The following is a 54,724-nucleotide window of genomic DNA, read 5'->3' as shown; positions in this document are numbered from 1 at the left end:
GTGGGCGCGTGGTGGATGCGGCCCGCGTGCCCGCTCAGGAACGATCCGTCGTACCCGCGCCGCCACGCCATCAGTTCCGCCAGGATGCTCAGCGCGACCTCCTCGGGCGCCTCGGCCCCCAGGCGCAGGCCGATGGGAGAACGCAGGCGCGCGAGTTGCGCGTCCGTGAACGTCACGCCCTCGCCCGCCAGCGTGGCGAGCAGGTCCAGGGCACGGCTGCGCGGGCCGAGCACCCCGACGTACTCCGCGCCGGATTCCAGCGCGTGCCGCAGGCAGACCCGGTCCCGGTCCACGTGGTGGTTCATGACAATCAGGTGCGCGCGCGGCGAGGGCGTGAACGCCCCCAGGTCCTCGGGGCTCAGGTCGTGCAGGGTCGCGCCGGGAAAGCGGCCGGGCGTCAGGTACGCGCCGCGCGGGTCGATCACGTGCACGTCGTAGCCCAGCGCGTGCGCCTGCGCCGCGAGCGGCATGGCGTCGTGCCCGGCGCCGTACAGCACCAGTTGCGGCGGCGGGCTGCTCAGGTCGATGAAGACCGGCGTGCCCTCCGCGCCGTCCCCCCCCGGCAGGGTCAGGGTCGCGGCGCGCGGTTCGCGGCTGCCCAGGCGTTCCAGCGCCGCCGCGACCGCCGGGGCGTGCAGGTCGCCGGACAGGGTGCCCAACACCTCTCCGCCGGGCGTGACCAGCACCCGCCCCTCGCCGCGCAGGGGCACGATCAGCGCGGCCGCCCGCCCCGCCTCCAGCGCCGAGAGCCACGCGGCCGTGACCGGATCATGGGCGTCCACGCGTTCGACGCGCACGTCCACGCTGCCGCCGCAGCCGATGCCCAGGCCCCAGGTGGCGTCCTCGGACAGGTCGTAGTGCGTGACGGTCGGCACGCCCGTGCGGATGACCTCCAGCGCCACCTCGACCACCTCGGCTTCCAGGCAGCCGCCGGAGAGCATGCACACCTGCGCGCCGTCATCCAGGATCAGCATGCGGGTGCCCTCGCGGCGGTACGCGCTGCCGTGCACGCCGACCACGGTCGCGATGGCCGCCTGTTGCCCCCGGCCAAGGGCGTCACGCAGGGCGCCCAGCAGGGCGCGGGTCTCAGCAGCATTCATTGCCGCCCACTGTAGCGCCGCCAGGGTTGGCGCAAGGTGGCCCCCTCCCCTGGCCCCCGGCGCCCTTGCCCCAAGGTTTCCTGGGCGGCCCCTCACGCGCCCGCACCCGCGCGTGCGGCACACTGGGGTCATGCTGGACAACATCCTGAATACCGTCAAACGAGGGGCCGAGCGGGTACAGCGGCGCGGCGAGGAAGTCGCGCACGCCACGCGCCTGCGCATGGAAGTCTTTCAGCTCTCACGGGAACTGGACGGCCTGTACGCCCGCCTGGGCCGCTCATACCACGCCGGGGCCGAGGTCGAGGTCCTGAACGGCGTGCGTGAGGACATCCGCCGCGTCGAGGAAGAAATCCGCGCCCGCGAACGCCTGATCACCGAACTCGGCGCGGACGCCGAGCCGGACATGCCCACCAGCGGCCCGGCCACCGACACCGGCCTGGTCAGCGCGGCCGCGCCTGCAAGCGCACACGCCCCCCGAACCGAACCGACCGTTCCCGCCGCCGTTCCCCACCCGACCCAGCACCCCACTCCGCACCCGACCCCGGAGGTCCGCATGACGAAAGACACCGACACCCCCATCCCCACCACGCCCGACCCGACCGTGCAGCACAGCGACGAGAAACTCCCGCTGGGCGACCAGACCGCCAGCATGGGCAACGAGGCCGCCCGCGACGACATGGCCCGCCACCAGAACACCATCGAGGAAGGCAAGGCCGCCAGCCGCAACCCCGACCCGCTGGACAAGTGAACGGCTGATGGCTGATGGCTGATGGCTGATGGCTGATGGCTGATGGTCAACAGCGTCTGCGCGCCGAACCGGCCCAGGTCAAGGCCACCCGCCTCTGCCTTGCCTGCCTACAGCCCCAGTTACTTCACGTCCCGTACGAACTGTGCGGGGCGTTTTTCCTTGAAGGCGCTCACGCCTTCCTCGTGTTCCCAGTGGTCGCCGGCGAGCTGTTGCAGGACGGCTTCCTGATCCAGCGCCTCGTCGAGGGTGCCGGTCATGGCGGCGTTCAGGGCCTGCTTGGTGAGTTTCAGGGCGTTGGCGGGGCGCGCGGCGAGTCGTTCGGCGTAGGCCTGCACGGTCTGCTCGAAGGTGTCGTCCGGGAAGACCTGCTCGCACAGGCCCAGGCGCAGGGCGTCGTCGGCCCGGACGCGCTCGGCGAGGGCCATCATCTCGAAGGCGCGGTGGTAGCCCACGAGGCGCGGCAGGAACCACGTGCTGCCGGAGTCCGGGACGAGGGCGATGTTGCTGAACACCTCAATCAGGCTGGCAGACTGCGCCCACAGGCGGATGTCGCCGCTGAGGGCGAGGCTCGCGCCGGCCCCGGCGGCCACGCCGTTCACGGCGGTGATCACGGGTTTGCCCAGGCCACGGATGGTGCGGATCAGGGGGTTGTACGTGGCGTTCAGGTGCTCGGTGAAGGTCATGCCGCGCCCGGACACGTCCCCGAGGTCCTGCCCGGCGCAGAAGCCGCGCCCGGCCCCGGTGATCACGACCACGCGCACGGCGCTGTCGGCGTCGGCGTCGCGCAGTTCGGCGGTCAGGGCGAGCAGCAGCTCGTCGTTGGCGGCGTTCAGGCGGTCCGGGCGGTTGAGGGTCAGGGTCCGCACGCCTGCGCTGGTGTGCGCGGCAATAACGCTCGTTTGGGTCATGCCCGTCAGGGTACCGCCTGCCGGGGCGCGCGGTACACTCGCCCGCGTGAGCGACCCCCACCCAGAGTCCCTGAACGCCGACCAGACCGGCACCCCGAATGCAGCCGGGCGGCCCGTGATCCTGGCGCTGGATGTCAGCAAGAACCGCATCGGCTTCGCGGTGAATGCGGGCACGCTGGCGTTCGGGCGGGGCAGCGTGGACCGCAAGCGGCTGCCGCTGGACCTGAAGGCCGTGCGCCTGAAGGTCGCAGAGACCGGCGCGACCCTGCTGCTGCTGGGGTTGCCGCTGCGCACCGATGGCGCGCACAGCCCGGCCGCCGACCGCGTCCGGGCCTTCGGGAAGATCCTGACCGAGAAGGGCTACGTGATCGCCTACCAGGACGAGCGGTTCACGACCCGCCGCGCCCGCGACCTGGGCGCCGCCGACGAGGACGAGGCGGCCGCCGTGCAGATCCTGGAACTGTACCTGCTGGGGCGCTCCTGAACGCGGGCCGGGGGCGGGGTGTGCCTCACGCAGAAACGCCCCGAATCTGACCCCGGTACAGAACAACGCGCCCACGCCCGTATAATCGCGGCATTCAAAGGATCAGGTGCACCTGCCGGGCCGCCCGTGGCCCACATGGCAGCGCACCCGCGGAGGTTTCAATGCAGGGCAACATGATGGACGTTCAACTGACCGTACCGACCATTCTCGAACGCATCCGCACCCAGTACGCTGCCCGCGAGGTCGTCAGCCTGCTGGTCGCCGGACGTGACGAGCAGGGCAACCCGGTGGCCCACAAGCACCGCACCACCTACGGGCAGGTCGCGGACCGCGCGCTGCGCCTCGCGGCCGGGCTGCTGGGCCTGGGCCTGCAACCGGGCGACCGGGTGGCGACGCTGGCCGTGAACTCGTTCCGGCACCTGGAGGCGTACCTGGGCGTGCCCAGCGCCGGGCTGGTGCTGCACACCGTGAACATCCGCCTGCACCCCGAGCAGATCGCCTGGATCCTGAACCACGCCGAGGACCGCGTGCTGCTGATCGAGAACGTGTTCGCCGCGATGATCCCCGCCCTGAAGGCCGCCTGCCCGAAACTGGAACACATCTTCGTGCTGGGGCCCACGCCGCAGCCCATCCCGCTGCCCGGCGTGGCCGACTACGACACGTTCGTGCAGGACAGCGCCCCGCTGGCCCGCTACCCGCAGATCCAGGAGACCGACGCGGCCGCCATGTGCTACACCAGCGGCACCACCGGCAACCCCAAGGGCGTGGTGTACACGCACCGCTCCACACTGCTGCACTCGATGGTCAGCGCGCCCAAGGACGCCCTGAACGTCGGTGAGGCCGACAGCGTGCTGCCCATCGTGCCCATGTTCCACGTGAACGCCTGGGGACTGCCGTACACCTGCGCCATGTACGGTGCCAAGCAGGTGTACGCCGGGGTGTTCGCGGACGGCCGCAGCGTCGCCAGCCTCCTGCGTGACGAGCAGGTGACCATCACGGCGGGCGTGCCCACCATCTGGATGGGCCTGCTGGGCGAACTGGACCGCGCCGCCGCCGACGGGCAACCCTACGACCTGAGCCTCGTGGAACGCCTGATCGTGGGCGGCAGCGCCGCGCCCGAGAGCATGATCCGCGCCTTCTCGGACCGCCACGGCCTGAGCCTGCTGCAGGCCTGGGGCATGACCGAAACGCACCCGCTGGGCACCGCCAGCGCCGTCCCGGCCGGCGTGGACCCCACCAGCGACGAGGGCTTCGCCCTGCGCGCCAAGCAGGGCCGCACCGTCCCGCTGATCGAACTGGAAATCCTCAGCGACGACGGCCAGCGCCTCCCGCACGACGGGAAGACCATGGGCCGCCTGATCACGCGCGGCCCCTGGGTGGCGAACAGCTACTTCAAGGGCGAGGGCCAGAGCAACTTCTTCGACCTAGACGGTCAACTCTGGTTCGACACGGGCGACATCGCCACCCTGGACGAACGCGGCTACATGCACATCCAGGACCGCGCCAAGGACCTGATCAAGAGCGGCGGCGAGTGGATCGGCAGCGTCGACCTGGAAAACGCCATCATGGCCCACCCGGCGGTCGCCATGTGCGCCGTGATCGCCATGGACGACCCCAAGTGGGACGAGCGCCCCCTGGCCATCGTCGTGCCCCGCCCCGGCCAGAGCGTCACGCACGACGCCCTGACCGAATTCATCGCGCCCAAATTCGCCAAGTGGTGGCTGCCCGACGCGACCGTCATCACCGATACGCTGCCCATCGGCGCGACCGGCAAGATCCTGAAACGCGAACTGCGCGACCAGTACCGCGGCTACAGCAGCAACCCCGGCCTCGTGCCGCCCGCCAACCCCGACCGCAGCGAGTAAGCGTAAGCGGGAAAGCGGGAGGCGGGAAGCGGTGAAGGACTGACCGCTTCCCGCCTCCCGTTTCCCTGACCCGTTTCCCTGACTGGGCCCCGCGCCCTGCGTCCCGCGCACCACTCCCTTACACTTGCGGGCATGGCTGTTTCGGTGGATGGGCAGTGGGTGACGTTCTCGCCTCCGGCGGGTGCCGTGGGCCTGATCGGGGACATGACGGACTGGCGCAAGCGCGCGCCGCTGCCGGTGGTGGATGGCGCGCCGGTGCGGTTGCGCCTGCCGCGTGGGGCGTGGGTGGAGTACGCGTGGGTGGACGCGGCCGGTGAGGCGTTCGCGGACCCGGACAACGCGCAGAAGTCCCTGAATCCGTGGTGGCCTTACCCGCGCGCGGCAGTGGTGGGCGAGTACGCCCGGCACCCGTTGTGGCAGGCGCCGGACGCGACCCTGAAGGGGACGGCGCACCGCCTGACCTGGGAGGGCACGGTGTTTCCGGGAACGCGCCGGGCGATCGTGTACACGCCGCACGGGTACGCGGGCGGGCCGCTGCCGGTGTACTACGTGCAGGACGGCGTGGCGTTCTACCGCACGGGGAAACTGGGGGACGTGATGGACCGCGCGGTGCAGGCCGGGCTGACGGACGGCGCGGCCCTGGTGTTCGTGGAACCGGGCAACCGGAACGAGGAGTACTACCTGAACCCCCGCTACCTGGACTTCCTGACCACCGAGGTGATGCCGCGCGTGGAGGGGCCGCTGGTACAGGCGTCCGTGCGGGGCCTGTGGGGCGCCAGTCTGGGCGGGCTGATCAGCCTGTTCCTGGGCGCGCGGCACCCGGAGCTGTTCAGCCGGGTGGCGGCGCACAGCGGGGCGTTCATCGCGCGGCCCGGCGCGACCCGCGACGGCGTGATCGATACCACCACCGCCGGCGAGTGGCTGCTGGAGCAGCTACGCGACAACCCGCCCACGCACCTGACGACCAGCCTGGACACCGGCACGCTGGAATGGCTGACCGGCCCGAACCGCCGCATGGCGGGCCTGTTCGCCGACCTGGGCCTGGATCACCAGTACCGCGAGTACCCCAGCGGGCACAACTGGGTCACGTGGCGTGAGGCACTGCCCGAGGCGTTCCTGTACCTGCAGGGCGGCGCGTAAGGGCGCGCGGGCCAAGTCTCCTCATCCCCCCGGCGGCGCGGCGCGGCATAGTTCGGGGCACACATGCGACTTCCTCTGCTCGTCCTTTCAGCTGTCCTGGGCCTCTCGGGTGCGGGCGGCGCCGGAGCCGTCACGATGACCTACCCGAACAGCACGACCATCCTTCATGAGCAACCCGGCGACTGGGCGGGCGCGCAGGCCAGCGGCGTGACCGTGGGCGCGGGCGGCCTGAGTCTGAACGCGGGCGCGGCGAGCGGCACGCTGACCTCCGGCACGCTCAGGGCGGCGGCCTTCGATGAACTGGTGCCGTCCTGGAACGCCGTGACCCCGGCGGGCGGCAGCGTGAGCGTGGAGGTCCGGACGGAACTGACGGGCGGGAAGTGGTCCCGGTGGTTCAGTTTCGGCAGCTGGAGCAGCGGCCCCAGCCGGGCCAGCCTGGACGGGCAGAAGGACGCCGCCGGGCAGGTGCTGACCGACACGCTGCGCCTGAACGCGAAGGCGGCGGCCTTCCAGTACCGCGTGACCCTGCGCGGCGCGGGCACCCGCGTGACCCTGCTGGCCTTCAATGCCTCGGACCGGGCGCGGCGCGCGGCGGGCCTGGGCACCCCCGGCGACCGCGCCGCGTGGGGCCGCGAGGTGCGCGTGCCCATGCGCTCACAGATGATCTACCCGGACGGCGGCCCGGTCTGGTGCAGCCCCACGAGCGTCAGCATGATCCTGGCCCACTGGGGCCGCAACGTGACCGTACCCGACGCCGCGCGCGGCACCTTCGACCGCGTGTACGACGGCACCGGCAACTGGCCGTTCAATGCCGCGTACGCCGCCACGCAGGGCATGCGGGCCTTCATCACGCGCCTGCCCAGTCTGGCGCAGGCCGAGCGGTTCACGGCGGCCGGAATTCCGCTGGCGGTCAGTCTCGGCTGGAAGGCCGGGGAACTGCCGGGCGCGGCGCTGCCCACCAGCAGCGGGCACCTGATGGTCCTGACCGGTTTCGACGCGCAGGGCAACCCGGTCCTGAACGACCCGGCGGCGCCCACCGACGCGGGTGTGCGGCGCACGTACCCCCGCGCGGCCTTCGAGAAACTCTGGCTCACCCACAGCGGCGGCCTGAGCTACGTGATCGCGCCCCCCGGCACGCGCCTGCCGTGACTCTGCCTGCACCGATGACCGGCGCGGCACAGACGCCCCGGCAGTGCGCAGCCTGCGTCATCCTGAACGGGGCTGGACAGGTGCTGCTGGTGCGGCAGAACTACGGTGCCCGGTTCTGGGGAGTGCCGGGCGGCGTGGTGGACCCCGGCGAGACCGCGCCGCAGGCAGCGGTGCGCGAGGCGGCCGAGGAGGCCGGGATCGCGGTCGAGCTGACGGGCGTGATCGGGCTGTACGAACTGCGCGGCGGAGGCTGGCCGGACGTGCTGGCGCACGTGTTCAGCGCGCGGATCGTGGGCGGCCAGCAGGCCGCGACCATCCTCCACCCGGATGAGATCGCGGAGCTGCGCTGGTGCGACCCGGCGGCCCTGCCTCAGCCGCTGGTGCCCGATGTCGCGGCGGCGCTGGAAGACCTGCGCGCCGGACGGACGGGGATGATACGGGTCGTGGAGCGGGGCGTGATGCCCGTTCCCCTGCCACCAGAGCCACGCGGGTAGACTCGCGGGTATGGAGTTCCCGACCGTCTGCCCGGCGTGCGCCCGTGAGAACCGCGCGGAGTTCACGGACAGTTCCGTGCATGACCTGACGTGCGCGCACTGCGGGGCGCGGTACTGCGTGTTCCTGCGCAAGCAGCGCTTCGAGGTGCTGTTCGACCTGGGCACGCGGGCGCTGATGGACGGGTACGCGCGTGAGGCGGTGGCGAGTTTCGCGGCGGCGCTGGAGCGGTTTTTCGAGTTCTACGTGTGGGCGTTCACGCTGGAGCGCGCCGCGAACGCCGAGCAGGAGTTCGGGGCGGCGCTGTCGGGACTGGAGGGGACGTGGCGGCATGTGTCCAGTCAGTCCGAGAGGCAGCTGGGGATGTTCGCGCTGGCGTACTTGCTGCGCGAGGGTCGCGAGCCGGATTTCCTGACGGCGCGGGGCCTGGGCACGGACTTCCGGAACCGCGTGATTCACCGGGGGGCGCTGCCGTCGCGGGCCGAGGTGGAGGCGTACGCGGCGCTGGTGTTCGCGCTGATCGACCGCCTGCTGACGGAACTGGGGCCGGGCGCGGCGCACGCGGAACTGGCGCAGGAGCAGGTGTTCGCCGCGCATCTGGCGGGGCTGCCGGACGGGGTGACAGCGGTGTTCGAGGAGCATCCGGGCATGTTCCGCGCGCGGCGGTTCGGGGGGCTGGCGCCCACGCCGAAACATTCGCCCCAGCCGGTGCCGGGTCAGGTGCCGGGGCAGGCGCGCAAGCCCGGCAAGGCCGTGAACGACGCGCGGGCGTACCAGCAGGCGTTGTTCCGGCAGGCGCTGGAGGAACGCGGGGCGCTGCTGCGGTCGTTCAAGGGGCCGCCCCTGAACGTGCCGCCGGGCCGGGAGTGACGGGTCTGGGCAGGCGGGGTGCGCGGGCGGCCTTCTCCCCTACACTGCGTCATGTCTGGTGTGTCTGCGGGTGTGTCTGAAGGAATGCGTGGAGTGGATCGCCGCCGTCTGGTGCGGGTGGCGCGCGGTGAGGAACCCGGCGACCTGCTGGTGCGGGGCGCGCAGGTGGTGCAGCCCGCCACGCGCGAGGTGTTCGCGGCGGACGTGCTCGTCGCGGACGGGCGGATCGCGGCGCTAGGCTCCGGCTTTCAGGCGGCGCGGGTCATTGAGGCGCGCGGGGCGTTTCTCGCGCCGGGCTTCATTGACGGGCACGTGCATATCGAGTCGAGCCTGCTGACCCCGGCGGGCTTTGCGGGCGCGGTGCTGGGGCGCGGCACGACGGGCGTGGTGGCCGAACCGCACGAACTGGTGAACGTGCTGGGCGCGGCGGGCCTGGAGTGGATGCTCGCGGCGGGCCGTTCGTCGGGGCTGCGGGTGTGGGCGTCGGCGCCGTCGTGCGTGCCGGCCAGTCCGTTCGAGTCGGGTGGCGCGGTGGTCGACGCGGCGGGCGTGGCAGACATGTTGCGCCTGCCGGGCGTGCTGGGTCTGGCCGAGATGATGAACTACCCCGGCGTGCTGGGCGGCAGCGGGGACGTGTGGGACGTGCTGGAGGCCGGGCGTGGCTCGGGCCTGCGGCTGGACGGGCACGCGTCGGGCGTGCGGGGCCGGGACCTGATGGGGTACGCGGCGGCGGGCCTGCACTCGGATCACGAGGCGACCACGCCCGACGAGGCCCGCGAGCGCCTGCGGGCGGGCCTGTGGCTGATGGTGCGGGAGGGCTCGGCCGCGCGGAACCTGGAGGCGCTGCTGCCGGTGCTGCTGGAACGGCCCCGGCGGGCCATGCTGGTCAGTGACGACGTGAGCGTGGACGAACTGCTGGAACTGGGGCACCTGGACCGCCTGCTGCGCACCTGCGTGGCGGGTGGCCTGCACCCGGCCGACGCGGTGGCGCTGGTGACCTGCAACCCGGCCGAGTACTGGGGCCTGCACGACTCCGGGCTGGTCGCGCCGGGGTACCACGCGGATTTCGTGCTGCTGCGGGACCTGTCGGACTTCGGGGTGCTGGAGACCTTCGTGGGCGGGCAGGAGGCGCGCGCCGGGACGGTCACGCCGCCGCTGCCGGGTGGAGGCGTGAACCTGGGGGCCGGGTGGGACGCCGCGACGTTCGGGGTGCCGGCGCACTGGCCGGTCATGCAGGTCAGCGCGTCGCAGATCACGACCGGGGTGGGCGAGCCGGGCAGCGGGGACGCGCGGCTGGTCGTCGCGGACCGCTACGGTCGGGGCGAGTGGTCGGCGTGCCTGACCTCCGGCACGGGCATGGGGGACGGGGGGACGCTGGGCATCAGCGTGCTGCACGACGCGCACCACGCGGCGTTCCTGGGCGGCACCGACGCGGACGTGCGCGCCGCCGGGCGGGCACTGGAGGCCATGGGTGGCGGCGTGGTGGTCGTGTCGGGCGGCGAGGTGCGGGCCAGTCTGCCACTGCCGTTCGCGGGCCTGATGACCGACCTGCCCCCCGCAGAGGCGGCCGCGCGCCTGGGTGAGGTCACGGCGGCGTGCCGGGCGCTGGGCTGCCGCCTGCCGTACCCGGTGACCACCCTGAGTTTCCTGGGCCTGACCGTGATTCCGGCCCTGAAACTCACGCCGCGCGGCCTGCTGGACGTGAACGCCTGGGCCTACCTGCCCTGAACTGGCCTGCCCTGATCCACCTGACGCCGACCCGGCCTGAACCCACGGTTCCTTACCTTCGTTTCCCCCTGGCCCAGCGACCCTGTATGCAGTGACCCTGCGCCCAGTTACCCCCGGCTGGGGATACCCGGCGGGGGGGCAGGCCCTAGACTGCCGTGAGGTTGTTCGTATTTCTCAGGTTCGTCCCAGGCCGGTCGTATCCAAGTCACTGACGCCCACGCAGGCGCTCCGGGCCTTTTCACGGTCCCGGGGCTGGTTGCTGGCCGCGCTGGTGGCCACTCAGACATTGACACTGCTGGTGGCCCTCTGGAGTGACCGGCAGGGCTCGGAACGGACCGTGAAGACCCAGGCGCAGGGTTCACTGGAACAACTGGCGCGGGTCGCGTCCGAGAACGTCGCCGGGTACCTTCAGTTCGCGTCGCAGATCGTGCAGATCAACCGCGCGAACATGGCCAGCGGGCTGCTCAGTGCCGACGACCCGGCCGGGCAACTCATGAACTTTCAGGCACTGCTGGCCAGCGTGCCGCAACTGAACGGCGTGCTGGTCGGACACAGCGACGGCCGCTTCGTGTTCCTGCGCCGCGACGGGCCGGACAGCCTGGGGCGCTTCTCCCGCGTCATCGAGGTCCGCCCGGAGCGGCGCGTGCTGACCAGCACCTACGACGCGCGGGGCGTCCTGACCGGCCAGTCGGCGCTGGCGGACCCGTACGACCCGCGCGAGCGTCCCTGGTACCGGCAGGCGCGGGCCGCCGCCGGACGGGTCGTGTGGACTGACCCTTACGTGTTCGCGTCGTCCGGTCAGCCGGGCGTGACGGTCGCCTCGGCCCTGTCCACACCGGGCGGCGAGGTCGTGATCGGCGCGGACGTGCAGCTGCGGCAACTCGCGCAGTTCCTGCAGGGCGTGCAGATCAGCTCGAACGGGCGGGCGTTCGTCACGGACGAGCGTGGGCACGCCATCGCCACCTCGCGTGCGTGGCCCGGCGAGGCCAGCGCGGGCAGCATCCCGCTGCTGCGTGACGTGGCGGACCCGGCGCTGCGGGCGCTGCTGGACCGGGAACGGCCCTCCAGTCTTCAGCCCGGCACGCACTGGTATGACGTGAGCGGGCAGCAGTTCGCCGCCGTGATCCGCCCGGTCGAGGTGCAGCCCGGCGTGACCTGGATGATCGGCGTGTACGCGCCCACCACGGATTTCACGTCGGGCCTGGGGGGCAACCGGCGTCCGCTGACCTTCGTGCTGCTGGTCAGTCTGGTCGGCAGTCTGCTGGCGTGGCCGGTCGTGCTGCGCGCCACGCGCCCGCTGGTCGAGTTGCAGCGGCAGGCGACCACCGATTACCTGACGGGCCTGCCCAACCGCGCGAGTTTCGTGGCGCAACTCGAGGAGTCGCTGCGCGCACCGGGAGCCGAGTCGCTGGGACTGGCGGTCTTCGACCTGGACGGCTTCAAGGCGGTGAACGACACCTTCGGGCATCACGCGGGCGACGAGGTGCTGCACGCCGTGGGCGCGCGGATGCTCGCGGCGCTGCGGGCCGGCGACACGCTGGGCCGCCTGGGCGGCGACGAGTTCGCGCTGCTGGTGCAGGCCACGTCCCGCGAGGAGGTCCGCCTGCGTGTCGAGGGCGTACTGGAAGCCGTCGCACGCCGCCCGGTGGTCGTGGACGGCGTGGCGCACGCGCTGGCCTCTACCGCCGGACTGGCGTTCCTGGACCCGGACGAGGGTTCCCTGAGCAGCGCCCAGTGGCTGGCGCGGGCCGACACGGCCCTGATCCGGGGCAAACGGCGCGGCAAGGGGCGCGTGTGGGTGGAAGGCGAGGTCACCATGCCCACCCTGTTCCGCTGAGCGGGCGCTGTGCGATGCTGGAGGGCATGACGCAGACGTTCACGGTGCAGGTGGCAGGATTCGGGGAGATCGAGACGAGCAGCGGCGAGCGGCTGGTGCGGGCGCTGGAGCGCGGCGGGGTGGACATCCTGCACCGCTGCGGCGGCGTGGCGCGCTGCACGACCTGCCGCGTGACCTTTCAGGAAGGGGAACCGGACGCCATGACGGCCGCCGAGTTCGACAAACTGAGCGAGAAGGGCCTGCTGGGTCAGGCGCGCCTGTCCTGCCAGATCGAGTGCGCGCCGGGCATGAGCGTCACGCCGCTGCAGACCGAGGCGAGCAGCGGCCTGGAACGCGGCAAGGCCCCCGCCGAGCAGATCGAACCCGAACCGGTCTGGACCACCCGGCCCGGCGCGTCCACCGAGGGCTGACCCGGCCCGCTGGCCCGTGAAGCCGCCCGGCCGGTCGCCCGATCAGTCCCTGGTCAGCGGGTCGGTGGTGGCGGGCGTCCAGCGGTCGCCGCCGCAGGTGCAGACCGGCTGGTCGGTGCTGGTCAGTTGCCCGGCGTCCTGCTGGCCGCCCGCCTCTACGCCGCGCAGCTCACCGCAGCCCAGGCAGGCCAGCGGTCCCCAGTACGGGTCGCCGGGCAGCAGGGCGCGCGGCGGTTCCAGGTCCCAGGGCGGCACGACCGGCAGGCCCGGCGGCGGGTCGTGCGGGTGCGTGAAGACGCTCAGGCTGCCGTCCTGCTCGAAGTAGGCGCGCTGCACCTCGCCGAGTTGGCGTACGCCCTGGGCGCGCAGGCGTTCGAACAGGTCCTCGCGGCTCAGGTTGGCGCGCTGCAACGCCTCGCCGCGCAGCACGCCGTCCCGGACGAGTTCGACCGGCAGGCCCTCGATGAACGTCTCGACGTGCTCGCTGCGGATCACGAGGTGAGACAGCAGGCGCTGCAACCCCACCACGATGGCCAGGACCAGCATGGCGTGCAGCAGCGGCACTTCCGGGTAGAACATGGGATCGCCGGCCGCCGAGCCCAGCCCGATCACGATGGCGAGTTCCAGCGGGCTGAGTTGCGCCAGTCCGCGCTTGCCGGTCACGCGCAGCAGGAACACCAGCCACAGGAAGATCACGGCGGTGCGGAACACGATCTCGAGCAGGAACAGCGGGGGTGCGTCGCCCAGCAGCATCCGCGCCCAGTCGAAGGGGACGATCTCGGCGCTCATACGGACTCCGATTGAATGGGCTGCAAAGCCCGTTCAATCCGAGCGGATGCGACTCGTAGAGCTGCCCCGCAGAGTAGGAGCCGAGCGGGTTCCGGGCGTGGAGCTGGCAATCCGGTGAAGTTCCGGATTGTCAGCGAAACAAACGGAATCCGTATCATGGGGCGCCGGGCCGGTCGGAATCCGACAGGCCCAGGCCCGCCAGGATACGGGCGCGGTCCCAGCCGGTCAGGGCGGCGAGTTCGGCGGCCGTCGCCTCGAATTCAGGGGTGCCGGGGGTGGGGGGCAGGGCGCGCAGCCGCTGCCACAGCGCGTTGCGCCGCCGCAACCAGTCCGCCTGCGTGGAATGGGTCATGCCCGGAGTGTAGGTCCCGCCACGGTGACGGGGCCTTCAGGAAGGGTTCAGCCAGCGGGTCACGCGGAGCCGGACGGAACGGATTGTGCAACCGTTCGGAGTCCGGATCAGCGGTACCGGGCAATGTCGCGCAGGTGCGCGGCGTAGTCGTGGTTCACGTAGATCTTGCCGTCCAGGCCGTGCAGGAAGTACACGGCGTCGCGGCCGTCGGCCAGCTTGCGCTCGGGGTTCAGGACCGCCAGCAGGGCCGCCTGACCGGGGTTGTTGATCGGCCCGGCCGGCAGGCCTTTACGGGTGTAGGTGGAGTACGGCGTGTCCCGCGTGAAATCCCCGGCGCTGCGGTCGAGTTCCGGCAGGTCCTTGCCCAGTCCGTACGCGACGGTGGGGTCGCTGCCCAGCGCGATGTCGTCGCGCAGGCGGTTCAGGAACACCCCGGCGATGACCGGCATCTCGGCGTCGTTGGCGGCCTCGGCCTGCACCATGCTGGCCAGGATCACCCAGTCGCGCACGCCCAGGCCCAGGGCTTTGGCGGCCGCCACGTTCGCGGGCGTGAACTCGGTTTCCATGCGGCGCAGCATGGTCTGCACGATCCTGGCAGGCGTCTCTGCCGGGCGGAAATCGTACGTGGCGGGAAACACGAACCCTTCCAGGTCGGGCTGCCCGCCCGCGTACCGGCTGAGGCTGGTGTCCTTCAGGGCCTTCAGGATGGCGGCCCCGTCGAACCCGGCCTTCTGGAAGATAGCGGGCAGGTCCTTGACGCGCCGGCCCTCGGGAATGGTGACGGACACGGTCGGAATGCGGGCCGGGCCGGCCAGTTTCTCGGCGACCTGCTGCACCGTCATCTGGCCGTTCAGGTCGTACAGGCCCTCTTTCAGGCTGCCGGCCGTGCCGTCACGCCGCATGACGAACCGCAGCACGTCGGCGTTCTGCACGACCCCGCGTTCCTGCAGGGTGCGGGCCACGCCGCCCAGCGTGTCGCCGGGTTTCACCTCCAGCGTGAACGCCGCGCCGCCCGCCGGGCCCAGCAGCGACCGCAGGTACAGCGCCGCGCCGCCCGCCGCCAGCAGCGCCAGCAGCAGCAGGGCCAGCAGCGCCCGCGCCCAGACGGGCAGGCCGCGCCGCGCGCCCAGGCGGGTCACGCCTCACCGCCGGTCACGCCGTGCCGGATCAACCGGCCGCGCAGGTCGTCGTCAGCGGGGGGCCGCGCCCCGAAGCGCGACACGACCCAGCCGCCCACCTGCACCGCCAGATCGGCGGCGCGCACGGCGTCCCCGTGCGTGAGCCACCCGGCCAGGAACGCCCCGCCGAACGAGTCCCCGGCGCCCGTGGCGTCCACCGCGCGTTCGTGCGTGGCGGCCACGGCCACGCGCGCCTGCGCGGGACCCTCGATCAGCACGCCGTCCTCGTCGAGTTTCATGACGATCAAAGCCTGCGGGTAGTGCGCGCGGAACCAGTCCATCGCGGCGTGCCGGTCGGCGTGACCGCTCATGGCGCGGGCCTCGTCGTCGTTCGGGAAGAACACGTCGAACGGCACGTCCTCCAGGACGCTCAGGAAGGTTTCGCGGCCCATCTGCTGGATCATCTGGAAACTGCCGGGGTCCAGGCTGAGGGTCGCGCCGGCCTCTTTCGCCACGCGCGCCGCGTGCAGGGCCGCCTCGCGCGGCGGGTCGCGGAACAGACTCCAGGCAGTCAGGTGCAGGTGGCCCGCGCCGCGCAGCGTGTCCAGCGGCAGTTCCCCTGGCAGCAGTTCCCAGTCGGCGCCCTGCCCGGTCAGCATGGCGCGCTGGCCGCGCCGGTCGATCAGGCCCAGGATCACGCCGGTCGGGTGTTCGGCGCTCAGGATGACGTCCGTGCCGACCCCCTCGGCGCGCAGTTCCGCGGTGGCGAGTTCACCGAAGCGGTCCTGCCCGATCTTGCCGATGAAGCGCGCGGGGTACCCGGCGCGGCTGGCCCACACGGCCAGGTTCGCGGCGCTGCCCCCGCCGGACAGTTCGATGCGGCCGGTGCTGTCGCCGCCCGGAAGCAGCATGGTGTCGGGTTTCGCCAGGACGTCCCAGGTCAGGTCACCCAGCGAAACGAGGGGGTTACGGTCAGTCATTCCAGCTGGAAGCATAGCGTCTGCCCCCGGCCGGCCGCGCCCCCCACCCGGCCGCCCCTTGAGGAGCGGTGGTCAGAACCGCTAGCATACCCGGCGTGTTCCCGCCACAGCCCCGCCTCACGCTCGGTTTCGTCCTGATGACCGTGACGCTGAACGCGGCCCTGCCGGCGCAGGCCGGCCCCCCCGCGCCGGCCACCGGCTTCGTGTACGTGAACGGCAACGGCGCCCGCCCGTTCCCGGCGGCCACGCCCGGCGAACCCGTCGTCCTGACCCTGGGGGGCCGCCGCCCCCAGCGGCTGACGCTGCGGCAACTGCGCGCCCTGCCCGCCGTGCGCTACACCAGCACCCACCCGCAGCTGAAGGAGACCTTCGAGTACCAGGGCGTGACGCTGCGCGACCTGGCGCGGCGCGGGCAGTTCGACGGGCAGGACATCCGCCTGACCGCCGACGACGGCTTCGTCGCGGTCATCCGCGCCGCCGACTACCAGCAGCATCCGGTCATGCTGGCGTACCAGGCGGACGGACGGCCCATCCCGGCCCTCAAGAAAGGCCCGCTGACGACCGTGTTCCCGCCCGACCCGACCCGCTTTCCCGTCCGCAACTACGGCAGCCAGTGGGCGTGGTACGTGACCGGCGTCTCCCCCCGCTGATGACCGCCCCCGACCAGTCCAGACCCGGTCAGCCGCCCGGCCAGCGCCGCCCCGCCCCGGCCTGCGAACCCGCCAGCCCGGAATGGCGGGTGCTGGGTATGCTGCTGCGCCGCGAGGACCTGCTGCTGGCACTGCTGCCCAGCCTGATCTCGGTCATGCTGCTCAGCGTGGCGTTCCTGCCCGCCTACCGCATCCTGAGCAACCCCGAAACCACCTGGACCGGCTACAACTACCAGGGGTTCCTGAACCGCGTGTACCAGTACGACCGGGCCGCCACCAACCCAGCCACCCCCCCGGCCACCCTGAATGCCCTGCGCGACCGGGTGCTGTCGGACATCCAGATCGCCCGGCAGCAGACCAGCGCGGGCACCGCCGAGCCCCTGTTCGCCGAACTGTCCGAACGGGAACGGGACGCCGGGGTGGACCTCACGGACATCGAACCTCTGATCCTCAGCGGCCGACCCGCCGACACCGAACAGGCCATCCGCATCGCCGAGAACCTGCACGCCGCCGCGAACACCCACCTGAACGGCGTGCGCCGGCAACTGCAGACCAGCCTGTACTTCATGCAGGTCACCGTCCTGTCCGCCGCGCTCCTGAGCGGCATGTTCGGCACCGGCCTGATCCTGCGCGCCCTGAACGCCACGCGCCGCGAACAGGAAAACCGGGAAGCCCGTGAGGCGCAGCACCGACAGGCGCTCGGGATGGCCGCCCACGAACTGCGCCGCCCCCTGCAGGCCCTGCTGCTGTCCACCGACGCCCTGCGCGGCACCGAGAACCTCCGCGCCCGCGAGAAGATCCTGCGCATGATCGAGGACCACGCCGCCCAGCTGGCCGTCCGCACCGACCTGGAACGCCTGGAACTGATGTACGTGAACATCGAGCCCCGCCCGGAACGCACCGACCTGAACGCCCTGATCGCCCGCCTGGAAACCGACCGGGTCCGCACCCGCCGCCCCGCCACGCCTGTCCACGTGCAGGCCGACCCCAACCACCTGCGACAGGTGCTGGAGAACCTCATCGAGAACGCCCAGCGGTACTCCGATGGCGCCATTCTGATCACGCTGGACCCCGCCGCGCCCGGCAGCGGCCCCGTCATCCGCGTCCTGGACGACGGACCGGGCCTGAGCGGCGACCTGCTCGAACGCGTGTTCGAGGTCGGCTTCCGCCAGCCCGGCAGCCCCCACCGCGAGGGCCGCGGCCTGGGCCTGCCCATCGCCCGCCGGTATGCCACCGCCAACGGCGCCCACCTGAGCCTGCACTCCCCGGATGGGGGGGGCCTGGAAGCGCGCCTGACCTTCCCCGCCGCGCCCGAATCCGTCCCAGACGAACCCCAGGTCCCGGCGTGACTAGGCGGCGATCAGGACCGCAGTCAGGGCCGCGCCGCGCCGCACGCAACGCCTACACGCAGGCGGGCCGCATCCGGCCTACACTGCCCCCGAGTCTCCATGCCTGACGCCGACCACCACTCCCTTAACCTGCCTGACCTGCTGTACCTGCTGGACGAGGCCAAAGAACGCCCGGAGGCGGCCCTGCCCACGATCACCGGGCTGCTGGCGCAGGCGAAAGCCGAAGGAAACAGGGCGGCCGAGCAGCTGCTGCTGACTCTGCTGGGAGCGGCGAACCTTCACAGCCTGAAACCCGACCTGGCCCGCGAGCAGCTGGACGAGGCCCTGCGGATGGCCGGATCAGACCCGGAGCAGCGCGCACGCGCCCTGACCCGCAAACTGGAACTGTTCGTCGTGCATGGCGAAACAGATACCCTGGAAGACGATTACAGGCAACTGGAGCAGAATGTGGGTTCTCTGTCCAGCATTGTAGAGAGGGTCGTCGCCTTCAACATCCTCGGCAATGTGGATTACTTTCAGGACGATTTTCCAAAGGCGTTGAGCTGGTTCGAACGGGTCAAGGCGGATTCCAAAGAAAGCAACTATCCCATCGGGATTGGCAGGGCATGTGTCAACATTGGCGTGCTTGATTTCACCAATGGTAAGTATGCGACTGCCATGACCGCATTTAAGGAAGCGCTGACCCTGCTCGGCCCTCAAGTGGCCGTGCAGAACATGATCGCGTTCACTTTTAAAATGCTGGGGCAGATAGAGCGAGCCCGCCCCACCTTCCAGCAGATGGTGGAGATCCTCTCCCCCGAATCGTTGAGTGCAAACGATCTGATGACCCTGACGAATTACGTCGATGCGCTGTACCGGGCTGGGGAACATGAGGAAGCCATCGCGGTGATCGAGCGCTTCGGCGTGACCGACACCCCGGTGGAACGGTCGCGCGCCGCCCTGCACGACACGCTGGGGTATTCGCACGCCGCGCTGGGCCGTCCGGACGAGGCGCGCCGTTTCTTCATGTCCAGCATCGAGATCTACGACCGGCTGGCCGAGGGTGATGAGGTCGTCTGGCCGCTGCTGGGACTGGCGGAACTGGAACTGGAGCGCGACCCGGAAGTGGCGCTGGCGCACGCCAGCCGGTCTTTGTCGCTGCTGGACCGGCCTGATACTCACCGGCCGTACCTTTCCCGCACGTTGAACGTGCTGTCGAAAGTACATGCGGCGCGCGGGGATTACCGCGAGGCGTACGGGTTCGCCGAGCGGCACCGGGCGTTGCAGGCGGAACTGGACCGGGAGGCCGAGCGGCAGCGTCTGGAAGTCGCGCTCGCGGAACTGGAGTTCGACCGGGCGCAGGCGGTGGCGGACATTCAGCGGACGGCGCTGGGGCAGGCGCGCGGCGAGGTCGCGGCGCTGCACGCGCAGCTGGAGGCGCGGGTGCAGCAGCGGACGCAGGAACTTCAGGCGGCGAACGAGGAACTCAGTGCGTTCGCGTGGTCGCTCAGTCATTACCTACGGACGCCCATGCAGCTGGTCATGGGGCACGCGGACCTGCTGGTGACGCTGCCGGAAGAGGAGCGGGCCGCGCACGCCGAGGGGATCATGCAGTCCATCGGCCGGATGTCGGAGATGCTGGACGGGTTGCTGCGGTACGCCGAGCGGCACCTGAAACCGCTGGAGTCCCGCCCGGTGCCGCTGGCAGAACTGGTGCAGGGCGCGTGGACGGAACTGGCGCCGGGCGCGGACGTGCAACTGGTCACGCACGCCCTGCCGGTGGTGATGGGGGACGCGGCGGCGCTGCGGATGGTGTTCCGGAACCTGCTGGCGAACGCCACGCAGCACTCGCGGCGGCGCGAGGGCGCGCGGGTGGTGGTGCGGGCCAGTCTGGAGGGGGGCATGCACGTGATCGAGGTGCAGGACAACGGCGTGGGCTTCGATCCGGAGGCGGCGCAGCGGCTCTTCCGGGTGTTCAGTCAGTTGCCGGCCGGGCAGTCGTTCGAGGGGCTGGGGTTGGGGCTGGCGGATGTGTGGCGCGTGGTGATCGCGCATGGCGGGCACGTGCGGACCGAGGGGCGGCCCGGTGAGGGGGCGTCGTTCTTCGTGTCGTTGCCGGCCGCGCCCGGTCAGGTGCTGGGCGCGCCAGCCAGCGCCTGATCTGCCGCGCACCTGATCTGGCCCGCCCCTGATGGTTGCGGTGCCGGGATGGCATGCTGGGGTATGAAACCTTCTGCGTTGCTGACGCTCCTGCTGGCCGGGTCTGCCCTGGCCGCCGCCCCGGAGGCTCATACGGGGCCGCCGGCGTTTCTGGTGCAGTTGACGTTGCTGCTGGGCGTGTCGGCGCTGGCGGCGTACCTGTCGTTCCGGTTGCGGCTCATTCCGATCATCGGGTTTCTGGTGGCGGGTGTGGTGGCGGGGCCGGGCGCGCTGGGTCTGATCCGGGATCAGGAGTTGATCTCGGCGGCGTCCGAGGTGGGCGTGATGCTGCTGCTGTTCACGATCGGGATCGAGTTCAGTCTGGAGCGGCTGTCGCGGATCGCGCGGCAGATTTTCGTGGGCGGCGGGTTGCAGGTGGGCCTGACGGTGCTGGTGGCGGCGGGGGCGCTGCTGCTGACGGGCGTGGCCGCGCCGGACGCGGTGTTCACGGGCTGCCTGATCGCGCTGTCGAGCACGGCGATCGTGATGCGCCTGCTGGGTGAGCGGGGGGACACGAACGGCCCGGCCGGTCAGGTGAGCCTGGGCATCCTGATCTTCCAGGATCTGGCGGTGGTGCTGATGGTGCTGCTGATCCCGATGCTGGCCGGGCAGGGTGGGGGCGTGGCGGGCGTGCTGGTGGCGCTGGCGAAGGCGGGCGGGATCATCGCGTTCGTGCTGATCGCGGCGCGGCGGATCGTGCCGCCGATCATGGAGGTCGTGGCGCGCACGTGCAGCAGCGAGATCTTCCTGCTGACGGTCGTGGCGCTCTGTTTCGGCACGGCAAGCCTGACGGCCGTGGCGGGCGTGAGCCTGGCGCTGGGGGCGTTCCTGGCGGGGCTGCTGGTCAGTGAGAGCCGGTACGGGGCGCAGGCGATGGGTGAGATCCTGCCGCTTCAGATTCTGTTCAGCGCGGCGTTCTTCCTGTCGGTGGGGTTGCAGCTGGACCTGGGGTTCCTTGCGGGGAACCTGGGCGTGGTGCTGGGCGCGGCGGCGCTGATCGCGGCGCTGAAGGTGGGCGTGACGTTCCTGAGCGTGCGGCTGCTGGGCGAGTCCACACGGACGGCGCTGCCCGTGGCGTTCCTGACGGCGCAGGTGGGTGAGTTCTCGTTCGTGCTGGCCGCGACCGGCACGGCGCTGGGCCTGAGTTTCGCGGGTATGGGCGCGCAGGGGGGTGGGGTGTTTATCGCGGCGACGGTGCTGCTGATGGCGTTCACGCCCGCCCTGAACGCCCTGGCGGACGTGCTGGGCCGCCGCCTGCCCCCCGCGTCCCCGGCCGGCGTGGCGTCCGGGACGGCGGCGGGACCGGACGAGCACGACGCGCACGGCCTGCCGGTGGAGGACCGGGTGGTGTTCGCCGGGTACGGCGCGCACGCCCGCCTCGCGGCCCGCGCCCTGAGCCGCGCGGGCGTGCCGTACAGCGTCATCACCCGCAACCCGGACGGGGCCAGTGAACTGGAAGGGCGGGGGGCGCCCGTGCTGATCGCGGATTACATGCGGGCCGGGCTGCTGCGCGACCTGAATGTCGCCTCGGCCCGCGCGCTGGTGATCGTGGACGACGACACCGAGATGACGGAACGGACCGTCAGCGTGGTCCGTTCGGTCGCGCCGGAGCTGCGGCTCATCACGCGCGCCACATCCCCCGAGGGCTTCCAGGGGTTGCAGAGCCTGGGGGCGCAGCACATCCTGACCGCCCCGCGCGAGGTGGCGGCCGGGATTCTGGACCTGCTGACGCCGCCCGAGGTGACGCGCGCGGACATCACCCGTCACCTCGCCGAGCATCCGCCCGTGACCCTGAATGCCACGCAACGCGCGCAGTGCGAGCACGCCGCGCACAACGCCGGGCCGGTCACCCCGGAGGCGGACGTGTGCCTGGAGTGCGTGGCGCAGGGCGACACCTGGGTTCACCTGCGGGTGTGCATGACCTGCGGGCACGTGGGCTGCTGCGATTCGAGCAAGAACAAGCACGCCACCGCGCACGCCCGGCGGCAGGGCCACCTGGTCATCCGCAGCGCCGAACCGGGCGAAACCTGGGCGTACTGCTACGAGCACCAGTGGACGAAATAGCAGGATCAAGGATAGGTGATAGAGGACCAGCCCCCATCACCCATCCACCATCAACTATCTACTTTCTTCCCCGCCCGGGACGGGCTGCACCCGCAGGGCGCGCAGGGCCAGCAGGGTGGCGGCCACGTCGAGCAGGCCGCCCAGGCCGTACACGAGTTGCGTGCTCAGTGTGGGCGCGCCGCCGAAGCCGGGGATGGGCACGACGTTCATGACGGCCATGCCGAGGCTCAGGGGCGCGGCGAGGTTCAGCCAGTCCATCAGTTTCCGGCGGGGCGCGGCGGCCAGCGGCTCGCTGCTGAGACGCGCCAGACTGCCGTACGTGGCGTTACTGGCGACGATCGCCGCGCCCCAGAGGGTCAGCAGGGCGGTCAGGGCGACCGGGTTCGCCTCGGGGGCCGCGCCGCCCAGCACGCTGAACAGCGTCAACGCCCACATCGCGCCGCGCAGCGAGGTCAGCCACGGGAAGGTCAGGGACAGGGCTCGCCAGACGCCGTCCGTGCCGGGCGTGGGCTGGGCGTTCAGGGCGCGGCCCAGCAGCGTGGTCCACCACGCCATGACCAGCGCGGCGATCAGGGCCTCGGCGGCGTTGAAGTAGCGGCTGAAGTCCGCCGAGCGCCACAGCGAGAACGCGGCCGTGCCCAGCAGCGCCGCGACCTGCACCCACAGCGCCCCCAGCGCCAGGGAGCGCCAGCGGGCGGGGGTCACGACAGGCCCAGCTTCGCGCTCAGGCGTTCGCGCACCACTTCCGGTTTAGCCTGGCCGCCCATGGCTTTCATGACCGGCCCGAACAGGGCGTTCATGGCCTTGGCATTCCCCGCGCGGACCTTCTCGACGGTGGCGGGGTCAGCCGCCATGGCGGCGTCGATGGCCGCGTCGATGGCGGCCGTGTCGGTCACGACGCTCAGGCCGCGCTCCTGCACCAGCGCGGCCGGGTCGTGGCCGGCCAGCACGTCGGGCAGCAGGTCCTTGGCGATCTTGCCGCTGATGGTGCCCGCGTCGATCAGGCGGACCAGCGCCGCGAGGTGCGCGGGCCGCAGGGGACTGGCCTCCAGGGTCTCCTCGCGCGCGGCGAGCAGGCCGGACACGTCACCCAGCAGCCAGTTCGCGAGTTTCTGGGCGTCCGGGCGGGGCTGGGTCTCCAGCGCCTCGTCGTAGAAGCGCGACAGCGGCACGCTGAGACTCAGGGTCTGCGCGTCGGCCTCGCGCACGCCCGCCGCGCGGTACCGCTCCAGTTTCTGTGCGGGCAGTTCGGGCATCCGCGCCCGCACCTGCGCGATCCATTCCGGCGTGATGTCCAGCGGGGGCAGGTCCGGCTCGGGGAAGTAGCGGTAGTCGGCCTCGCCCTCCTTGGTGCGCATCAGGAAGGTCTTCTGCCCACCCTCGTCCCAGCCCAGCGTGTCCTGCGTGATGCGCCCGCCCGCGTCCAGGATGCGGGCCTGCCGGGCCGTCTCGAACTCGATGGCGCGCGCCACCGAGCGGAACGAGTTGAGGTTCTTCACCTCGCACTTGGTGCCCCACGGCTCACCGACCCTGTGCAGGCTGAGGTTCACGTCGCAGCGCATCTTGCCTTCCTCGGGCGTGGCGTCACTGACCCCCAGCGCCTGCGCGATGGCCTGCACGCTCTCCAGGAACGCGCGGGCCTGCTCGGCGCTCACGATGTCGGCCTCGGTGACCATCTCCAGCAGGCTGGACCCGGCGCGGTTCAGGTCCAGCATGGAGTACGGCGCGTACGTGGGGTGCGTCAGTTTGCCCGCGTCGTCCTCCAGGTGCGCCCGCTTGATGCGCACGCGGCTCACCTCGCCGCCGGGCAGCGTCACGTCCAGGAATCCGTCGCGGGCGATGGGCCGGTCGTACTGCGACAGCTGGAAGTTCTTCGGGGCGTCCGGGTAGAAGTAATTCTTGCGGTGAAACTGCGTGAAACCGCTCACATCGCAGTTCAGGCCCAGCCCGAACATCATGGCGAGTTCCACCGCCTCGCGGTTCAGGGTGGGCAGCGTGCCCGGCAGGCCCAGCGTGAACGGGTCCGTGAACGTGTTCGGGTCCGCCCCGTGATACTCCTGCGGGCAGGCGCTGAAGATCTTGGACCGCGTCTTCAGTTGCAGGTGAACTTCCAGACCAATAACCGCCACATACGACATGAGGGCCAGAATACCGCCGCGCCGCCGCGCCCGGTCCAGCGCGGGCTAGGGAGTGGCCGGTCGCCGCCCGGTCACAGCGCCCGGCACTGGCCTTCCCGGTCGCCCTGCACGCGGTTCTGCCCGCCGCCCGGCGCGCGGGTGTTGTCCTCGCACTTCAGGTTGCCCTGCACGGTGGCGCGCGCCACGCGCAGCGTCCCGGTGTTGCGTTCCAGTTCGATGTTGCCGTTCACGCGGGTGTTCTCCACGCGCACGTTCCCGCCCCGCTCGGCCTCGATGTTGCCGTCCACGACGCTCCCGGTGACGGTCACGCTGCGGAACCCGTCGTCGGTTTCCACGTTGCCGTCCACCTGGCTGCGATTCAGGATCAGCGTCGCGCCACGCGGCACCTTCACGTTGCCGTCCACGCGCACATTCGTCAGGGTGCAGGTGCTGCCCGACCTGACCTGCACATCACCGCGCACCGTGCGGCCCGACACGGCCCCCCCGCAGGTCAGGTCGGCGGCCGCCGCGCGCGGCAGGCTCAGCAGGGGCGTCAGGAGCAGGGCGGTCAGCAGCAGAGGTCGCATGGTTCCACCGTAGGGGGCGGGCGTGACCCACGCGTGAGCGGGACCTGAAGCCTGCGCGGCGGATCGCAGGAGTGCCGCCAGGATCAGCGCGGCTCAAACGGACTCCGATTGAATGGGCGGCAAAGCCCGCTGGGTCCGAGCGAAGCGAGTGGGAGCAACAGCGGGCTGCCGGACGTGGAGCCGGCAATCAGGTGAAGTTCCGGATTGTTGGCGAAACAAACGGAACCCGTATCAATCCGGGAGGAGGGTCAGGGTCATCTCGTGCGGGCTGGCCGCGAAACCCAGCCCGGCGTACAGCGGGCGGGCCATGTCGCTGCTGCCCAGGCTGACGCGCGTGACCCCGCGTGCCCGCAGCGCGTCCAGGCAGGCCGTGACCAGCGTGCGGGCGTGCCCGGCGCGCCGCCAGTCCGGGTGCGTCCAGACGTTCACCACCCGCGCCCGCCACGGCTGCGGGTCACCGCGCGTGGGACCCCAGTGCAGCAGCGTCACGCCTGCCCCGGCGATCACCTCTCCCCCACCCTCCAGCAGGAAGCCCAGATACAGGCCGTCCTGCAGAGCGGATTCCACCCACGCGGCGTACACGGGCCGCTCCGCGAGGTCGCGGGCGTCCGGGTAGCGGTGCGCGGCAATGGTGGCGGCGTCGGCGGGTGTGACGGGGCGCATCAGGCCCCCAGTCTGCCGCACCCGGCGCCGCGAAAGTCTGGTAGAACGGCTGCATATGACTTTCGTGGCGCTGCTGCACGCGGTGAACCTGGGGGCGAGGCGCAAGGTGCCCATGACCGACCTGCGCGCCCTGCTGACCGGCCTGGGCCTGCGGGAAGTCCGCACGTACATCCAGAGCGGAAACGCCGTGTTCGGCGCGGACCCCGACCCGGCGCTGCGCGGGCGGCTGGAGGCGGCGCTGGAAGCGCAGTTCGGTTTCCTGGTGCCCGTGACGCTCCGCACGGCGCACGAGTGGCAGGAGGCGGCAACCGGTTGCCCCGCCTACCTGCGCAGCGAGCCGGTCGTGGTGGCGTTCCTGCGCGACCCGCCTGCCCCCGAGCGTGTGGAGGCCCTGCGCGCGCGGGACGTGACGCCGGAACGCTGGGAGATCGTAGGGCCGCACCTGTACCAGACGGTGCCGGACGGCGTGCGGAACATGAAGCTGTCGGCCGCTGTGATCGAACGGACGCTGGGGGTGGGCGTCACCGTCCGCAACGAGCGCACCGTGGGGGCCATCGCCGCCCTGCTGGACACCTGATACGGATTCCGTTTGTTTCGCTGACAATCCGGAACCCGCCCTGCTCCCACTCGCCTCCGCTCGGATTGAACGGGCTTTGCAGCCCATTCAATCGGAGTCCGTATGAGCCGCGCGCCGCCCTTTCCTGCCGTAGCCTGCCACATGCCCCGCAAGTTCCCGCCCGCCATGTTCCTGTCGGCCGCGCCGCTGCTGTTCGTGCTGCTCTGGAGCACCGGCTTCCTGGGCACCAAGGGCGCGGCCCGGAACGCCGACCCGTTCGCGTACCTGACGGTCCGGTTCGCCCTGGCGGCCCTGCTGATGCTGGCCCTGACGGCCGCGCTGCGCGCCCCGTGGCCCACGCGGGCGCAGGCGGGCCGGGCGGGCGTGACGGGCCTGCTGCTGCACGCCGGGTACCTGGGCGGCGTGACGACCGCCATCTGGCTGGGCCTGCCCGCCGGGATCACCAGCGTGCTGGTGGGCGTGCAGCCCCTGCTGACCGGCTTTCTGTCCTGGCCGGTGCTGGGGGAACGGGTCACGCGGCCGCAGTGGGCGGGCCTTGCGCTGGGCTTCGTGGGCGTGCTGCTGGTCGTGGGCGGGCAGGGCATCGGAAATCAGACGACGGCCAGCCGGCCGGCCCTGCTGGCCGCCGCGTTCGCGCTGATCTGCACCACTGCCGGCACCCTCTACCAGCGCCGCGCGGGCGGCGACATGCCCCTGCTGGGCGGCACGGCCGCGCAGTACGTCGTCAGCGCCGCCGCGCTCGGGGCCGTCACCCTGGCGCGCGGGGGCGGCGTGATCCACTGGAACGTGGAATTCATCCTGTCCCTCACGTGGCTGGTGCTGGTCCTGTCGGTCGGGGCGATCCTGCTGCTCATGCGCCTGCTGCGCGACCTGCCGGCGGCGCGCGTGAACAGCCTCTTCTACCTCGTGCCGCCGCTGGCCGTGCTGGAAAGCTGGGCACTGTACGGCGAACGCCTCAGCACCCTGTCGCTGGGCGGCCTGCTGCTGTGCGTGACTGGTGTGGCCCTCGCCGCCCGGCAACCCGCCGCCCGCCCGGCGCGTACTGGGTGACATGAGCGAACTGAACGGACGGATCGGCGGCGTCACCCAGGGGTACGACCTGCACGCGGGCTGGAACGGCGAACGCCTGGACGGCCGCATCGGTGGGACGTTCCAGGGCAAGGACATCAAGCTCACGGTCCGCGCCGGGGACGTGGACGGCCGCATCGGCGGCACGTTCGCCGGCTTCGACGCCGATGGCGACGTGACCGCCCAGAGCGTCAGCGTGCGCCTCGGCGGCCGCATCGACGGGGACGATGTGCACCTCCAGATCAGCGGCGACCGCGTCCGGGGCCGCTACTCTGGCCGCATTGACGGCAAGGACATCGACCTGCGCGTCAGCGGTGACCGCCTGCACGGCCGCATCGGCGGCGTGCTGGACGGCAAGGACGTGAACCTCACCCTGAACGGCGTGCCCGTGGAGGTTGCCGCTCTGGCCGCCGCCTGCGCGTACAAGGCCCTCGAAGACCAGCAGGCGCACGACGCCTCCGCCGCCAGCAGCAGCAGCGGGGGGTAAACGGGCAGCAGCCAGTGGGGCGTGGGCCGGGGCCAGCGTCCTGTCCACTCCCCACTGCCGGCTCCCACCTCCTGGCTTATACGCCGCTGTCCTTGCGGCGCAGCAGGAAGAATCCGGCGGCGCTGCCCAGGGCGAGCAGGACGGCGGGCGCGCCGGTAGCCCAGCTGGCGGTTCCGGCGAGGGTGACGGTGAGGCCCAGAATGGCGAGGATCCAGCCGCAGGCGAGCAGGGCGAAGGTGGTCCAGGGGAGGCGGCTGATGGTGATGAGGGTCAGTGGCAGGAACGCGGCGGAGAGGAGGATGCGGACGCTGCCGCTCGTCTGGAGGTCGGGGGTGGCGGCGGCGAGTGCCCAGACGGTCAGTGCGGCGACGGGGATCAGCAGCAACGTGGCGGCGGGGCTGGTGGGTGTCCGGGTACTGGCCATGCGGTCAGCGTAGCGGGTGGCGATCCGGCCTGCACGCGAGGTTGCGGCTTCCGGGCGGGCGCGGCGGTGGGGGATTCCCAGCAAGCCGCACATTCCCGCGTGTGGGTGCGTGGTACGTTCCGCCCATCATGACGGTGACGACGAAGGCGAGAACGTTGGGAGAATTGCTTCAGACGGCAGAGTACGCCGGGCGCGCGCCGTTCGACGGCCGCATTCGGCTGGTGCAGGACGAGGTGCGGGAGAACCTGACCCGCAAGTTGCGCAGCGGCGAGGAATTGTTCCCCGGTGTGGTCGGGTACGACGACACGGTGATTCCGCAGCTGGTGAACGCGCTGCTGGCGCGGCAGAACTTCATTCTGCTGGGTCTGCGCGGTCAGGCGAAGAGCCGGATTCTGCGGGCCATCACGGGCCTGCTGGACGAGGAAGTGCCGGTCATTGCGGGCGTGGACATGCCGGACGACGTGCTGAACCCGGTGGGCGCGGAGGGCCGTCACCTGCTCGAAGCGCACGGGCTGGACCTGCCGATCCGCTGGCTCCCACGCGCGGACCGGTACGTGGAGAAACTGGCGACGCCGGACGTGACGGTGGCGGACCTCGTGGGCGACGTGGACCCCATCAAGGCGGCGCGTCTGGGCACCAGCCTGGGTGACGTGAGAAGCATGCACTTCGGGCTGCTGCCGCGCGCGAACCGGGGCATCTTCGCGGTGAACGAACTGGCGGACCTGTCCCCGAAGGTGCAGGTGGCGCTGTTCAACATCCTTCAGGAGGGGGACGTGCAGATCAAGGGCTACCCCGTCCGGCTGGAACTGGACGTGATGCTGGTCTTCAGCGCGAACCCGGAGGATTACACGGCGCGCGGGAAGATCGTCACGCCGCTCAAGGACCGCATCGGCAGCGAGATCCGCACGCACTACCCGACCGACGTGCGCCTGGGCATGGACATCACGGCGCAGGAGGCCGCGCGGGCCGAGGGCGTGATCGTGCCGCCGTTCATCGCGGAACTGATCGAGGAGATCGCGTTCCAGGCCCGCGAGGACGGCCGCGTGGACAAACTGAGCGGCGTGTCGCAGCGCCTGCCGATCTCGCTGATGGAGGTCGCTGCCGCGAACGCCGAGCGCCGCAGCCTCGTGGCCGGGGACGCCCCGGTCGTGCGCGTCAGTGACGTGTACGCGGGCCTGCCGGCCATCACGGGCAAGATGGAACTGGAGTACGAGGGTGAACTCAAGGGCGCCGATCAGGTCGCCAAAGACGTGATCCGTAAGGCGGCCGGGGCCACGTACGCCCGCAACTACGGCAGCGCGAACACCCGCGACCTGGAGAAGTGGTTCGAGGCCGGGAACGTGTTCCGCTTCCCGCAGGGTGGGGACAGCGCCGCCGCGCTGAAAGCAGCCGGGGAAGTGCCAGGCCTGAGTGATCTGGCGGCCGAGGTCGCCGCGAGCAGCGACGACGCCGTGCGCGTGTCGGCCGCCGAGTTCATCCTGGAAGGCCTGTACGGCCGCAAGAAACTCTCGCGCGCCGAGGAACTGTACGCCGCGCCGGAAGCCGAAACGCGCCAGCAGCGCGGCGGCCGCTGGAACTGATACGGATTCCGATTGAATGGGCTGCAAAGCCCATTCAATCCGAGCGGATGCGAGTGGGAGCGGAACGGGTTCCGGGCGTGGAGTTGGCAGATCGGTGGTGTTCCGATCTGTCAACGAAACAGACAGAATCCGATGAGACAGCAGGCGAACCGCAGGAAGTGGGGAGTGGATCGGGGCGGGCGTCCCGTCCGCTCCCCATTTCCTGCGGCCTGCTTCCTATTACCCTGGGGGGGTGCTGCCCTCTGCCCTGGCTGATCTGATCGAGTTTCACGCGCCGCTGTCGGTGGTGCAGCGGGAGCAGGGGGGCGCGACGACGCTGCTGACGCCGGGCGTGAACGTGCTGGCACTGAACGCGACGTTCCTGCCGGGTGATGTGACCGGCGTGAATCTGCGGGACGTGCAGGACTGGCATGAGGGTCAGGGGCTGCCGCCGCTGGTGGCCTGGGCGGGCGGGGAGGTCCCGGCGGGCCTGAAGGTGCAGGAGGTCGCGCGGGTGCGGGTCGGCGACTGGGCCGGTCAGCCGAACCCGCCTGACGCCTCGGTGGTGGTCGAGCAGGTGGGCCGCCTGCACCTGAGCGCGTGGGCGGGGGCGCTGTGCGCGGCGCACGGCACGCCAGGGTGGGCGGCGGGACTGGCGCGGCAACTGGCGGGGCCGCTGGAGGCCGCTGCCGGGGCCTTCGCGCTGCTGATGGCGTACCGGAATGGGCAGCCGGTCGGGTCGCTGCTGTGGCAGGCGCGTGGGGCGGGAGGCGCGGCGCACCTGTGGGGCGCGGCCGATGCCGGGGTGGGCGCGGCGTTGCTGAACGCGGCGGCGGGGCTGGGCGAGGACCTGACGGTCACGCTGCCCGCCGCAGTGGAGTGGGACGGGCCGTTCCTGCACGCAGTCACGGACATACGGTACGGCCTGCTGGTTCCCGCGCTGGGCGCACCGACCCAGCGCAGGTAGTGGAGGGGCAGATAGGAGCAGGCCCGGTTTCGCATGAACCTCAGATGAGGCGGCGCTGCTGACAGGTGGCGATTGCCAGGAATCCGCCCCCAGTCTGTGAAATTCTCCTCACTGGACGGGGGGTCAGCACCCCCGCCACCGCGCAGGCCAGATGAGAAATGAGAAAGGTTTCCTCATGGTAAAGAGATTTCGGCACGTTCTAATGCCCTCATGCTCCCCCAACCCCTGCGCGGCGCCAGTGTCGCCCTGCTGATCCTGACCCTCAGCGCCTGCGGCGGCAACAGCGGCACCGGCAGCGCCCCCACCCTGACCGACCCGGCCGGGAACGTCAGTGACACGCTCTCCCCGCAGGGCGTCGCCAGCCCCGTCGCACTGATCGTGGGGCAGTCCACGCAACTGAACGTCACGGTCGGCGGCCGCGCCCCTGCGCCCGGCCAGCTCGTGTGGACCACCACCAACGCGGCGGTCGCCACGGTCACGCAGACCGGACTGGTCACGCCTGTGGGCGGCGGGAACGCCACCGTCCGCGCCGCCCTGAGCCGCAACGCGTCGGCCTTCATCGACTTCCCACTGACCATCAGCGGCGCCGCGCCCACCCCGACCCCCGCCCCAGCACCCGGCACGGGCTTCGCGCAGCAGATTCTGGATCTCACGAACGCCGCCCGCGCGCAGGGCCGCACCTGCGGGGCCACCGCCTACGCCGCCGCGCCCGCCCTGACTCTGAACACCCAGCTGGGGCAGGCCGCGCAGGGCCACGCCGCCGACATGGCCGCCCAGAACTACTTCAGCCACACCAGCAAGGACGGCCGCACCGCCGGGCAGCGCATCGCCGCCGCCGGATACGCCTACCGCACCTGGGGTGAGAACATCATTGCAGGACAGCCCACCGCGCAGGCAGCCGTGGACGGCTGGCTGAAAAGCGAGGGTCACTGCAAAAACATCATGAATCCCAACTTCAGGGAACTCGGCGTCGGGTATGCCTACAAGTCAGGCACCGAATTCGGCCACTACTGGGTGCAGAACCTCGGCACCCGCTGACCGTCACAACACGGGGAGGGGGAGGCTGCAGCTGGCCTCCCCCTCCCCGCTGTTGCCCGTTACCCGAACAGCGCCCGGTACTCGCCGTACCCCTGCGCTTCCAGCTCCGCGAGCGGCACGAAGCGCATCGCCGCCGAGTTGATGCAGTACCGCAGGCCCCCGTGCTCCTGCGGGCCGTCCGGGAACACGTGCCCCAAGTGAGAGTCCGCCGCGACCGAACGGACCTCGGTGCGGGCGTACCCGATCTTGTAATCCGTGTTCTCGGTCAGCGTGACAGTGGGAATCGGCCGCGTGAAGCTGGGCCACCCGCACCCGGCGTCGTACTTGTCGAGGCTGGAGAACAGCGGCTCGCCGCTCACCACGTCCACGTAGATGCCTTCCCCAGTGTGATCCCAGTACTCGCCGGTAAAGGCCCGCTCGGTGCCCTCGTGCTGGGTCACGCTGTACTGGATGGGCGTCAGGCGCTCGCGCAGCTCGGTATCCGACGGTTTCACGAACGGCTTGTCAGTCATGCGGGCAGTCTAGGCGCGGAGGCCGGGCATGACGGTGACCGAGAGTAGGAAGTGGTGAGTGGGTCGGGGCCAGCGTCCCCCCCACTCACCACAGCCCGCTGCCCACTTACAGCGGAATGTTGCCGTGCTTCTTGTAGGGCCGGGCCTCTTCCTTGTCGCGCAGCATGGCGAAGGTCTGGATCAGCACGCGGCGGGTATCCTCCATGGGGATCACATCGTCGATGTAGCCCTTGCTGGCGGCCACGTAGGGGTTGTCGAAGGCGTCCTTGTACTCGGCGATCTTCTGCGCGCGGGTCGCGTCGGGGTTCTCGCTGCCCGCAATTTCGCGGCGGTACACGATGTTCGCCGCTCCCTCGGCGCCCATGACGGCCACGGCGGCCGTCGGCCACGCGTACACCACGTCGGCGCCCATGTCGCGGCTGTTCATGGCGAGGTACGCGCCGCCGTAACTCTTGCGGGTGATCAGCGTGACCTTGGGGACGGTCGCCTCGGCGTACGCGTACAGCATCTTCGCGCCGTGCCGGATGATCCCGGCGTGCTCCTGCGCCACGCCCGGCAGGAAGCCCGTCACGTCCACCAGCGTCAGGATCGGGATGTTGTAGCAGTCGCAGGTGCGGATGAACCGCGCCGCCTTGTCCGACGCGTCGATGTTCAAAGTGCCCGCCATGACGCGCGGGTTGTTCGCCACGATGCCCACCGACTCGCCGTTCAGGCGCGCGAAGCCCACCACGATGTTCTTCGCCCAGTTCGGCTGGATTTCCAGGAAGGTGCCGTCGTCCACCAGTTCGTGAATCACGGCGTGCATGGCGTACGGTTTGCGCTGGTCCGGCACGACGATGTCCAGCAGCCGCTCGTTCGTCCGGTCGGCCGGGTCGCCCGTCGGCTGACTGGGGGCCTTCTCGCGGGCGTTCTGCGGCAGGTAACCCAGCAGGTCCCGCACGCCCGCCAGGACCGCCTCGTCACCGTCGTACTCCAGGTGCGCCACGCCGCTCTTGCGGGTGTGCACGTCCGCGCCGCCCAGCGAGTCGAAGGTCACGTCCTCACGCGTCACGGACTTGATCACCTCGGGACCCGTGATGAACATGTAACTGCTGCCGCCACTCATCAGGATGAAATCCGTCAGGGCTGGCGAATACACCGCGCCGCCCGCGCAGGGACCCAGGATCGCGCTGATCTGCGGCACCGCGCCCGAGTAGATCGCATTGCGGTAGAAGATCTCGCCGTACCCGCTGAGCGAATCCACGCCCTCCTGAATGCGCGCCCCGGCACTGTCGTTCAGGCCGATCACCGGGCAGCCGGTCCTGGCGGCCATGTCCATGATCTTCGTGACCTTCGCGGCATTCATCTTGCCCAGAGAGCCGCCCAGCACCGTGAAATCCTGACTGAACACAAACACCTGCCGCCCGTGGATCGTGCCGCGCCCGGTCACGACACCCTCGCCCGGCGCGTCCACGCCCTGCATCAGGCGGCCGCCCCGGTGCTCCACGAACGTGCCCATCTCCAGGAAGGAACCCGGGTCGAGCAGCACGTCGATCCGCTCGCGGGCCGTGAGTTTCCCGCCGTCCCGCTGCTTCTTCAGGCGTTCGGGCCCGCCGCCCTGCTCGACCCGCGTGCGGCGCTGCTCCATCGCCGCGATCAGTTCCTGTAACTCCACGCCCGGATTTGTCATGCCCGCATGGTATCCAAACGCGCGTTAGGCGCACGCGTGACCGGGCCGGGAACAGAGGGCGGATGGCGGATGGCGGATGGCGGATGGCCAACAGCGTGTGCGTGACCTGGCCGCCGCTGTCAAACCCCACCCACTTCCTACAACCCAACTCCCTCTTATCTCCCCGCTTCGACCTCGATGCCGTCCGCCTCGCTCATGCGGACGATGTTCGCCAGGGTGTGGATGGGCACGTTCAGGTCAGCGAGTTTCTCACGGCCGTCCTCGAACTGCTTTTCCACGACGCAGCCGATGCCCAGCAGCTCGGCGCCACTGACCTCGATCATGCCCGCCAGGGCGCGCAACGTGCCGCCCGACGCGAGGAAATCGTCGATGACGACCACGCGGTCCCCGGCGCCCAGGAACTCGCTGCTGATGAACAGGTCCACCACGCCGCCCTTGGTGCGACTGACGGACTGCGCGGTGAACGCGGGTTCCTTCATGGTGACGGGTTTCTTCTTGCGGGCGTACACCATCGGCACGCCCAGCACCATGGCCGTCGCGATGGCGGGCGCGATGCCGCTGACCTCGATGGTCACGATCTTGCCGGGGTTCAGCGGCGCGAAGTGCGCGGCGAACACCTCGCCCATCTCGCGCGTCAGGTGCGGCAACAGCTGGTGGTTCACCAGTCCGTCCACCTTGAGAATCCCACCGGGAAGAACTTCACCCTGCTGCCGAATCGCGTCCACGAGTGCCTGCATGCCCCGGAGTGTACCCGTCACATAGCAGATGCAGGTCGGTGCGTCTGGACGTCAGACTGTGGGGGTGTCTGACCTTCCCGACCTGACGCCGGGTGAGCTGGCGGCCTTCGCGCAGCAGTTCGGCCTGGAATCGCCCCTGACGCGCCTGCCGAGCGTGGGGATCGTGAACCGCGTGTACCGCGCCCGGCGGGTCGGTCGGGACGTGGTGCTGCGCGTGCCGATGCCCGGCGACATCGAGGATGCCCTGACCGAGAGTGTGGCCGTGCCCGCAGCGGTGCGGGCGGGCATTCCGACGCCGGAACTGCTGGTGTTCGACGACGCGCGCGCGGTGCTGGACGCCCCGGTGACGCTGTACGCCTTCGCGCCGGGCCGCAGCCTGGACGGCCTGGGCTGGGGCTACGGTGACCCGCGCCTGTCCCGCGCGTGGCGGGAGGCGGGCCGCGCCCTGGCCGCCCTGCACGCGGGCGTGACAGACGCGCCCGACCCGCACGGGCACCTGAAAGCCATCACGCCGCCCCACCCGGTCCGCACCCGCACGCGCGTCCTGACCGGCGAGCGGCTGGGCACCGCCGAGGCCGACTGGGCGACCGGCCTGACCGCCCGCCTGCTGAGCGAGAATCCACCGCCCGCGCACCCTGCGTTCCTGCACAACGACCTGCACGCCGGAAACCTGATGGTGACCGGCGACGGCGCGGTGACGGCCCTGATCGACTGGGGGGACGCCGGGTGGGGCGACCCGGCCCTGGACCTCAGCTATTCCGGGCCGCTGGCCGTGCCGGACCTGCTCGCCGGGTACCACGAGGCCAGTGGCACCGAAGGCGACGCCCTGACCCTGCGGGTGCTGGCGTACACGCTGGACAACGCCACCCGCTACCTCACGCGGCAGCCGGAGGCGCACGAGAACGGCGACCTGTGGTACACCCGCCCCGCCACCGCCCTGATGGGGTTGCTGCGCGTCAGTCCGCGCGTGCCGCAGTGGCAGGAGGCGCTGGCGGCCCGACGCTGACGCAGGTCACAGCTCGTTGATTTCGGGTCTGAACCCGACCTGTCGGATGTACTCCAGGTATTCGGGGCCGGTCAGGGCCTCACGTTTGCCGCTCAGGGCGACGAACATGGCTTCCAGGACGTTGGTGGCGAAGTTGCGGCTGCCCATGCGGGGCGTGGTGGTGATCAGGCGGGCCACGCCGCGCGCCTTCATCCAGTCGCGGTCGGCCTGGGTGATGGTCTGCGTGAGGATGGTCTTGCCGCTCAGGTCCTGCGGAGCGTAGCGTTTGACGTAGAGGGTGTCGCCGGCGATCACGTCGGCCCAGGCGTAGTAGCGCGTGCCTTTGCCCTGCACGCTGGTGTCCTGTTTGGCGCCGGTCGGGTAGAACCAGTCCTGCGGGAGGCGGGTCAGGGCGGGCAGGATCAGCCGCGCGACGCGTTGCAGGGACGTGATGCTGCGCAGGGGCCGGTCGACGTTCAGGCCGAACACGATGTCCCCGAACACCATGTCGGCGCCGTGCCCGGCGAGGGCCTCGGCCATGCCGAAGCGGTCCACGGCGGAGACCATCAGGACTTTCTGCGTGCGCCAGTTCAGGACCGGGTCGAGTTGCGCGATGGCGTCGCGTTCCAGGGTGTTTTTCAGGCCGCTGCCGTCGAGGACCGGGGTGATGCGCGCCCCGGCCACGAGTTTGCGGACGTTCGTGAAGGTGTAGCGTTTCCCGCCGGCCAGCAGGTACAGGTCCGCGCCGCCCAGCCCGAAGGCGTCCACGCGGCCGTCGAGGGCCTGGAACAGGGCCGCCATCTTCCTGGCGTCACCGTCCGTGCCGATGCGTTCGATGATGAACGGCTGCCCCAGCACGGTGGTGGTCTCGCGGGCGTTGCGGGCGCTGCCGCCCAGGCTGACGCTGACGACGTGCTTGTGCCCGGCCGGCGCAGGTTGCCAGCCCTGGAGGGGATCGGTCATGCGGGGCATTCTACGCGTGGGGGCCATTCTACGCGTGGGGGCACGCGGCGCGTCCGGTTCAGGCGTGCGCGTCCAGCGTCACGCGCGCTCCCGTGCGGGCCGAGGCGTACAGGGCGTCCAGCACCCGTGCCTGTGCCACGGCGTCGGCGGGGGGGTACAGCGCCGCTTCCTGTCCGCGCGCCGTGCGCTGGAAGTGGGCGACCATGCGCGCGTACCCGTTCGACGGCGGGAACTCCTCGCGGCTTTCCTGGCCGCCCAGGTTCAGGTGCAGGGTCACGGGTTCGTGCGTGTGGCTGTGGTACACGCGCGGGACATCCAGCGTGCCGCGCGTGCCCACGACCGTCAGGCGGCTGAAGCTGGGGTCGGTCCAGTCGAAGGCGCAGTCCAGGCTGCCCAGCGCGCCCCCGAAGTCCAGGGTGCCACTGAGGGCCACGTCGATGTCGCCTGTGCCGGGTTGCGCCCCGGCGGGGGTCCAGCGGGCGGCGGCGGTCACGGCCTGCGGTTCACCCAGCAGCAGGCGCATCAGGTTCACGGGGTAGGTGCCCACGTCGAACAGCGCCCCACCGCCCTGCGCGGCGTTCCAGCGGAAGTCGTCCGGGTTGGTCATGTGGAACCCGAACGCGCCGTGTACGGACCGCACGTCGCCCAGCGTGCCGCCCCGCACGAGTTCCACGATCCGCAGGATGTGCGGCTGGAAGCGGTACGCGAAGGCCTCCAGCAGCGTGAGGCCCGCCTGGAGCGCCGCGTCCGCGAGCTGCTGCGCCTCGGCGGCGTTCAGGGTCAGGGGCTTCTCGGTCAGGACGTGCTTCCCGGCCCGCAGCGCCGCCAGCGTCCAGGGCAGGTGCGCGTCGTTCGGCAGGGGGTTGTACACGGCGTGCACGTCAGCCGCGATCAGGTCGTCGTACGTTCCGGCGACCTGCACGCCCCATTCCTGCGCGAAGGCCTGCGCCCGCGCCGAGTGCGGGTCGCGCACGCCCACGAACGCCACCTCGCCGCCCGCCTCGCGGATCGCGGGAATCAGGGCGCGGGCAATGCGGGCGGCGCCCAGCAGCCCCCAGCAGAACGCAGGTTCAGTCATACCCGCAGCCTACCGCAGTCGGCGCGGCGCGCCTGGGGTCATACGGATTCCGTTTGTTTCGCCAACAATCCGGAACTTCACCGGATTGCCGGCTCCACGTCCGGAACCCGTTTCTCTCTTACTCTGCGGAGCAGCTCTACGAGTCGCATACGCTCGGATTGAACGGGCTTTGCAGCCCATTCAATCGGAGTCCGTATCAGACCTCGCCGCCCCAGTCCGTGCCGTGCGCGCGCCACGCGGCCTCGATGTGCGTCAGGACGTCCAGCGGCAGCGGGCCTTCCTGCACGATCCGGACGTTGCGTTCCAAGTTCTCGATGCTGGCGGTCCCCACGATGGCGCTGTGAACCCCTGGCGCGTACGCGCTGAAGCGCAGCGCGAACTGTGTCCAGTCCAGCCCGGCGGCCTCGCGCACGCCGTTCAGGTCGAGCCGGCCCAGCCGCTCCCAGTACGTCTCGGCGTAGTCACCGGCCGGACGCTGCACGAAGCGCCACGCGGCGTTCGCGATGGGGCGCTTGGCGATCGCGCCCAGTCCGGCGTCGTGCGCGGTGGGCAGCACCTGATGCCGGCTCCACTGGTCGGCGAGGTTCACGCTGGTTTCCAGGCTGCCGAAGCGACCAGACTGCGCGGCCCAGGCCAGGGCCTCGTTCTCGCCGCTGTACGCCGCCACGCGGATCAGGCCGCTCGCGCGGGCGTCGTCCAGCGCGCCCAGCAGGTCCTCGCGGCGCAGCGTGTCTGCGGGGCAGGAGTGCAGGTGGAAGATGTCGATCCAGTCGCAGCGCAGCCGCGTCAGGGCCTGCTCGATACCCAGGCGGATCGCCTGCGGGGTCCAGTCGTCGGCGCCGTCCGCGCCGTACCCGCCCTTGCTGCTGAGGATGAAGTCGTGCCGCCGGTACGACAGGTGCCGCCCGATGCGTTCCTCGCTGAGGCCGTACCCGCGCGCCGTGTCGATCAGGGTCACGCCCGGTCCACCGCGCGGTTCAGCAGCGTCCCGACATGCTCCTCGGTCAGCGCCGCGTCCCCAATTTGTCCGGCGCCCAGGCCCAGCGCCGAGACGCGCAGGCCGGTCGTTCCAAAGTCCCGTTGCTCCATGCCCGGCATTCTGCACCCGCCAGCGTCAGGGGACGCTCAGTTCCGCCCGGCCTTCCTCCTGCGCGCGGAACTGCAATTCGTACAGGTCGCGGTACAGGCCGCCCTGCGCGATCAGCGCGGCGTGCGGGCCGTCCTCGACGACGCGGCCGCCGTCCATCACCACGATCCGGTCGGCATTCCGGATGGTGCTCAGGCGGTGCGCGATCACGAAGGTCGTGCGGCCCTGCATCAGCCGTTCCAGCGCCGCCTGCACCAGCGACTCGGACTCGTTGTCCAGTGCGCTGGTGGCCTCGTCCAGAATCAGGATGCGGGGGTCTTTCAGGACCGCGCGCGCAATCGCCACGCGCTGCCGCTGCCCGCCGGACAGTTTCACGCCCCGCTCGCCCACCACCGTGTCGTAGCCCTGCGCGAAGGCCATGATGAACTCGTGCGCGTTCGCCGCGCGGGCCGCCGCCTCGACCTCCTCGGGGCGCGCACCGGGGCGGCCGTACAGGATGTTCTCGCGCACCGTGCCGCTGAACAGCAGCGTCTCCTGCGGCACCAGCCCCACCTGCGCCCGCAGGTCCGTCAGGGCGTACTCGCGCACGTCCCGGCCATCCACGCGCAGGGTGCCGCCCGTCACATCCCAGAAGCGCGGAATCAGGTTCACCAGCGTCGTCTTCCCCGCCCCGCTCGGCCCGACCAGCGCCACGACCTGCCCCGCCGGGACGTCCAGCGTCACGTCCCGCAGCACCGCGCCGCGCTCCCTGGCCCCCGGCTCGCCCTCCCCCTCGTAGGCGAAGGTCACACCGCTGAACGTCACGCGGCCATCCGCGCGCACCAGCGGCGCCGGCTGCGCGGGCTGCGGCAAGTCACTGCGTTCGTCCAGCAGCTCGAAAATCCGGCCCGACGCGCCCAGCGCCTCCTGAAACTGATTGAAGATCCCCGTCAGGCCCGCTACCGTTCCCCCCACCTGAAGCGCGTAGAACAGGAACGTCACCAGATTCCCCGGCGTCAGGCTCCCCGCCATCACCTGCCGCCCGCCGTACCACAGCACCACCGCCAGCGCCCCGAACGTCAGGAAACTCATCACGCCCGCCATCAGCGCCTGCCACTGCGCCCGCCGCAGCGCCGCCCGGAAGCTCGCCAGCACCCCCTCGCCGTACCGGCCCTGCTCCACGCCCTCCGCCGTGAAGCTCTGCACGACCCGCACCCCGCTGATCGCCTCCTCGGCACTGGCGTTCGCGCCCGCCACGGCGTCCTGCACCTCACGGCTCACCCGGCGGATCTGCCGCCCCACCACCACTGCCGTCCCGATCACCAGCGGAATCACCGCCAGCGTCAGCAGGCTCAGGCGCGCGCTCGTGCTGATCAGCAGCACCACCGCCCCCACCAGACTCACCGTCTGCGCCGCCAGCTGCGCCAGCGCCGTACTCGTCACCGTCTGCACGGTCCCCACGTCCGACGTCAGGCGACTCGTCAGGTCCCCCGTCTTATGCTCCCCGAAAAAACGCGGCGAGAGCGTCAGCAGGTGCGAGAACACCGCCCGCCGCAGGTCCGCTACCACGCCCGCCCCCACCCGCGAGAGCAGGTAAGACTGCGCCGCCCCGAACACCGCCGACAACGCAAAAATCCCCAGCAGCAACACCACCGTCCGGTCCAGCTGCGACGTATCCGTCGAACCCACCCGCAGGAACGACGCATCGATCAACCGCCCGAACAACGCCGGGAACACCAGATTCAACCCGCTCGACACCAGCGTCGCCAGCAACCCCACCACGAACAACGCCCGGTACGGCCGCGCAAACGCCAGCAACCGCACCAGCTGACGCGGATCCCGCTTCACACGCGGACCCTCCGGACTCAGGGGCGAAGCAGAGCGGCCAGGACGGGAGAACATAGGAACAGGGTACGCGGGAAGCAGGAGGACAATGGGGAACGGGAATTGGAACGGGCGGCCGCTTCGCAGGCAACCCCTCTGCTTCGCAGGGAACCCCTCAGTCAGCTGCGCTGACAGCTCCCCTCAAGGGGAGCCTTGAAAGGCGACCGTCATCGCCACCAAGCCTGTCGTGCGCGCAGCGCGCGGGGCGCACGCGACGGGGGCAGAGGATGGCGTGTGAGGCGTGGCCGTCCCCGCCCAACACCCACCACGAACGCCCGAGAAATACCTGCCCAGTGCCAACGAAAGCCCCCCCTGCCCCCCTGAGGGACTCGTATGAGCCGCTTGCGGAGGGGGCTGGGGGGTGGGGAACCTTGCAGCAATCAGCCAATCAGGCCAGAGCCGTTTCCGGAGCCGTGTACGGCAGCTCGAAAGCGTCCGCCACACCCTGGTAGGTCAGTTTGCCCTGGTGGGTGTTCAGGCCGAGCATCAGGGCGGGGTTGCGGTGCAGGGCGCTGGGGCCGTGGTCGGCGAGCAGCAGGGCGTACGGGAGGGTCTGGTTGGTAAGGGCGAAGGTGCTGGTGCGGGGGACGGCGCCGGGCATGTTGGCGACGCCGTAGTGGATGACGCCGTCGACGACGTAGGTGGGGTCGTCGTGGGTGGTGGCGTGGATGGTTTCGACGCAGCCGCCCTGGTCGACGGCGACGTCGACGATGACGCTGCCTTCGGGCATGAGTTTCAGCATGTCGCGGGTGACGAGGTGGGGGGCTTTGGCGCCGGGGATGAGGACGCCGCCGATGAGGAGGTCGGTGGTGGGGAGCAGGTCGCGGATGTTGGCTTCGCTGCTCATCATGGTGGTGATCTTGCCGAAGAAGACGTCGTCGAGGTACGCGAGGCGGCGCTGGCTCACGTCGAGGATGGTGACCTTGGCGCCGAGGCCCATGGCCATCTTGGCGGCGTTGGTGCCGACGACCCCGCCGCCGATGATGGTGACGTGACCGGGTTGCACGCCGGGGACGCCGCCGAGGAGGACGCCGCGTCCGCCGACGGGTTTCTGGAGGTGGTACGCGCCGGCCTGGACGCTGAGGCGGCCCGCGACCTCGCTCATGGGGGTCAGCAGCGGGAGGCTGCCGTCGTCGAGCTGGACGGTTTCGTAGGCGACGCCGGTGGTGCCCGCCGCGAGCAGGGCGTCGGTGAGCGGGCGGTCGGCGGCGAGGTGCAGGTACGTGAACAGCAGCAGGTCGGGGCGCAGGTAGTGGTATTCGCTCTGGATGGGTTCCTTGACCTTCACGACCATCTGCGCGGCCCAGGCTTCGTCAGCGGTGCCGAGGGTGGCGCCGGCGGTGACGTAGTCCTGATCGGCGATGCCGCTGCCGAGGCCCGCGCCCTGCTGGACGGTGACGGTGTGGCCGCGCCGGACGAGGGTGGCGACGCCGCCGGGGGTGAGGGCGACGCGGTTTTCCTTGACCTTGATTTCTTTGGGGAGCCCGATGTGCATGGTGTGACCTCGTTGTCCGTGCAGGTGTCTCCTGCCGGCGGTGTGCTGCTTCTTGTGACGCAAGATTAACAGTTCTTCACGAACCGGGGATTGCCGGTACCGGCCTGATTCGGGACCGCTTCGCAACCCTGTTGCTCTTTTATGCCAGAATGCGATCAATCATGTCTCAGAATATTCTCGATGCGCTGGACCGACAGATTCTCGGCATCCTTCAACGGGACGCCCGCATTCCGAACACGGAACTCGCCGACGAGATCGGCCTGACCCCCGCCCCGACGCTGCGCCGCGTGCGCCGCCTGGAGGAGGAAGGTGTGATTCAGCGGTACGTGGCGCTGCTGGACCCGAAGATGGTGGGCCGGGAACTGATGGTGATCGTGCGCGTCACGCTGGACAAGCAGACGAAGGCGGGCTTCGAGGAGTTCGCGCAGAAGATGCAGGAACGCCCGGAGGTGCTGGAGTGCTTCCTGTGCCTGGGGGACATCGATTACCTGCTCAAGGTGTGCGTGCCGGACCTGGACGCGTACCAGCATTTCCTGGTGAACACCCTGGCCGCCATTCCCGGCGTGCGGAACACGGCGAGTACCATCGTGGTCAAGCAGGAGAAGCACACGACCAGCCTCCCACTGGAGTGACGGAAACCGGGGCGGGGTGCCGTCTTCAGGACGATCTCATGGGCGTTATGGAACACTGCGGGTATGTCCTTTCATTCCCTGAACGGTCGTTCCCTGACCTGCGTGGCGCTGCTGGGTGCCGCGCTGTCCGCCTGCACCCCGGCGGCCACCCGCGCTCCCGTGACTGCGCCGGCCCCGGCAGTCACGCCCGCGCCCACCCCGGCGCCCGCCGCGCCCGCCGTGTCGTTCCAGGTGATGCCGTTCCTGTCCGAAACCCCGGTGCGGTCCTTCACGGCCGCGCCCGCCATGACCATCGACCCGGCCCGCTCGTACCGCGCGGTCCTGAAAACGGCGCGGGGGGACATCACGGTGGACCTGAACGCGAAGGGATCGCCGGTCGCGGTGAATAACTTCGTGTTCCTGGCCCGGCACCGCTTCTACGACGGCACGCGCTTTCACCGGGTGATCGAGGGTTTCATGGCGCAGGGCGGCGATCCCCTCAGCGCAGATACGGCCCGTCAGTCCGAGTGGGGGCGCGGCGGCCCCGGTTACCAGTTCGCAGCGGAAGTCAACAATGGCCTGCGCTTCGACCGGGCGGGCGTGCTGGGCATGGCCCGCTCAGCAAGCCTGAATTCGCAGGGCAGCCAGTTCTTCATCACGGTCGCCCCGGCGGACTTCCTGAGCGGCGGGTACACGGTGTTCGGGCAGGTCATCGGCGGTCAGAACGTGCTGGCCAGCCTGACCCGCACGGCGCGCAGCACCGCCCAGGGTGAGCAGGCCATTCCGGGCGCGGCGGCCGACACGCTGATCGGCGTCCAGATTCTCGAATCCCGCTGAGCGGCTGACAGGCCGGGCGGCTGTGCAACTGGGCGGCGGGCGCGGCCTGATCCTGTAAGGCTCGCCGCAGCCCGCGCGGGTCGGTGCGCTCTACACTGACGAACATGCGTGTTCGTTCCTTTCTTCCGCTCGTGGCGGCCGGCGCGGCCCTCTGGTACGTCCGCAGCGTGTACCGGTTCCGGGACCCGGTGCGGCTGCCGCAGGTGGGGCCGGGCGAGGTCCTGAGTCCCGCCGACGGCACCGTGAGTTTCGTGCGCCGCGTGCACGGCACCCAGGTGGACGGCGTGGACGTGGCGGGGCTGCTGAATATCCCGGAGGCCGCCGACGGCTGGCTGGTCGGGATCTTCGTGGGGCCGCTGGACGCGCACTACACGTACCAGCCGGTGGCGGGCACGGTCACGCAGGTCACGCACCGGGCGGCCGTGCTGAACGTGCCGCTGCTGGGCGCGGGCGCGGCGGCCGGGTTCCTGACCGGCCGCGCGTCGGATCTGCTCGGGGGGCGCGGCACGCTGGAGAACGAACGCCTGAGCAGCGTGACCGTCACGCCGTTCGGGAACGTGACCGTCACGCTGGTCGCGCCGGGAGCGGAACTGCGCGTCACCTCGTACCAGCAGGTGGGCGACGAGGGGCGCGCCGGGTTCAAGGCCGCGTTCCTCGAGGAGGGCGGTCTGGTGCTGCTGCACCTGCCGGGGGCGTTCACACCGTCCGTGGGCGTCGGCGAGCGGGTGCTGGGCGCGCAGACGGTCGCGGCCCGCGCAGACAACTGACACGGACTCCGATTGAAGGGGTTCCGGGTGAACCCTGCCGCGCGTCACGGCGTCCGGCGCCCGGAACCGGTATGCTGCTGCGCCTGGAAGGGTCCGGGCGGTCACGGTGACTGCTGGGTCATACGGACTCCGATTGAATGGGCTGCAAAGACCATTCAATCCGAGCGGATGCGAGTGGGAGAGAAACGCCCCTCCGGACGTGGAGCTGGCAATCCGGTGAAGTTCCGGATTGTCAGCGAAACAAACGGAATCCGTATCAGGGGCAAGGGAGGCAGGGTGGGCAGGGCACGCGCAACAGACGACAACGTGACAGGCGGTCCCGAACGCGCCGCGGACCGGCTGGTCGCGGACCGGCGCGTGCGGGCGGTCGCCTACGCCGGCAGTTACGGCACGGAGTTCGCGTGGACCGGCAGCCTGCCGACCCTGGTGGCGTTCGAGCGGGGCGTGACCGAGCCGCAGACCGACACGCGGGCCGGCGTGACGACCGAGCGTTTTCCCTTCGAGAAGCTCGAGGCGTGGCGTGACTGGGAGGCCGCGCGGACCGAGGCGCCGCTGGCGCTGCTGGCGACCAGCCGCGTGGTCTACGATCCCACCGGGCATTACGGCCGCATTCAGCGGACCCTGTGGAACCTGAGCGAGTCGCAGCGGGCCGCGCACCGCGCCGAACTGCTGAACCAGGCGGCCGGGCAGCTTCAGCTGGCGCGTGAGACGCACACCGGCGCCGGTCACGGCGTGCAGGAGCAGTTGCTGGCCCTGGCGGACGCGCGCGGCGTCGCCCTGAACCTGCTGTACCCGGCGCTGCTGACCTGGCTGCACCTGTGGCCGGAATTCGAGATCCGCCTGCCGCACGCGTGGCGGGCCTCGGCGGGCCTGCGCTTCCCGAAGGCCGTGTACCGCCTGGAAGCCCTGTACGGTTTCGGTGGCGAGGAAGAGGCCCGCCGGGTGCTGCTCGCCACACGCGGACTGGGGCTGGTCGAGCAGGAACGCCGCGCCCGCGCCGCCTTCCAGGCCGGGTACTACGACGGCGCCGTGCGGTACCTGCGGGACGAGGCGGCCCGCACGCACCGCGCGGACCTGAGCGGCTGGCTGCACCTGACACCCGCCCGCCGCGACAAGCTGGGCACACTGCTGGGCGTGACCCGCGCGCCGCTGGGCCCGGCCGCACTGAACCTCGCGCAGGAACTGCTGGAGGCGGTGCGCGAAGGCGAGTAGAGAGGTTGATGGAGCATGGTTGATGGGTGATGGTTGGCCCCTCATACGAATTCCGTCTGTTTCGTTGACAATCCTGAATCCGCTTCTCTCCCGCTCGGACCCAGCGGCTCTGCAAGCCATTCAATCGGAGTCCCTCATACGGACTCCGATTGAATGGGCTGCAAAGCCCGTTCAATCCGAGCGAAGCGAGTGGGAGCAAAACGGGTTCCGGACGTGGAGCTGGCAATCCGGTGAAGTCCTGGATTGTCGGCGAAACAAACGGAATCCGTATCAGCACGCAGAGCAGGCAGGGCGAGCCGATTTGAACGGCTCGCCCTGCTGCTTGATCTGGGGTTATGCGCTGGGCGTGTCGGTGTCGAGCACCTTGGCGCTGCGGACGGTGATGGCGCGTTTCTGGGCGGCCTCGCTGCGGGGCACGCGGATGGTCAGGGTGCCGTGGTCGAAGTCGGCCTCGACCTTGCCCAGGTCGTACTTGGCGGGCACGCTGAAGGTGCGGGCCAGGGTGCCGTAGGCGCGTTCGACGCGGTGAGCGGTGCGGCCGTCCTTGCGTTCGTAGGTACGGGTGGCCTGAACGGTCAGGGTCTGGTTCTCGGCTTCGACCTGAATCTGGTCGGGGCGGATGCCGGGCAGGTCCAGGGTGAGTTCCAGGCCCTGGTCGTCCTCGTGCACGTCGACGGGCGGGGCGATGCGGGTGGGGGCGCTGGCGCTCTGGCCGAAGGCGCGGTCCATGCGCTGGGTCAGTTCCTCAATTTCACGGAAGGGGTCGAATCGCATCATGGTGGGTTCCTCCTGTGGGTGGGAGCGCAGGGACCGGAATTCCCAGGTCACTCCGAACATCTGAGTGCCTTGCGCTCAACTGTCGCCATAGTAAAACCTGAGTGCATTCATGTCAAGTTTGGTGCGCCTTGAACCGGCGCTCAGAACTGGACACCCCTTCCCCGCTCCGGCACACCCCCACGCCTGCGGTGTTACACTTCGTCAGGCCGCGCACGGCAGCCCATCTGCCCGCGCCCCGGCAATCCAACCCAACCTCGTCCTTTCCCGGCAGTCCAGTGAGGCTGCACCCGCCCCGTGAGGCAGGAGAAGGAGCACCATGTCCACACCCACGCACCGTCAGCCCACGCTGAACGGCCCTTTTTTTATGCACCCCCGTTCCACGCACCCCGCCCCGGTGAGCGCATGACCCCCAAGGCCATCATCCTCACCCCCGACGAGGTGCGCCGCGCCCTGACCCGCATCGCGCACGAGATCATCGAACGCAACAAGGGAGCCGAGAACCTCGCCCTGATCGGCGTGCACACGCGCGGTATCCCCCTGGCCCGCCGGCTGGCCGAGAAACTCAGCTCCCTGGAAGGCGTTGAAGTCCCCACCGGCATGCTGGACATCACCCTGTACCGCGACGACCTCAGTGAAGTCGCCCAGCAGCCCATCATCCGCGAGACGCAGGTGCCGTTCGACCTGCGCGACCGCCGCGTGATCCTGGTCGACGACGTGCTGTACACCGGCCGCACCGTCCGCGCCGCACTGGACGCCCTGATCGACCTCGGCCGCCCCGCCGGGATTCAGCTGGCCGTGCTGGTCGACCGTGGACACCGCGAACTGCCCATCCGCGCCGACTACGTGGGCAAGAACCTGCCCACCGCCGCCAGCGAGGTCGTGAAGGTCAAGGTGCAGGAAACCGACGGCGTGGACAGCGTCGAACTCTGGGACATGGAGGCGCTGCGATGACGCCCACTCCCGCCAACAGCCCCACCAGCATGGGCGCCCGCCCACCCCACCTCCTGGACTTCCAGGACTGGACGCCCGAACGCCTGGGCGCCATCCTCGACAACGCCGACACCATGCTCCAGGTCCTTGACCGGCCCGTGAAGAAAGTCCCGGCCCTCCAGGGCCTGACCGTGTGCAACGCGTTCTTCGAGAACTCCACGCGCACCCGCACCTCCTTCGAACTGGCCGCCCGCCGCATGAGCGCCGACGTGCTCACCTTCGCCGCCGGCGCCAGCAGCGTCAGCAAGGGCGAATCCCTGCGCGACACCATGGAAGTCCTGACCTCGTACAAGGTCGACGCGTACATCGTGCGCCACCACGCCGCCGGAGCCGCGCATCTGGTGGCCCGCTACAGCGGCAAACCCGTCATCAACGCCGGGGACGGCCGCCGCGCCCACCCCACCCAGGCGCTGCTGGACGCGTACACCATCCGCCAGGAGTACGGCAGCCTGGAAGGCAAGACGGTCGCCATCATCGGCGACATCCGCCACAGCCGCGTGGCCCGCAGCAACGCCGAACTGCTGCCCAAACTCGGCGCGAAGGTGGTCCTGTGCGGTCCTGCCCCGCTGCTGCCCGCCGGTCTGGGCGCGCTGCCCGGCGTGACCCTCACCACCGACCCCCGCGCCGCCGTGCGCGGCGCCCACGCCGTCATGGCCCTGCGCCTGCAACGCGAACGCATGAGCGGCGGCTTCCTGGGCAGCCTTCAGGAGTACGCCGACACCTATCAGGTGAACGAAACCCTGATGCAGGAGGCCGAGAGCGGCGCGGTCGTCCTGCACCCCGGCCCCATGAACCGCGACCTGGAAATCAGCGGCGACGCGGCTGACGGCCCGCGCAGCCGGATTCTGAAACAGGTCGAGAACGGGCAGGCCATCCGCATGAGCGTCCTGTACCACCTGCTGGTCGGACGGAACTGAAGGGCGAGGGGACAAGCATGATCACGATTACGAACATCAAGCGCGTCGGGTCCGAGAAGACCGAGAGCGTCACCATCGAGAACGGCCTGATCAAGGGCTGGAACCTGCCTGAAGAGGGTGACGTCATCGACGGGCAGGGCGGCACGGTCGCGCCCGCGCTGATCGAACTGCACGCTCACCTGCGTGAGCCGGGGCAGACGGAGAAGGAAGACCTCGCCAGTGGGCTGGCGGCGGCGGCGGCCGGTGGGTACGGCACGGTGGTGAGCATGCCGAACACCAGTCCGGTCGTGGATGACCCCGCGATCGTGCGCAGCCTGATCGAGAAGGCCTCTGGCCTGGGCTTTGCGCGGCTGCGTCCGGCGGCGGCGCTGACGAAGGGGCAGAAGGGCGAGGAACTGGCCGAACTGACCTACCTGAAAGAGGCGGGCGCGGCCATGTTCACGGATGACGGGCGCACGAACGAGAACGCCCGCACGCTGCGCCTGGGTCTGGAGACGGCCGGGAGCCTGGGCATGGTGATCAGCGTGCACGCTGAGGACGCCAGCCTGCGCGCGGACGGCGTGATGAACGAGGGGCCGGTCAGTGAGGCGCTGGGCCTGCCGGGCAACCCGGCCTCGGCCGAGGCGGCGCGTGTGGCGCGGGATATCGAGATCGTGGCGGGTCTGCACGCGCAGGGCGTTCCGGCGCGGCTGCACATCCAGCACCTGAGCACGGCGCGCGCGCTGGATCTGGTGCGAGCCGCGAAGGCGCAGGGCCTCCCGGTGACCTGCGAGGTCTGCCCGCACCACCTGACCCTGACGGACGAGGCGCTGCGGAGCTTCGACGCGATCTTCAAGGTCGCGCCGCCCCTGCGCACGCAGGCGGACGCCGATCACCTGCTGGAGGGTCTGCGGGACGGCAGCGTGGACTGCCTCGCCACCGATCACGCGCCGCACACCCGCGCCGAGAAGGAACGCGACCTGCTGGACGCGCCCAGCGGCATCGCGTACATCGAACTGGCGTTCCCGCTGATGTACACCCGCTTTGGCGAGACGCTGGGCCTGGAGCGCATCCTGGACCTGATGACCGCCGCGCCCGCCCGCGTGATGGGCTGGACGGAACCCACCCTGGACGCCGGGCAGAAGGCCGATCTGGTCGTGCTGGACCTGACCACCGAACGCACCGTGAATCCCGCCGAGTTCAAGAGCAAGGCGAAATTCACTCCCTGGGCCGGGGAAACGCTGAAGGGCTGGCCGCTGCTGACCGTCGTGGACGGGAAAGTCGCTTACCAGCGATAACGGGCACACGGCTGGCCGGGCGCGGAGGCAATACGGACTCCGATTGAAGGGGCTGCAATGACCCTTCAATCCGAGCGGATGCGAGTAGGAGTCAAGCGGGTTCCGGACGTGGAGCTGGCAATCCGGTGAAGTTCCGGATTGTCAGCGAAACAAACGGAATCCGCATAATCTCTCCGCGCCCGGCTGCCGTTCAGCGGTCCAGGCGGAAGATGCGCAGGTCGTCGTTCTCCTCGCCCCGAATCAGGTCCGTGAGGAGGCGGGCGGCCTGCACGCTGTACGTGATGCCGTTCCCACCGTACCCGAGCGCGAACAGCAGGCGGTCGCCCTTCTGCCGGGGGCCGATGTACGCGAGGCCATCCTTCGTTTCGCCGAAGGTGCCGGCCCACGCGAAGGCCGTCTCGGCCTGCAGGTGCGGCAGGAGTTTGCCGAGTTTGCGTTCCAGGCGGCGTTGTTTGCCGGGCAGGGCGCGCTCGCGGCGGGCGGGGTTGTGGTGGTCGTCGTCCTCGCCGCCGATGACGACGCGGCCGTCCTGGGTGGTGCGGGCGTACAGGTACGGGCGGGCCGTCTCCCAGATCAGGCAGCCGGTGGGCCACAGTTCCCCGTCGGTTTCTGCAATGGGTTCCGAGGCGAGCGCGTAGGAGTTCTTGAGGATGGCGAGGCGCCGGCCCAGGAACTTCTCGGCCTCGTACCCGGTGGCGACCACGACCCAGCGGGCCTGGATCTTCGCGTTCCGGTCGGTGTGCGCGGTGAAGTCGTCCCGGCCTTCATCAAGGCGCGTGACCTCGGTGCGGTCGTACACCCGCACCCCCCGCGACTGCGCCCGCTGAAGCAGGTGCTGCGCGAGGCGGTACGGGTCGACCTCGCCGCCGTCCGGGCTGAACAGCGCGGCGGGCGCCGTGATGCCGAAGCGGGCCTTGAGGGTGCGGGCGTCCAGGTGTTCCACGTTCAGTCCAGCGCGCGTGCGGGCCGCGTGCTCCTGCGCGAGCATGCGGGCGTCGCGGCGGTTACTGGCGTAGTACAGACTGCCGCGCTCGCGGAACCCGCAGTCGTCGGGCAGTTCGGCCGTCAGGTCGCGGACCATGTCGATCGCCTCGCGGCACAGGTGGTAGGCACGCTCGGCGTCGGCCTGCCCGGTCATGGGGATCAGGTCCATGAGGTTCGTGTCGATCTCGTACTGGAGCAGGGCGGTGCTGGCGCTGGTGCTGCCGAAGGCGACGTCGCGCAGGTCAGTCACGACGACATCCAGCCCGGCGGCACTCAGGCGGTCGGCGAGCAGCGCGCCCGTGATGCCCGCCCCGATGACCAGCACGTCGGCAGTCTCGTCGCCGCTCAGGGGAGGGTAGGTGTGCATGAGGCCGTTCGTGAGGGGCCAGAAGGCGCGTCCGCTGCGGAGATCCATAGGCCCGATTCTGCTGGGGTGGCGGCCGGGCCAGTTGGGCGAGTGGCTACGGTTCCCCGCGCGCGACGTTCAGGGTTCGTTGTGGAACGCGGCCCTGCGGGCGGGGGCTACTTCTGCGGCAGTTCGGGTTTCGTGCCCCGGAACGCGTCGCGGTTCGTGTGGGTGGGCAGGCGCACGACCTGTCCGGTGCGGGCGCTCTCGTACAGGGCGTCCATGATCACATGGTCCTGCACGCCCTCCTCGCCGGGGGTCCACGGTGTGTCGCCACGGCGGATGCACCGCGCGAAGTGATCGAATTCCAGCGTGAACTGGTCGTACTCGGGGAAACTGGGCTGGCGGGTACCGTCCTCACCAGACAGGCTCAGCTTCAGGCCGTCGTACGGGAAGGCGGGGTCCATCAGCAGGCTGCCCTTCTCACCCATCACGCGCAGGGTGCCCGTGCTGTGCGCCGCGTAACTGGTCTGGATGGTCGCACTCACGCCGCCGGGGAAGCCCAGCAGGGCGCTCATGGACGCCTCGACCTCCCGGAAGCGCGGGTCCTCTGCGGGCTGGTGCTGCGTGGCGAACACCCACTCGGGTTCCTGACCAGTGATAAAGCGCAGGGTGTTCAGGCTGTAGATGCCCACGTCCGGCAGCGGCCCGCCGCCCGCCAGGTCGCGTTTCAGGCGCCACGCCTCCGGGTCGTCCTCGACCTGCGCGTGGATGGAGTTCAGCAGCTGCACCGGCCCCAGCGTGCCGCCCTGCACGGCGTCACGGGCCGCCCAGTGTTCCGGGGTGTACTGGCAGCGGTAGGCGGTCATCAGCAGCACCCCGGCCCCTTTGCAGGCGTCCACGATGGTCTGGGCGTCCTCGGCGTTCACGCCCAGCGGTTTCTCGCACAGGACGTGTTTGCCCATGCGGGCGGCGCGGGTGGCGTACTCGCGGTGCAGGCTGTTGGGCAGCACGATGTATACGGCCTGCACGTCGTCGCGGTTCGCCAGTTCGTCGAACTGCTCGTAGGTGTAGGCGTCCTGCTCGCTCAGGCCCAGCGCGCGGGCAAACCCGTCCGCCTTGTCCGGCTCGCCGCTCACAAGCGCGGCCACGTAGGCGTGTTCGCTGGTGCGCGCGGCGGGAATGAGTTCCTCGGCGGTCAGCTTACCGATGCCGACCAGGGCGAAGCCCACCCGCTGGTCATGCGCTTCGGGGGGCGTGATGTCCGGTTTCTGAGGCATGCCCCACCGTAAGGGCGCGCTCCCGCCGGATGGGGAGGCGCGCCTTGAGGGGGCCTTAGGGCTTCAGAAGAAGCGGCGTTTTCCGGGCTTTCCGACGGCCTTCTGCGCGCGGCTCAGCAGGGTGTCGATCACGCGGTCGCGCTTGCGGGCGCGGGTGTAGCGGCTTTTCTTCTTCTGGGCGGCGCGGGTCTTGACCAGCAGTTCCAGCACGACCGGAGCGGCGGCCATGATCAGGCCGAGTTTGCCTTTCGAGGAGGTCTTCATGCCCTCCATTACGACAGATCGCAGAGGAAAGTTGCTGAGGCGGGACTCAGGTTCCTTTACCTCGGATTCCGGCCGGTGGGGCGGGAGTGTCCGGCAGAGCGAAACGCAGCCCGTCCGGCCGCCCGGAGGCGCTAGGCTGGGGCATGACTGCAATTCAGGACCGGGTCGAGGAACTCCGCACGCAGCTCGTGGCGTGGCGGCGGCACCTGCACATGAACCCCGAGGTGGGCTTCGAGGAGCACGAGACGGCCGCGTACATCGAGGCCGAACTGCGCAAGATGCCGGGCCTGAGCGTCTCGCGCCCCACCGCGACCAGCGTGCTGGCCGTCCTGAAGGGTGGGCAGCCGGGCCGCACCGTGCTGCTGCGCGCCGACATCGACGCGCTGCCCATCCACGAGGAGAACACCTTCGAGTTCGCCTCGACCCGGCCCGGCGTGATGCACGCCTGCGGGCACGACGGGCACACCGCGATCCTGCTGGGCGTGGCGGCGCTGCTCTCGGGGGACGCGGCCAGCGTGCCGGGCGAGGTCCGCATGATCTTCCAGCACGCCGAGGAGATCGGGCCCGGCGGCGCGGAGGAACTGGTCATGAACACCCCGCTGATGGACGGCGTGGACGTGGTCACGGGCCTGCACCTGAACAGCCAGCTGCCGGCCGGCGTGGTAGCGGTCAAGCCCGGCGCGTTCATGGCCGCGCCGGACATGCTGGAACTCACCATCCGGGGGCGGGGCGGGCACGGCGCGCACCCGGAGGAAGCGGTGGACCCCATCGCGGTGGGCGCGCAGGTCGTCACGAACCTCCAGCATGTGGTGAGCCGCATGGTGGCCGCGCAGGACGCGCTGGTGGTCAGCATCACCAAATTCACGAGCGGCACCACGCACAACGTCATTCCCGACACGGCCGAACTGATGGGCACGGTCCGCACCTTCGACCCGGCGCTGCGCGAGCGGGCGCCGCAGCTGATCGAGCGGGTCATCAAGGGCGTGTGCGACGCGCACGGCGCGACCTACGACCTGCGCTACGAGTTCGGGTACCGCCCGCTGATCAACACCGACTGGGTGGCCGCGCAACTGAAAGACATCGCGCTGGACGTGGTCGGCGCGGACCTGTACCGGGACGCGAAACCCACCATGGGCGGCGAGGACTTCAGCGCCTACCTAGAAAAGGCGCCCGGCGCGTACTTCAACGTCGGTTCCGGCAGTGACGGGCAGGACAGCCGCTGGCCGCACCACCACCCGCGCTTCACCATCGACGAGGCCAGCCTGGAAACCGGGGTGCGGATGCTGCACGCCGCCGCGCTGCGCCTGACCGTCCCGGAGTGACCGTGCTGCCCGACGCGCTGTCCAGGCAGATCATCGCGGACCATCAGCGCCGCCCGCGCCACACCGGCCCGCTGAACGGCGTGGCGGGCGTCACGCTGGACAATCCGGGCTGCGGGGATCAGGTGACCGTCTGGGCCGACGTGCAGGACGGCCGGATCGGGCATCTGACCTTCAGCGGGAAGGGCTGCGCGATCAGCCAGAGCAGCGCCAGCCTGATGACCGTCGCCCTGACCGGCAGGACCGTGCCCGAAGCGCGGGCGCTGGCCGGGCAGTTCCGGGCGATGGTCATGGGCGAGGAACCGGGCAGCCCGCAGCTGGGGGACCTGCTGGCCCTCGCGGGCGTCAGCCGCCTGCACGCCCGGCGCCGGTGCGCGCTGCTGGCGTGGCGGGCGCTGGAACAGACGCTGGGAGACAGCAGCGACCCGGCCTGACCCACCCTGGTCCGGCTGACCGGATCACACGGCCGCTCATGGCAGTGCGCCGTCCGCCTCGACCGGCCCGGCGGCCACTGGCCCGGCAGGCACCGCCCCTTCCTCAGCGGGCACGGTGGCTTCCCCGGTCCCGGCCGGGTGACTGGAGACCGATACGGCGAAACCACCGGGAATCAGGCTGCAGAACAGGTCCGTCAGCGCCGGGTCGAACTGCGTGCCGCGCCCCTCGCGGATGATCTCCAGCGCCCGCGCGTGCGACATCGCGGCCTTGTAGGGCCGGACGCTGATCAGGGCGTCGTACACGTCGCACAGCGCGAAGATCCGGGCCAGCAGCGGAATCCCGTCGGCGGCCAGCCGGTCCGGGTACCCGGCGCCGTCCCAGCGTTCATGGTGGTGCCGGACGACGTGATGCGACTCGGGATGCAGGAACGGAATGCGGGCCACGAGGTCCGCGCCCAGCGGGGCGTGCTGCTCGACCACGGCCCGCTCGTCCGGGGTCAGGCGGCCCGGCTTGAGCAGCACGGCGTCCGGGATGCACAGCTTCCCGATGTCGTGCAGCGTCGCGCCGTGCCGCAGCGCCGTCATCTGGTCGTCCGGGAGTTGCAGCGCCGCGCCCATCATG

General features: G+C 70.5%; 55 protein-coding genes (2 of these 55 only partly in view). 30 read left to right on the top strand and 25 right to left on the bottom strand.

Translation table 11 applies throughout. The features are described 5' to 3' along the window. Window positions 1–1,100, bottom strand: the 5' portion of a protein-coding gene (locus BXU09_RS09295; protein WP_078302039.1) for an XdhC/CoxI family protein. It extends 25 nt beyond the left edge of the window; the window shows 1,100 of its 1,125 coding nt (coding positions 1–1,100); it begins with the start codon at window positions 1,098–1,100; the stop codon falls past the left edge of the window. A 130-nt stretch (window positions 1,101–1,230) separates the two neighbouring features. Between BXU09_RS09295 and BXU09_RS09290 the strand changes: the two genes are divergently transcribed. Further along, on the top strand, window positions 1,231–1,848 hold the full coding sequence (locus tag BXU09_RS09290) for a hypothetical protein (RefSeq protein WP_078302037.1): 618 nt from the start codon (window positions 1,231–1,233) through the stop codon (window positions 1,846–1,848). 119 nt (window positions 1,849–1,967) lie between these two features. Here BXU09_RS09290 and BXU09_RS09285 read toward each other — a convergent pair whose 3' ends face one another. Beyond that, entirely contained in the window at window positions 1,968–2,756 is a 789-nt protein-coding gene (locus tag BXU09_RS09285; RefSeq protein WP_078302036.1) for an enoyl-CoA hydratase-related protein, read from the bottom strand. A 70-nt stretch (window positions 2,757–2,826) separates the two neighbouring features. On the opposite strand from BXU09_RS09285, the gene ruvX reads away from it, so the two are divergent. The 9 genes from ruvX (at window position 2,827) to BXU09_RS09240 (ending at window position 12,731) form a co-directional block, all read left to right on the top strand. Beyond that, window positions 2,827–3,240: a Holliday junction resolvase RuvX gene (ruvX, locus tag BXU09_RS09280; RefSeq protein WP_229777681.1), complete on the top strand. Its 414-nt coding sequence runs from the start codon at window positions 2,827–2,829 to the stop codon at window positions 3,238–3,240. A gap of 161 nt (window positions 3,241–3,401) precedes the next feature. Continuing rightward, window positions 3,402–5,105 carry a long-chain fatty acid--CoA ligase gene (locus tag BXU09_RS09275; RefSeq protein ID WP_078302034.1) on the top strand — a complete coding sequence of 568 codons (1,704 nt, stop codon included), beginning with the start codon at window positions 3,402–3,404 and terminating at the stop codon, window positions 5,103–5,105. 132 nt (window positions 5,106–5,237) lie between these two features. Next, a complete protein-coding gene (locus tag BXU09_RS09270; protein WP_078302033.1) occupies window positions 5,238–6,245 on the top strand; it encodes an esterase family protein in 1,008 nt (335 codons plus the stop codon). A 63-nt stretch (window positions 6,246–6,308) separates the two neighbouring features. Further along, on the top strand, window positions 6,309–7,394 hold the full coding sequence (locus BXU09_RS09265) for a peptidase C39 family protein (protein ID WP_078302032.1): 1,086 nt from the start codon (window positions 6,309–6,311) through the stop codon (window positions 7,392–7,394). Then, window positions 7,391–7,888 carry an NUDIX hydrolase gene (locus BXU09_RS09260; protein ID WP_240501139.1) on the top strand — a complete coding sequence of 166 codons (498 nt, stop codon included), beginning with the start codon at window positions 7,391–7,393 and terminating at the stop codon, window positions 7,886–7,888. Before BXU09_RS09265 ends, BXU09_RS09260 begins: the two co-directional genes overlap by 4 nt. A 10-nt stretch (window positions 7,889–7,898) precedes the next feature. Beyond that, window positions 7,899–8,756 (top strand): hypothetical protein, encoded by an 858-nt coding sequence (locus tag BXU09_RS09255; protein WP_078302029.1) that lies wholly within the window; start codon window positions 7,899–7,901, stop codon window positions 8,754–8,756. An 84-nt stretch (window positions 8,757–8,840) separates the two neighbouring features. Next, window positions 8,841–10,484 carry an adenine deaminase C-terminal domain-containing protein gene (locus BXU09_RS09250; protein ID WP_168174580.1) on the top strand — a complete coding sequence of 548 codons (1,644 nt, stop codon included), beginning with the start codon at window positions 8,841–8,843 and terminating at the stop codon, window positions 10,482–10,484. 271 nt (window positions 10,485–10,755) lie between these two features. After that, window positions 10,756–12,321: a sensor domain-containing diguanylate cyclase gene (locus BXU09_RS09245; RefSeq protein ID WP_144012049.1), complete on the top strand. Its 1,566-nt coding sequence runs from the start codon at window positions 10,756–10,758 to the stop codon at window positions 12,319–12,321. Between the two features lie 26 nt (window positions 12,322–12,347). Next, window positions 12,348–12,731, top strand: coding sequence for a 2Fe-2S iron-sulfur cluster-binding protein (locus BXU09_RS09240; protein ID WP_078304909.1), 384 nt, complete (start codon window positions 12,348–12,350; stop codon window positions 12,729–12,731). A 42-nt stretch (window positions 12,732–12,773) separates the two neighbouring features. Here BXU09_RS09240 and BXU09_RS09235 read toward each other — a convergent pair whose 3' ends face one another. The 4 genes from BXU09_RS09235 to BXU09_RS09220 all read right to left on the bottom strand — a co-directional run bounded on the left by BXU09_RS09235 (window position 12,774) and on the right by BXU09_RS09220 (window position 15,970). Next, on the bottom strand, window positions 12,774–13,520 hold the full coding sequence (locus BXU09_RS09235) for a DUF421 domain-containing protein (RefSeq protein ID WP_078302025.1): 747 nt from the start codon (window positions 13,518–13,520) through the stop codon (window positions 12,774–12,776). 154 nt (window positions 13,521–13,674) lie between these two features. Continuing rightward, the gene (locus BXU09_RS09230) at window positions 13,675–13,872 is read right to left on the bottom strand and encodes a hypothetical protein (protein ID WP_078302024.1); all 198 of its coding nucleotides are present in this window, start codon (window positions 13,870–13,872) and stop codon (window positions 13,675–13,677) included. Window positions 13,873–13,979: 107 nt separating this feature from the next. Next, entirely contained in the window at window positions 13,980–15,011 is a 1,032-nt protein-coding gene (mltG, locus tag BXU09_RS09225) for an endolytic transglycosylase MltG (RefSeq protein ID WP_078302022.1), read from the bottom strand. Beyond that, window positions 15,008–15,970 carry a sugar kinase gene (locus BXU09_RS09220; RefSeq protein WP_078302021.1) on the bottom strand — a complete coding sequence of 321 codons (963 nt, stop codon included), beginning with the start codon at window positions 15,968–15,970 and terminating at the stop codon, window positions 15,008–15,010. Before BXU09_RS09220 ends, mltG begins: the two co-directional genes overlap by 4 nt. A gap of 95 nt (window positions 15,971–16,065) precedes the next feature. Here BXU09_RS09220 and BXU09_RS09215 point away from each other — a divergent pair, with 95 nt between their 5' ends. The 4 genes from BXU09_RS09215 to BXU09_RS09200 all read left to right on the top strand — a co-directional run bounded on the left by BXU09_RS09215 (window position 16,066) and on the right by BXU09_RS09200 (window position 22,211). After that, entirely contained in the window at window positions 16,066–16,620 is a 555-nt protein-coding gene (locus tag BXU09_RS09215) for a molybdopterin-dependent oxidoreductase (RefSeq protein ID WP_230296410.1), read from the top strand. Further along, window positions 16,620–17,969, top strand: coding sequence for a HAMP domain-containing sensor histidine kinase (locus BXU09_RS09210; RefSeq protein WP_144012047.1), 1,350 nt, complete (start codon window positions 16,620–16,622; stop codon window positions 17,967–17,969). The genes BXU09_RS09215 and BXU09_RS09210 overlap by 1 nt, the downstream gene beginning before the upstream one ends. Window positions 17,970–18,068: 99 nt before the next feature. Next, complete coding sequence (locus tag BXU09_RS09205) at window positions 18,069–20,108, top strand: tetratricopeptide repeat protein (RefSeq protein WP_078302018.1); 2,040 nt, start codon at window positions 18,069–18,071, stop codon at window positions 20,106–20,108. Window positions 20,109–20,171: 63 nt separating this feature from the next. Then, entirely contained in the window at window positions 20,172–22,211 is a 2,040-nt protein-coding gene (locus BXU09_RS09200; RefSeq protein ID WP_078302017.1) for a cation:proton antiporter, read from the top strand. Window positions 22,212–22,265: 54 nt separating this feature from the next. Here the strand turns inward: BXU09_RS09200 and BXU09_RS09195 are convergent, their stop codons facing one another. The 4 genes from BXU09_RS09195 to BXU09_RS09180 all read right to left on the bottom strand — a co-directional run bounded on the left by BXU09_RS09195 (window position 22,266) and on the right by BXU09_RS09180 (window position 25,578). After that, window positions 22,266–22,916: a hypothetical protein gene (locus tag BXU09_RS09195; protein ID WP_078302015.1), complete on the bottom strand. Its 651-nt coding sequence runs from the start codon at window positions 22,914–22,916 to the stop codon at window positions 22,266–22,268. After that, entirely contained in the window at window positions 22,913–24,349 is a 1,437-nt protein-coding gene (gene gatB / locus BXU09_RS09190) for an Asp-tRNA(Asn)/Glu-tRNA(Gln) amidotransferase subunit GatB (RefSeq protein WP_078302014.1), read from the bottom strand. The genes BXU09_RS09195 and gatB overlap by 4 nt, the downstream gene beginning before the upstream one ends. A gap of 71 nt (window positions 24,350–24,420) precedes the next feature. After that, on the bottom strand, window positions 24,421–24,915 hold the full coding sequence (locus BXU09_RS09185; RefSeq protein WP_078302012.1) for a hypothetical protein: 495 nt from the start codon (window positions 24,913–24,915) through the stop codon (window positions 24,421–24,423). A gap of 231 nt (window positions 24,916–25,146) precedes the next feature. Then, entirely contained in the window at window positions 25,147–25,578 is a 432-nt protein-coding gene (locus BXU09_RS09180) for a GNAT family N-acetyltransferase (protein ID WP_144012046.1), read from the bottom strand. Window positions 25,579–25,633: 55 nt separating this feature from the next. Here BXU09_RS09180 and BXU09_RS09175 point away from each other — a divergent pair, with 55 nt between their 5' ends. The 3 genes from BXU09_RS09175 (at window position 25,634) to BXU09_RS09165 (ending at window position 27,710) form a co-directional block, all read left to right on the top strand. Next, window positions 25,634–26,155, top strand: a complete 522-nt coding sequence (locus BXU09_RS09175; RefSeq protein ID WP_144012045.1) for a DUF1697 domain-containing protein — start codon at window positions 25,634–25,636, stop codon at window positions 26,153–26,155. 141 nt (window positions 26,156–26,296) lie between these two features. Further along, window positions 26,297–27,205 carry an EamA family transporter gene (locus tag BXU09_RS09170; protein ID WP_205684140.1) on the top strand — a complete coding sequence of 303 codons (909 nt, stop codon included), beginning with the start codon at window positions 26,297–26,299 and terminating at the stop codon, window positions 27,203–27,205. Between the two features lies 1 nt (window position 27,206). Continuing rightward, window positions 27,207–27,710 (top strand): hypothetical protein, encoded by a 504-nt coding sequence (locus BXU09_RS09165; RefSeq protein ID WP_078304904.1) that lies wholly within the window; start codon window positions 27,207–27,209, stop codon window positions 27,708–27,710. A gap of 76 nt (window positions 27,711–27,786) precedes the next feature. On the opposite strand, the gene BXU09_RS20240 is transcribed toward BXU09_RS09165, so the two are convergent. Further along, a complete protein-coding gene (locus BXU09_RS20240) occupies window positions 27,787–28,134 on the bottom strand; it encodes a hypothetical protein (protein ID WP_144012044.1) in 348 nt (115 codons plus the stop codon). A gap of 128 nt (window positions 28,135–28,262) precedes the next feature. On the opposite strand from BXU09_RS20240, the gene BXU09_RS09155 reads away from it, so the two are divergent. The 3 genes from BXU09_RS09155 to BXU09_RS09145 all read left to right on the top strand — a co-directional run bounded on the left by BXU09_RS09155 (window position 28,263) and on the right by BXU09_RS09145 (window position 31,698). Next, on the top strand, window positions 28,263–29,714 hold the full coding sequence (locus BXU09_RS09155; RefSeq protein WP_078302007.1) for an ATP-binding protein: 1,452 nt from the start codon (window positions 28,263–28,265) through the stop codon (window positions 29,712–29,714). Between the two features lie 232 nt (window positions 29,715–29,946). Further along, complete coding sequence (locus BXU09_RS21905; protein ID WP_078302006.1) at window positions 29,947–30,660, top strand: hypothetical protein; 714 nt, start codon at window positions 29,947–29,949, stop codon at window positions 30,658–30,660. Window positions 30,661–30,870: 210 nt separating this feature from the next. Continuing rightward, window positions 30,871–31,698 carry a CAP domain-containing protein gene (locus BXU09_RS09145; protein WP_078302004.1) on the top strand — a complete coding sequence of 276 codons (828 nt, stop codon included), beginning with the start codon at window positions 30,871–30,873 and terminating at the stop codon, window positions 31,696–31,698. Window positions 31,699–31,757: 59 nt separating this feature from the next. Here BXU09_RS09145 and msrB read toward each other — a convergent pair whose 3' ends face one another. From msrB to xpt, 3 genes are all read right to left on the bottom strand, one after another. Beyond that, window positions 31,758–32,210, bottom strand: coding sequence for a peptide-methionine (R)-S-oxide reductase MsrB (gene msrB / locus BXU09_RS09140; protein WP_078302002.1), 453 nt, complete (start codon window positions 32,208–32,210; stop codon window positions 31,758–31,760). A gap of 106 nt (window positions 32,211–32,316) precedes the next feature. Beyond that, a complete protein-coding gene (locus BXU09_RS09135) occupies window positions 32,317–33,879 on the bottom strand; it encodes an acyl-CoA carboxylase subunit beta (protein WP_078302001.1) in 1,563 nt (520 codons plus the stop codon). 155 nt (window positions 33,880–34,034) lie between these two features. Next, the gene (gene xpt / locus BXU09_RS09130; RefSeq protein WP_078301999.1) at window positions 34,035–34,616 is read right to left on the bottom strand and encodes a xanthine phosphoribosyltransferase; all 582 of its coding nucleotides are present in this window, start codon (window positions 34,614–34,616) and stop codon (window positions 34,035–34,037) included. Between the two features lie 64 nt (window positions 34,617–34,680). Between xpt and BXU09_RS09125 the strand changes: the two genes are divergently transcribed. Then, window positions 34,681–35,622 carry an aminoglycoside phosphotransferase family protein gene (locus BXU09_RS09125; RefSeq protein WP_168174579.1) on the top strand — a complete coding sequence of 314 codons (942 nt, stop codon included), beginning with the start codon at window positions 34,681–34,683 and terminating at the stop codon, window positions 35,620–35,622. A 6-nt stretch (window positions 35,623–35,628) separates the two neighbouring features. On the opposite strand, the gene BXU09_RS09120 is transcribed toward BXU09_RS09125, so the two are convergent. The 6 genes from BXU09_RS09120 to ald all read right to left on the bottom strand — a co-directional run bounded on the left by BXU09_RS09120 (window position 35,629) and on the right by ald (window position 42,087). Beyond that, window positions 35,629–36,564: a quinate 5-dehydrogenase gene (locus BXU09_RS09120; protein WP_078301996.1), complete on the bottom strand. Its 936-nt coding sequence runs from the start codon at window positions 36,562–36,564 to the stop codon at window positions 35,629–35,631. Between the two features lie 58 nt (window positions 36,565–36,622). Continuing rightward, a complete protein-coding gene (locus BXU09_RS09115) occupies window positions 36,623–37,642 on the bottom strand; it encodes a Gfo/Idh/MocA family oxidoreductase (protein WP_078301995.1) in 1,020 nt (339 codons plus the stop codon). A gap of 196 nt (window positions 37,643–37,838) precedes the next feature. Continuing rightward, window positions 37,839–38,600 (bottom strand): aldo/keto reductase, encoded by a 762-nt coding sequence (locus BXU09_RS09110; RefSeq protein ID WP_240501138.1) that lies wholly within the window; start codon window positions 38,598–38,600, stop codon window positions 37,839–37,841. Then, entirely contained in the window at window positions 38,597–38,731 is a 135-nt protein-coding gene (locus BXU09_RS21900; protein ID WP_276205837.1) for a hypothetical protein, read from the bottom strand. The genes BXU09_RS09110 and BXU09_RS21900 overlap by 4 nt, the downstream gene beginning before the upstream one ends. A 25-nt stretch (window positions 38,732–38,756) precedes the next feature. Continuing rightward, window positions 38,757–40,610 (bottom strand): ABC transporter ATP-binding protein, encoded by a 1,854-nt coding sequence (locus BXU09_RS09105; protein ID WP_078301993.1) that lies wholly within the window; start codon window positions 40,608–40,610, stop codon window positions 38,757–38,759. A 370-nt stretch (window positions 40,611–40,980) separates the two neighbouring features. Continuing rightward, complete coding sequence (ald, locus tag BXU09_RS09100) at window positions 40,981–42,087, bottom strand: alanine dehydrogenase (protein ID WP_078301992.1); 1,107 nt, start codon at window positions 42,085–42,087, stop codon at window positions 40,981–40,983. Window positions 42,088–42,248: 161 nt separating this feature from the next. Between ald and BXU09_RS09095 the strand changes: the two genes are divergently transcribed. The 4 genes from BXU09_RS09095 (at window position 42,249) to BXU09_RS09080 (ending at window position 45,514) form a co-directional block, all read left to right on the top strand. Then, complete coding sequence (locus BXU09_RS09095) at window positions 42,249–42,719, top strand: Lrp/AsnC family transcriptional regulator (protein ID WP_055362231.1); 471 nt, start codon at window positions 42,249–42,251, stop codon at window positions 42,717–42,719. Between the two features lie 63 nt (window positions 42,720–42,782). After that, window positions 42,783–43,535, top strand: coding sequence for a peptidylprolyl isomerase (locus BXU09_RS09090; RefSeq protein WP_168174578.1), 753 nt, complete (start codon window positions 42,783–42,785; stop codon window positions 43,533–43,535). Window positions 43,536–43,639: 104 nt separating this feature from the next. Next, window positions 43,640–44,302: a phosphatidylserine decarboxylase gene (locus tag BXU09_RS09085; protein ID WP_078301990.1), complete on the top strand. Its 663-nt coding sequence runs from the start codon at window positions 43,640–43,642 to the stop codon at window positions 44,300–44,302. A gap of 306 nt (window positions 44,303–44,608) precedes the next feature. Next, window positions 44,609–45,514, top strand: coding sequence for a hypothetical protein (locus BXU09_RS09080; protein ID WP_078301989.1), 906 nt, complete (start codon window positions 44,609–44,611; stop codon window positions 45,512–45,514). Window positions 45,515–45,847: 333 nt separating this feature from the next. On the opposite strand, the gene BXU09_RS09075 is transcribed toward BXU09_RS09080, so the two are convergent. Then, window positions 45,848–46,291, bottom strand: coding sequence for an Hsp20/alpha crystallin family protein (locus BXU09_RS09075; protein ID WP_078304902.1), 444 nt, complete (start codon window positions 46,289–46,291; stop codon window positions 45,848–45,850). A 402-nt stretch (window positions 46,292–46,693) separates the two neighbouring features. On the opposite strand from BXU09_RS09075, the gene pyrR reads away from it, so the two are divergent. The 3 genes from pyrR to BXU09_RS09060 are packed head-to-tail and all read left to right on the top strand — an operon-like array spanning window position 46,694 to window position 49,475. After that, the gene (pyrR, locus tag BXU09_RS09070; RefSeq protein ID WP_055362234.1) at window positions 46,694–47,242 is read left to right on the top strand and encodes a bifunctional pyr operon transcriptional regulator/uracil phosphoribosyltransferase PyrR; all 549 of its coding nucleotides are present in this window, start codon (window positions 46,694–46,696) and stop codon (window positions 47,240–47,242) included. Between the two features lie 29 nt (window positions 47,243–47,271). After that, a complete protein-coding gene (locus BXU09_RS09065) occupies window positions 47,272–48,198 on the top strand; it encodes an aspartate carbamoyltransferase catalytic subunit (protein WP_078304901.1) in 927 nt (308 codons plus the stop codon). Window positions 48,199–48,215: 17 nt separating this feature from the next. Next, a complete protein-coding gene (locus tag BXU09_RS09060; protein WP_078301987.1) occupies window positions 48,216–49,475 on the top strand; it encodes a dihydroorotase in 1,260 nt (419 codons plus the stop codon). Window positions 49,476–49,665: 190 nt separating this feature from the next. Here BXU09_RS09060 and BXU09_RS09055 read toward each other — a convergent pair whose 3' ends face one another. The 3 genes from BXU09_RS09055 to BXU09_RS09045 form a co-directional block, all read right to left on the bottom strand. Next, entirely contained in the window at window positions 49,666–50,874 is a 1,209-nt protein-coding gene (locus BXU09_RS09055; protein WP_078301986.1) for an FAD-dependent oxidoreductase, read from the bottom strand. A gap of 107 nt (window positions 50,875–50,981) precedes the next feature. Continuing rightward, on the bottom strand, window positions 50,982–52,085 hold the full coding sequence (locus tag BXU09_RS09050; RefSeq protein WP_078301984.1) for a Gfo/Idh/MocA family oxidoreductase: 1,104 nt from the start codon (window positions 52,083–52,085) through the stop codon (window positions 50,982–50,984). A 63-nt stretch (window positions 52,086–52,148) separates the two neighbouring features. Next, entirely contained in the window at window positions 52,149–52,349 is a 201-nt protein-coding gene (locus tag BXU09_RS09045; protein WP_078301983.1) for a hypothetical protein, read from the bottom strand. Window positions 52,350–52,492: 143 nt separating this feature from the next. Here BXU09_RS09045 and BXU09_RS09040 point away from each other — a divergent pair, with 143 nt between their 5' ends. Next, entirely contained in the window at window positions 52,493–53,671 is a 1,179-nt protein-coding gene (locus BXU09_RS09040; protein WP_078301981.1) for a M20 family metallopeptidase, read from the top strand. Window positions 53,672–53,673: 2 nt separating this feature from the next. Further along, window positions 53,674–54,102 (top strand): Fe-S cluster assembly sulfur transfer protein SufU, encoded by a 429-nt coding sequence (sufU, locus tag BXU09_RS09035; RefSeq protein WP_078304900.1) that lies wholly within the window; start codon window positions 53,674–53,676, stop codon window positions 54,100–54,102. A 36-nt stretch (window positions 54,103–54,138) separates the two neighbouring features. On the opposite strand, the gene BXU09_RS20935 is transcribed toward sufU, so the two are convergent. After that, window positions 54,139–54,724, bottom strand: partial view of an HD domain-containing phosphohydrolase gene (locus tag BXU09_RS20935; protein WP_078301980.1) — the end only. It continues 2,204 nt past the right edge of the window; the window shows 586 of its 2,790 coding nt (coding positions 2,205–2,790); its start codon lies beyond the right edge, outside the window; it ends in the stop codon at window positions 54,139–54,141.

This window comes from Deinococcus sp. LM3, assembly GCF_002017875.1.
In the GTDB taxonomy this organism is placed as follows: Bacteria; Deinococcota; Deinococci; order Deinococcales; family Deinococcaceae; genus Deinococcus.
This window is presented reverse-complemented; position numbering and strand designations above follow the sequence as displayed.

What these genes read in the sequence shown, in the direction of transcription:
- BXU09_RS09205 (WP_078302018.1), top strand. Translation starts at nt 18,069, where the DNA reads ATGCCTGACGCCGACCACCACTCCCTTAACCTGCCTGACCTGCTGTAC.
- BXU09_RS09180 (WP_144012046.1), bottom strand. Translation starts at nt 25,578, where the DNA reads ATGCGCCCCGTCACACCCGCCGACGCCGCCACCATTGCCGCGCACCGC.
- xpt (WP_078301999.1), bottom strand. Translation starts at nt 34,616, where the DNA reads ATGCAGGCACTCGTGGACGCGATTCGGCAGCAGGGTGAAGTTCTTCCC.
- BXU09_RS09120 (WP_078301996.1), bottom strand. Translation starts at nt 36,564, where the DNA reads ATGACCGATCCCCTCCAGGGCTGGCAACCTGCGCCGGCCGGGCACAAG.
- msrB (WP_078302002.1), bottom strand. Translation starts at nt 32,210, where the DNA reads ATGACTGACAAGCCGTTCGTGAAACCGTCGGATACCGAGCTGCGCGAG.
- BXU09_RS09175 (WP_144012045.1), top strand. Translation starts at nt 25,634, where the DNA reads ATGACTTTCGTGGCGCTGCTGCACGCGGTGAACCTGGGGGCGAGGCGC.
- BXU09_RS09185 (WP_078302012.1), bottom strand. Translation starts at nt 24,915, where the DNA reads ATGCGACCTCTGCTGCTGACCGCCCTGCTCCTGACGCCCCTGCTGAGC.
- BXU09_RS09050 (WP_078301984.1), bottom strand. Translation starts at nt 52,085, where the DNA reads ATGCCTCAGAAACCGGACATCACGCCCCCCGAAGCGCATGACCAGCGG.
- BXU09_RS09155 (WP_078302007.1), top strand. Translation starts at nt 28,263, where the DNA reads ATGACGGTGACGACGAAGGCGAGAACGTTGGGAGAATTGCTTCAGACG.
- BXU09_RS09290 (WP_078302037.1), top strand. Translation starts at nt 1,231, where the DNA reads ATGCTGGACAACATCCTGAATACCGTCAAACGAGGGGCCGAGCGGGTA.
- BXU09_RS09045 (WP_078301983.1), bottom strand. Translation starts at nt 52,349, where the DNA reads ATGAAGACCTCCTCGAAAGGCAAACTCGGCCTGATCATGGCCGCCGCT.
- BXU09_RS20240 (WP_144012044.1), bottom strand. Translation starts at nt 28,134, where the DNA reads ATGGCCAGTACCCGGACACCCACCAGCCCCGCCGCCACGTTGCTGCTG.
- BXU09_RS09285 (WP_078302036.1), bottom strand. Translation starts at nt 2,756, where the DNA reads ATGACCCAAACGAGCGTTATTGCCGCGCACACCAGCGCAGGCGTGCGG.
- BXU09_RS09275 (WP_078302034.1), top strand. Translation starts at nt 3,402, where the DNA reads ATGCAGGGCAACATGATGGACGTTCAACTGACCGTACCGACCATTCTC.
- BXU09_RS09040 (WP_078301981.1), top strand. Translation starts at nt 52,493, where the DNA reads ATGACTGCAATTCAGGACCGGGTCGAGGAACTCCGCACGCAGCTCGTG.
- BXU09_RS09055 (WP_078301986.1), bottom strand. Translation starts at nt 50,874, where the DNA reads ATGGATCTCCGCAGCGGACGCGCCTTCTGGCCCCTCACGAACGGCCTC.
- BXU09_RS09095 (WP_055362231.1), top strand. Translation starts at nt 42,249, where the DNA reads ATGTCTCAGAATATTCTCGATGCGCTGGACCGACAGATTCTCGGCATC.
- BXU09_RS09240 (WP_078304909.1), top strand. Translation starts at nt 12,348, where the DNA reads ATGACGCAGACGTTCACGGTGCAGGTGGCAGGATTCGGGGAGATCGAG.
- pyrR (WP_055362234.1), top strand. Translation starts at nt 46,694, where the DNA reads ATGACCCCCAAGGCCATCATCCTCACCCCCGACGAGGTGCGCCGCGCC.
- BXU09_RS09065 (WP_078304901.1), top strand. Translation starts at nt 47,272, where the DNA reads ATGGGCGCCCGCCCACCCCACCTCCTGGACTTCCAGGACTGGACGCCC.
- BXU09_RS09165 (WP_078304904.1), top strand. Translation starts at nt 27,207, where the DNA reads ATGAGCGAACTGAACGGACGGATCGGCGGCGTCACCCAGGGGTACGAC.
- BXU09_RS09250 (WP_168174580.1), top strand. Translation starts at nt 8,841, where the DNA reads ATGCGTGGAGTGGATCGCCGCCGTCTGGTGCGGGTGGCGCGCGGTGAG.
- BXU09_RS09255 (WP_078302029.1), top strand. Translation starts at nt 7,899, where the DNA reads ATGGAGTTCCCGACCGTCTGCCCGGCGTGCGCCCGTGAGAACCGCGCG.
- BXU09_RS09270 (WP_078302033.1), top strand. Translation starts at nt 5,238, where the DNA reads ATGGCTGTTTCGGTGGATGGGCAGTGGGTGACGTTCTCGCCTCCGGCG.
- BXU09_RS09220 (WP_078302021.1), bottom strand. Translation starts at nt 15,970, where the DNA reads ATGACTGACCGTAACCCCCTCGTTTCGCTGGGTGACCTGACCTGGGAC.
- BXU09_RS09090 (WP_168174578.1), top strand. Translation starts at nt 42,783, where the DNA reads ATGTCCTTTCATTCCCTGAACGGTCGTTCCCTGACCTGCGTGGCGCTG.
- BXU09_RS09135 (WP_078302001.1), bottom strand. Translation starts at nt 33,879, where the DNA reads ATGACAAATCCGGGCGTGGAGTTACAGGAACTGATCGCGGCGATGGAG.
- BXU09_RS09200 (WP_078302017.1), top strand. Translation starts at nt 20,172, where the DNA reads ATGAAACCTTCTGCGTTGCTGACGCTCCTGCTGGCCGGGTCTGCCCTG.
- BXU09_RS09075 (WP_078304902.1), bottom strand. Translation starts at nt 46,291, where the DNA reads ATGATGCGATTCGACCCCTTCCGTGAAATTGAGGAACTGACCCAGCGC.
- BXU09_RS21900 (WP_276205837.1), bottom strand. Translation starts at nt 38,731, where the DNA reads ATGGAGCAACGGGACTTTGGAACGACCGGCCTGCGCGTCTCGGCGCTG.
- BXU09_RS09105 (WP_078301993.1), bottom strand. Translation starts at nt 40,610, where the DNA reads ATGTTCTCCCGTCCTGGCCGCTCTGCTTCGCCCCTGAGTCCGGAGGGT.
- ald (WP_078301992.1), bottom strand. Translation starts at nt 42,087, where the DNA reads ATGCACATCGGGCTCCCCAAAGAAATCAAGGTCAAGGAAAACCGCGTC.
- BXU09_RS09115 (WP_078301995.1), bottom strand. Translation starts at nt 37,642, where the DNA reads ATGACTGAACCTGCGTTCTGCTGGGGGCTGCTGGGCGCCGCCCGCATT.
- BXU09_RS09170 (WP_205684140.1), top strand. Translation starts at nt 26,297, where the DNA reads ATGCCCCGCAAGTTCCCGCCCGCCATGTTCCTGTCGGCCGCGCCGCTG.
- gatB (WP_078302014.1), bottom strand. Translation starts at nt 24,349, where the DNA reads ATGTCGTATGTGGCGGTTATTGGTCTGGAAGTTCACCTGCAACTGAAG.
- BXU09_RS09085 (WP_078301990.1), top strand. Translation starts at nt 43,640, where the DNA reads ATGCGTGTTCGTTCCTTTCTTCCGCTCGTGGCGGCCGGCGCGGCCCTC.
- BXU09_RS09265 (WP_078302032.1), top strand. Translation starts at nt 6,309, where the DNA reads ATGCGACTTCCTCTGCTCGTCCTTTCAGCTGTCCTGGGCCTCTCGGGT.
- BXU09_RS09230 (WP_078302024.1), bottom strand. Translation starts at nt 13,872, where the DNA reads ATGACCCATTCCACGCAGGCGGACTGGTTGCGGCGGCGCAACGCGCTG.
- BXU09_RS09060 (WP_078301987.1), top strand. Translation starts at nt 48,216, where the DNA reads ATGATCACGATTACGAACATCAAGCGCGTCGGGTCCGAGAAGACCGAG.
- BXU09_RS09210 (WP_144012047.1), top strand. Translation starts at nt 16,620, where the DNA reads ATGACCGCCCCCGACCAGTCCAGACCCGGTCAGCCGCCCGGCCAGCGC.
- BXU09_RS09145 (WP_078302004.1), top strand. Translation starts at nt 30,871, where the DNA reads ATGCTCCCCCAACCCCTGCGCGGCGCCAGTGTCGCCCTGCTGATCCTG.
- BXU09_RS09235 (WP_078302025.1), bottom strand. Translation starts at nt 13,520, where the DNA reads ATGAGCGCCGAGATCGTCCCCTTCGACTGGGCGCGGATGCTGCTGGGC.